This is a genomic window from Curtobacterium sp. MCPF17_003, assembly GCF_003224385.1.
Taxonomy (GTDB): domain Bacteria; phylum Actinomycetota; class Actinomycetes; order Actinomycetales; family Microbacteriaceae; genus Curtobacterium; species Curtobacterium flaccumfaciens.
Genome location: NZ_QKLC01000003.1, coordinates 225,694 through 267,044 on the forward strand (window position 1 = coordinate 225,694; position 41,351 = coordinate 267,044).

General features: G+C 72.0%; 43 protein-coding genes (1 of these 43 running past the window's edge). 15 read left to right on the forward strand and 28 right to left on the reverse strand.

The window, feature by feature from the left end; translation table 11 throughout:
- The 7 genes from DEJ30_RS05085 to DEJ30_RS05115 all read right to left on the reverse strand — a co-directional run.
- Window positions 1-179, reverse strand: the 5' portion of a protein-coding gene (locus DEJ30_RS05085; RefSeq protein WP_110859323.1) for a sugar ABC transporter permease. 1,090 nt of this gene lie to the left of the window's left edge; the window shows 179 of its 1,269 coding nt (coding positions 1-179); it begins with the start codon at window positions 177-179; its stop codon lies beyond the left edge, outside the window.
- Window positions 176-940 carry an ATP-binding cassette domain-containing protein gene (locus DEJ30_RS05090; RefSeq protein WP_110859324.1) on the reverse strand — a complete coding sequence of 255 codons (765 nt, stop codon included), beginning with the start codon at window positions 938-940 and terminating at the stop codon, window positions 176-178. The genes DEJ30_RS05085 and DEJ30_RS05090 overlap by 4 nt, the downstream gene beginning before the upstream one ends.
- A 130-nt stretch (window positions 941-1,070) precedes the next feature.
- Window positions 1,071-2,186 (reverse strand): sugar ABC transporter substrate-binding protein, encoded by a 1,116-nt coding sequence (locus DEJ30_RS05095; protein WP_071246748.1) that lies wholly within the window; start codon window positions 2,184-2,186, stop codon window positions 1,071-1,073.
- A gap of 115 nt (window positions 2,187-2,301) precedes the next feature.
- On the reverse strand, window positions 2,302-3,399 hold the full coding sequence (locus tag DEJ30_RS05100; protein WP_258369824.1) for an ROK family transcriptional regulator: 1,098 nt from the start codon (window positions 3,397-3,399) through the stop codon (window positions 2,302-2,304).
- Between the two features lie 206 nt (window positions 3,400-3,605).
- On the reverse strand, window positions 3,606-4,565 hold the full coding sequence (locus DEJ30_RS05105) for a hypothetical protein (RefSeq protein ID WP_181420010.1): 960 nt from the start codon (window positions 4,563-4,565) through the stop codon (window positions 3,606-3,608).
- Window positions 4,562-5,209 carry a MerR family transcriptional regulator gene (locus DEJ30_RS05110; RefSeq protein ID WP_110859326.1) on the reverse strand — a complete coding sequence of 216 codons (648 nt, stop codon included), beginning with the start codon at window positions 5,207-5,209 and terminating at the stop codon, window positions 4,562-4,564. The genes DEJ30_RS05105 and DEJ30_RS05110 overlap by 4 nt, the downstream gene beginning before the upstream one ends.
- Window positions 5,210-5,249: 40 nt before the next feature.
- Window positions 5,250-6,431 carry an epoxide hydrolase family protein gene (locus DEJ30_RS05115; protein WP_110859327.1) on the reverse strand — a complete coding sequence of 394 codons (1,182 nt, stop codon included), beginning with the start codon at window positions 6,429-6,431 and terminating at the stop codon, window positions 5,250-5,252.
- A gap of 93 nt (window positions 6,432-6,524) precedes the next feature.
- On the opposite strand from DEJ30_RS05115, the gene DEJ30_RS05120 reads away from it, so the two are divergent.
- A complete protein-coding gene (locus DEJ30_RS05120; protein WP_110859328.1) occupies window positions 6,525-7,103 on the forward strand; it encodes a MarR family winged helix-turn-helix transcriptional regulator in 579 nt (192 codons plus the stop codon).
- Window positions 7,104-7,113: 10 nt separating this feature from the next.
- Complete coding sequence (locus DEJ30_RS05125) at window positions 7,114-8,034, forward strand: NmrA family NAD(P)-binding protein (protein ID WP_110859329.1); 921 nt, start codon at window positions 7,114-7,116, stop codon at window positions 8,032-8,034.
- On the opposite strand, the gene DEJ30_RS05130 is transcribed toward DEJ30_RS05125, so the two are convergent.
- From DEJ30_RS05130 to DEJ30_RS05145, 4 genes are all read right to left on the reverse strand, one after another.
- On the reverse strand, window positions 8,003-8,311 hold the full coding sequence (locus tag DEJ30_RS05130; protein WP_146238500.1) for a hypothetical protein: 309 nt from the start codon (window positions 8,309-8,311) through the stop codon (window positions 8,003-8,005). The two genes, DEJ30_RS05125 and DEJ30_RS05130, sit on opposite strands and share 32 nt — an antisense overlap.
- Window positions 8,312-8,316: 5 nt before the next feature.
- Entirely contained in the window at window positions 8,317-8,562 is a 246-nt protein-coding gene (locus DEJ30_RS05135) for a hypothetical protein (RefSeq protein ID WP_146238501.1), read from the reverse strand.
- Window positions 8,563-8,636: 74 nt separating this feature from the next.
- A complete protein-coding gene (locus DEJ30_RS05140; protein WP_146238502.1) occupies window positions 8,637-8,909 on the reverse strand; it encodes a hypothetical protein in 273 nt (90 codons plus the stop codon).
- A gap of 144 nt (window positions 8,910-9,053) precedes the next feature.
- Entirely contained in the window at window positions 9,054-10,115 is a 1,062-nt protein-coding gene (locus tag DEJ30_RS05145; RefSeq protein ID WP_146238503.1) for a hypothetical protein, read from the reverse strand.
- 24 nt (window positions 10,116-10,139) lie between these two features.
- Here DEJ30_RS05145 and DEJ30_RS05150 point away from each other — a divergent pair, with 24 nt between their 5' ends.
- On the forward strand, window positions 10,140-10,739 hold the full coding sequence (locus DEJ30_RS05150) for a TetR/AcrR family transcriptional regulator (RefSeq protein ID WP_110859334.1): 600 nt from the start codon (window positions 10,140-10,142) through the stop codon (window positions 10,737-10,739).
- A 12-nt stretch (window positions 10,740-10,751) separates the two neighbouring features.
- Here DEJ30_RS05150 and DEJ30_RS05155 read toward each other — a convergent pair whose 3' ends face one another.
- The 11 genes from DEJ30_RS05155 to DEJ30_RS05205 form a co-directional block, all read right to left on the reverse strand.
- Window positions 10,752-11,888: a glycosyltransferase gene (locus DEJ30_RS05155; protein ID WP_110859335.1), complete on the reverse strand. Its 1,137-nt coding sequence runs from the start codon at window positions 11,886-11,888 to the stop codon at window positions 10,752-10,754.
- A gap of 24 nt (window positions 11,889-11,912) precedes the next feature.
- The gene (locus DEJ30_RS05160) at window positions 11,913-12,983 is read right to left on the reverse strand and encodes a hypothetical protein (RefSeq protein WP_110859336.1); all 1,071 of its coding nucleotides are present in this window, start codon (window positions 12,981-12,983) and stop codon (window positions 11,913-11,915) included.
- A 299-nt stretch (window positions 12,984-13,282) separates the two neighbouring features.
- The gene (locus DEJ30_RS05165; protein WP_110859337.1) at window positions 13,283-14,017 is read right to left on the reverse strand and encodes an ABC transporter ATP-binding protein; all 735 of its coding nucleotides are present in this window, start codon (window positions 14,015-14,017) and stop codon (window positions 13,283-13,285) included.
- 31 nt (window positions 14,018-14,048) lie between these two features.
- Window positions 14,049-14,804 (reverse strand): hypothetical protein, encoded by a 756-nt coding sequence (locus tag DEJ30_RS05170; protein WP_110859338.1) that lies wholly within the window; start codon window positions 14,802-14,804, stop codon window positions 14,049-14,051.
- Window positions 14,805-14,933: 129 nt separating this feature from the next.
- A complete protein-coding gene (locus DEJ30_RS05175; RefSeq protein WP_110859339.1) occupies window positions 14,934-17,750 on the reverse strand; it encodes a LuxR C-terminal-related transcriptional regulator in 2,817 nt (938 codons plus the stop codon).
- A 54-nt stretch (window positions 17,751-17,804) separates the two neighbouring features.
- Window positions 17,805-18,320 (reverse strand): MarR family winged helix-turn-helix transcriptional regulator, encoded by a 516-nt coding sequence (locus DEJ30_RS05180; protein WP_110859340.1) that lies wholly within the window; start codon window positions 18,318-18,320, stop codon window positions 17,805-17,807.
- A 96-nt stretch (window positions 18,321-18,416) separates the two neighbouring features.
- The gene (locus DEJ30_RS05185; protein WP_258369825.1) at window positions 18,417-18,773 is read right to left on the reverse strand and encodes a nuclear transport factor 2 family protein; all 357 of its coding nucleotides are present in this window, start codon (window positions 18,771-18,773) and stop codon (window positions 18,417-18,419) included.
- Between the two features lie 96 nt (window positions 18,774-18,869).
- A complete protein-coding gene (locus tag DEJ30_RS05190; protein ID WP_110859341.1) occupies window positions 18,870-19,361 on the reverse strand; it encodes a nuclear transport factor 2 family protein in 492 nt (163 codons plus the stop codon).
- Window positions 19,354-20,313 carry an alpha/beta hydrolase gene (locus DEJ30_RS05195; RefSeq protein ID WP_110859342.1) on the reverse strand — a complete coding sequence of 320 codons (960 nt, stop codon included), beginning with the start codon at window positions 20,311-20,313 and terminating at the stop codon, window positions 19,354-19,356. Before DEJ30_RS05195 ends, DEJ30_RS05190 begins: the two co-directional genes overlap by 8 nt.
- A gap of 82 nt (window positions 20,314-20,395) precedes the next feature.
- Window positions 20,396-21,343 (reverse strand): SDR family NAD(P)-dependent oxidoreductase, encoded by a 948-nt coding sequence (locus tag DEJ30_RS05200; RefSeq protein WP_110859343.1) that lies wholly within the window; start codon window positions 21,341-21,343, stop codon window positions 20,396-20,398.
- Window positions 21,336-21,935: a type 1 glutamine amidotransferase domain-containing protein gene (locus DEJ30_RS05205; protein WP_181420011.1), complete on the reverse strand. Its 600-nt coding sequence runs from the start codon at window positions 21,933-21,935 to the stop codon at window positions 21,336-21,338. Before DEJ30_RS05205 ends, DEJ30_RS05200 begins: the two co-directional genes overlap by 8 nt.
- Before the next feature lie 89 nt (window positions 21,936-22,024).
- Between DEJ30_RS05205 and DEJ30_RS05210 the strand changes: the two genes are divergently transcribed.
- Window positions 22,025-22,408: a helix-turn-helix transcriptional regulator gene (locus tag DEJ30_RS05210; RefSeq protein WP_110859345.1), complete on the forward strand. Its 384-nt coding sequence runs from the start codon at window positions 22,025-22,027 to the stop codon at window positions 22,406-22,408.
- Here DEJ30_RS05210 and DEJ30_RS05215 read toward each other — a convergent pair.
- The gene (locus DEJ30_RS05215; RefSeq protein WP_375231869.1) at window positions 22,405-23,163 is read right to left on the reverse strand and encodes an NADPH-dependent F420 reductase; all 759 of its coding nucleotides are present in this window, start codon (window positions 23,161-23,163) and stop codon (window positions 22,405-22,407) included. The genes DEJ30_RS05210 and DEJ30_RS05215 overlap by 4 nt on opposite strands.
- 41 nt (window positions 23,164-23,204) lie before the next feature.
- Between DEJ30_RS05215 and DEJ30_RS05220 the strand changes: the two genes are divergently transcribed.
- Genes DEJ30_RS05220 through DEJ30_RS05230 form a run of 3 tightly spaced genes read left to right on the forward strand, consistent with a single transcriptional unit; the run spans window position 23,205 to window position 26,413 of the window.
- Complete coding sequence (locus DEJ30_RS05220; protein WP_181420012.1) at window positions 23,205-24,560, forward strand: sensor domain-containing protein; 1,356 nt, start codon at window positions 23,205-23,207, stop codon at window positions 24,558-24,560.
- A gap of 4 nt (window positions 24,561-24,564) precedes the next feature.
- Window positions 24,565-25,248, forward strand: a complete 684-nt coding sequence (locus DEJ30_RS05225) for a LuxR C-terminal-related transcriptional regulator (protein ID WP_375231867.1) — start codon at window positions 24,565-24,567, stop codon at window positions 25,246-25,248.
- A 10-nt stretch (window positions 25,249-25,258) separates the two neighbouring features.
- Window positions 25,259-26,413 carry a low temperature requirement protein A gene (locus DEJ30_RS05230; protein ID WP_110859349.1) on the forward strand — a complete coding sequence of 385 codons (1,155 nt, stop codon included), beginning with the start codon at window positions 25,259-25,261 and terminating at the stop codon, window positions 26,411-26,413.
- Between the two features lie 75 nt (window positions 26,414-26,488).
- Here DEJ30_RS05230 and DEJ30_RS05235 read toward each other — a convergent pair whose 3' ends face one another.
- A complete protein-coding gene (locus DEJ30_RS05235) occupies window positions 26,489-28,318 on the reverse strand; it encodes a BCCT family transporter (protein WP_258369827.1) in 1,830 nt (609 codons plus the stop codon).
- A 290-nt stretch (window positions 28,319-28,608) separates the two neighbouring features.
- On the opposite strand from DEJ30_RS05235, the gene DEJ30_RS05240 reads away from it, so the two are divergent.
- Genes DEJ30_RS05240 through DEJ30_RS05255 form a run of 4 tightly spaced genes read left to right on the forward strand, consistent with a single transcriptional unit; the run spans window position 28,609 to window position 34,306 of the window.
- The gene (locus tag DEJ30_RS05240) at window positions 28,609-29,916 is read left to right on the forward strand and encodes an ABC transporter substrate-binding protein (protein ID WP_258369828.1); all 1,308 of its coding nucleotides are present in this window, start codon (window positions 28,609-28,611) and stop codon (window positions 29,914-29,916) included.
- 25 nt (window positions 29,917-29,941) lie between these two features.
- On the forward strand, window positions 29,942-30,913 hold the full coding sequence (locus tag DEJ30_RS05245; RefSeq protein ID WP_110859352.1) for a carbohydrate ABC transporter permease: 972 nt from the start codon (window positions 29,942-29,944) through the stop codon (window positions 30,911-30,913).
- A complete protein-coding gene (locus DEJ30_RS05250; protein ID WP_110859353.1) occupies window positions 30,910-31,821 on the forward strand; it encodes a carbohydrate ABC transporter permease in 912 nt (303 codons plus the stop codon). Before DEJ30_RS05245 ends, DEJ30_RS05250 begins: the two co-directional genes overlap by 4 nt.
- Window positions 31,822-31,831: 10 nt before the next feature.
- The gene (locus tag DEJ30_RS05255; protein WP_110859354.1) at window positions 31,832-34,306 is read left to right on the forward strand and encodes a TIM-barrel domain-containing protein; all 2,475 of its coding nucleotides are present in this window, start codon (window positions 31,832-31,834) and stop codon (window positions 34,304-34,306) included.
- A gap of 124 nt (window positions 34,307-34,430) precedes the next feature.
- Here DEJ30_RS05255 and DEJ30_RS05260 read toward each other — a convergent pair whose 3' ends face one another.
- The 4 genes from DEJ30_RS05260 to DEJ30_RS05275 form a co-directional block, all read right to left on the reverse strand.
- Window positions 34,431-35,477: a LacI family DNA-binding transcriptional regulator gene (locus tag DEJ30_RS05260; RefSeq protein ID WP_110859355.1), complete on the reverse strand. Its 1,047-nt coding sequence runs from the start codon at window positions 35,475-35,477 to the stop codon at window positions 34,431-34,433.
- 94 nt (window positions 35,478-35,571) lie between these two features.
- Window positions 35,572-36,285 (reverse strand): GAF and ANTAR domain-containing protein, encoded by a 714-nt coding sequence (locus DEJ30_RS05265; RefSeq protein ID WP_110859356.1) that lies wholly within the window; start codon window positions 36,283-36,285, stop codon window positions 35,572-35,574.
- Window positions 36,282-36,995 (reverse strand): GAF and ANTAR domain-containing protein, encoded by a 714-nt coding sequence (locus DEJ30_RS05270; protein ID WP_110859357.1) that lies wholly within the window; start codon window positions 36,993-36,995, stop codon window positions 36,282-36,284. Before DEJ30_RS05270 ends, DEJ30_RS05265 begins: the two co-directional genes overlap by 4 nt.
- Window positions 36,988-37,776, reverse strand: a complete 789-nt coding sequence (locus DEJ30_RS05275; RefSeq protein ID WP_110859358.1) for a helix-turn-helix transcriptional regulator — start codon at window positions 37,774-37,776, stop codon at window positions 36,988-36,990. Before DEJ30_RS05275 ends, DEJ30_RS05270 begins: the two co-directional genes overlap by 8 nt.
- A gap of 192 nt (window positions 37,777-37,968) precedes the next feature.
- Here DEJ30_RS05275 and DEJ30_RS05280 point away from each other — a divergent pair, with 192 nt between their 5' ends.
- From DEJ30_RS05280 to DEJ30_RS05295, 4 genes are all read left to right on the forward strand, one after another.
- Window positions 37,969-38,307: a hypothetical protein gene (locus DEJ30_RS05280; protein WP_146238504.1), complete on the forward strand. Its 339-nt coding sequence runs from the start codon at window positions 37,969-37,971 to the stop codon at window positions 38,305-38,307.
- Complete coding sequence (locus DEJ30_RS05285; RefSeq protein WP_110859360.1) at window positions 38,301-39,344, forward strand: helix-turn-helix domain-containing protein; 1,044 nt, start codon at window positions 38,301-38,303, stop codon at window positions 39,342-39,344. The genes DEJ30_RS05280 and DEJ30_RS05285 overlap by 7 nt, the downstream gene beginning before the upstream one ends.
- A 133-nt stretch (window positions 39,345-39,477) precedes the next feature.
- Window positions 39,478-40,587: an acyl-CoA desaturase gene (locus DEJ30_RS05290; protein ID WP_110859361.1), complete on the forward strand. Its 1,110-nt coding sequence runs from the start codon at window positions 39,478-39,480 to the stop codon at window positions 40,585-40,587.
- A 4-nt stretch (window positions 40,588-40,591) separates the two neighbouring features.
- Entirely contained in the window at window positions 40,592-40,813 is a 222-nt protein-coding gene (locus DEJ30_RS05295) for a cold-shock protein (RefSeq protein WP_309146757.1), read from the forward strand.
- The last annotated feature ends 538 nt before the right edge of the window (window positions 40,814-41,351 follow it).

Below are 41,351 nucleotides of genomic sequence, written 5' to 3' on the forward strand. Positions count from 1 at the left end.
CAGATGACGATGAGGCCGACGACCACCGGCAGCGAGCCGATGTCGCCGCCGCGGACCCGTCGGACGAACGCCTTCGCAGCGCCGCCGATCCCCTGGTCACGCAGGAGCCGCTCGTCCTGCAGGTCGGCGGCCGAGGGCGTCGGGGTCGCTGCGGTGAGGGTCTCGTCGGTCTTGCTCATGCGGGGGGCTCCTGCTCGGTGCGGGCGGCGGCGCGACGGGTGACGGCGTTGTCGGTGGCGCCGGTGATGGCCGCGATGATCTCCTCGTAGGAGACGTCGTCGATGCGGAAGGTGCCGTTGTTGCGGCCGAGTCGCAGGACCGCGACCCGGTCGGCGACGGCCTGCACGTCCGCGAGGTTGTGGCTGATGAGGACGACGCCGAGTCCGCGCTCGCGCAGGCGTTCGACGAGGTTCAGGACCTCGGCGGTCTGCGCGACACCGAGCGCGGCGGTGGGCTCGTCGAGGACGACCACCTGCGGGTCGCCGATCAGCGAGCGGGCGATCGCCACGGTCTGTCGCTGCCCACCGGACAGCGACGCGATCGGGATCCGTACCGACGGGATCCGGGCCGCGAGCTGCTGCAGGAGCTCCCACGAGCGGCGCTCCATCTCCTCCTCGTCGAGGAACGGGTGGGCGATCTCGCGCCCGAGGAACAGGTTCGAGACCACGTCGAGGTTGTCGGCCAGGGCGAGGTCCTGGAACACCGTCGCGATGCCGAGGGTCTGGGCCGCCGCGGGGTTCGGGACGGTGACCTCGTCGCCGCCGAACGTGATCGTGCCGCCGTCCGGCGTGTAGACCCCGGCGAGGATCTTCACGAACGTCGACTTGCCAGCGCCGTTGTCACCGACGATGGCGACCACCTCGCCCGGGTAGACGTCGAAGTCGATGTCGCTGAGGGCCTGGACGGCGCCGAACCGCTTGGTGATCCCGCGCAGGGACATCACCGGGTCGGCGGAGGGGTGTGCTGCTGGTGACGCGTTGCTCACGGGTGTCGTGCTCACGGGTGTCGTCCTCGATCGGTGAGGCCCGCCCGGTCCGCAGTCGGACCGGGCGGGCAGAGGGGGGTCGGGCCTACTTGATGCCGGCGCTGTCGCAGGCTGCCTTGTACTGCGCGGTGCAGATCTTCGACACCTCGTACAGGCCGTCCTTGACGACCGTCGACTGCACGTTGTCCGTGGTGACGGCGACCGGGTCGAGCAGCGTCGACTGGACGCTGGCGCCCCCGGCGGTGTCGACGGTGGTGTCGCCCTTCGGGGTCTCACCCTTCGCGAACTGGATCGCCAGGTCGGCGGCCTTCGACGCCTCGGGCTTGAAGGCCTTGTAGACGGTCATGTACTGCTCACCGGCGAGGATCCGCTGGATGCCCGCGAGCGAGGCGTCCTGCCCGGTGACGGGCGGGAGCTCGGTGACGCCGGCCGACTTCAGGGCCGCGATGACGCCGCCGCCGGTGTCGTCGTTCGCCGCGTAGACGCCGGTGATCTCGTCCTTGCCGAGCTTGCTGATCTGGCCGGCTGCCCAGTCCTGCGCCTTGGCGGGGTCCCATCCGGGGGTGTCGTACTCGGCGAGCACCTTGTAGCCGCTGTCGTCGATGACCGAGTGCGCGCCCTTCTTGAACTGCGAGGCGTTGTTGTCGGTGGGGGAGCCGTTCACCATGATGATTCCCGAGCCCTCCGGGACCTTCTTCGCCTTGAGGGCGTCGACCAGGGCCTGGCCCTGCAGCTCACCGACCTTCTCGTTGTCGAACGAGATGTAGTAGCTCAGGTCGGGGCTGTTGATGAGCCGGTCGTAGGAGATCACCGGCACCTTCTTGGCCTTCGCCTGCTGGACGATGGACGCTGCGGCCTCGCCGTCGAACGGGTCGAGGACCAGCACCTTGACGCCCTGCGTGAGCATCGACTGGGCCTGCTGCAGCTGCTTCGACGCGTCGCCGTCGGCGTTCGCGTAGATGACCGAGCAGCCGCTGCACTGCTTCTTCACCTCGGCGGTGAAGAGCGGGCGGTCGGCGCTGGCGTAGCGGGCGGTGACGGAGTCGGGCAGGAGCAGGCCGATCTTGGCCTTCGACGCGTCCCCGCCGCCTCCGCCGGAACCGGTCCCGGCGTCCGCGCCGTTGGAACAGCCCGCCAGGGTGGTGATCGCGAGCAGCAGGGCGCTGACGCCCAGCATCGCTCGTGTGGTGGATTTCTTCATTGAAACGTCCTCCAACAGTGGACCGCCCCCATCGGCGGTGCCCTGAGTGTGACAGCGAGCGTTCTTGGCTGCAAGAGTTGAACGCAAGGACCGCGCTCCGTGACGAAACCGTTATCTACCGGGTTCGGGTGACGTCCACGGCCTCGATCGCCAGGGCCAGCGCGCCGGTCACCGAGGCCTTCTCGCCGAGCTGCCCCTGCACCACGTCCGGCGTGCCGTCGACGTCGACGATCAACGACGACTCGAGGGCGTGCCGCATCGGGCCGAGCAGGAGCTCCCCGGCGCGCGCGAACTCGCCCGTCACCACGACCCGCTCGGGGTCGAGGACGTTGCAGAGCCCCACCGCCGCCGAACCGATCGCCCGCCCGGCGTCGGCCACGGCGCGCATGCAGACCTGGTCGCCGCCCATGGCCCGCAGGATCAGGTCCGCCAGCTTCAGCGTGCCGACCTCGTCGCGGACGCCCTCGAGCACCGCGGCTGCTCCGGCGATCGCCTCGAGGCAACCCCGGTTGCCGCACCGGCACAGGGGGCCGTTCGGCAGGACGGGCGTGTGCCCGAACTCGCCGGCGATGCCGTGGTGCCCGCGGAACAGGTGCCCGCCGAGGACGAGTCCGGCGCCGATGCCGTTGCCGACGTCGAGCGTCACCACGGTGTCGCGGCCGCGTGCCGCCCCGCTGCGGTGTTCGGCGAGGGCGGCGAGGTTGGCCGAGTTGTCGACCTGCACGGGCTTGTCCATCCGCCGGGCGAGCGACTGGCCGAGCGCGATGCCGTCCCAACCCCGCAGGATCCCCCCGCGCGCCGTCATCCCGGTGCGGGCGTCGATCGGGGCGGCCACGGCGAGCCCGACGGCGAGCACCTCGTCCATCGACGACTCGATGGACTCCACCATGTCCAGCACGAGCAGCGCGGTCTTGTCGAGTTCGGCGTCGGCACGGTGGTCACGGGCCAGGGGCATGTGCCGCTCGGCCAGCACGGCGCCGTTCAGGTCCGACAACGCCAGCCGCAGGTGCCGCGGCGAGACGTGCACCCCGGCGACCAGCCCGAGGCCGTGCGGCAGGGTCACGCGGAGCGCCCGCCGACCGCTCGAGGTGCTCGGTGTCGCGTGCAGGGCACCGGTCGCGACCAGTTCCTTGACGATGTTCGAGACGGTCGCGGGGGAGAGCCCGGTCACCCCGGCGAGCTCGACCTGCGTCAGGCCGCCGTGTCGCTTCACTGCGCTGACGACCCGACCCCGGTTGGCTTCACGCAGTGAAGCTTGGTTCCCCGGACTGCGGCGCGGCTCTGACACGGGGACAGCGTAACGGGCGGGTCCGGAACGCTCGCCGTGACGGACTGGAGGCACGGCGCCAGCTGGCACCGTGCCTCCCGTCCGTGGGTGGTCGCGTCCAGGGCCCGGAGTCGCCGTCCGGCGGTCGACCGTCAGCGAAGTCGCGCCACCGGAGCGCGGCGAGCGCGGAGCAGCACTGCCGCGCTCGCGGCCGCGGCCAGCAGCACGAGAACCCACCCCGCCGTGGCGACCGCGCCGGCGGGGTGGACGACCGACTGTCCGACCGCGGCCTGCACCGTGAGGAGCACGGTGCCCGCTGCCCACGCGACGGCGACGACCGCGACGATGCGCACCTGCGCGGTCCGCTGTGCCAGCCACGGTAGGTCCCGACCCGCGGCTGCGACGAGGAGCGCCACGAGCGGGAGCACCTGCAGTGCGTGCATACCGACGAAGTGGGCGACCCGGTAGTCGCCGCCGACGGTGCTCCACCCGAGCAGTGGCACCCCGGGTCCGCCGTCCGCGATCCCGACCGTGTGAGCGCCGACGATCCCGTCCGGAGCGGTGAGCTGGGTGGGGGTCGGGCCGGTCATGAGGAAGGCGACCCCGATGCCGCCGAGTGCGATGACGGCACCGGCACGGACGGCGACCGTCAGCGCGGGGGTGGGGAGGCGCAGGAAGAACAGCGCGATCGACGTGACGAAGGTGCAGAGGTACAGCGTCGTGATCGCCGTCGCCATCACGGCCCACACGACGACGTGCACGCTGTTCGAGACGTTGAAGTGACTCGTGGTGCCGGTCGCGGCGGCCCACACGATGAGCACCTGTTCGACCACCAGGGCGACGGCGACCACGGTGCCGAGCCGACGAGCCAGTGTCTGCCACCTCGGCAGGAGGGCTATGAGCCACGCCCAGGTCACGGCGTAGAGCAGGATCGACAGCGAGAACTTCAGGGGCTTCATCCACGCCGGCGCTCCCAGGATGGTCCGGGGATCCACGACGAGTCCGACGAGGCAGACGGCGGTGGACGCGAGCATCAGGCCGGCCACGGCCATGAGTGCCGGGTGCCAGGCCACTGCTCGGCGAACCGCGGCGATCCGGCGGGTTGCGATCACGCGCCGGCCTCGTCCGTGTCGACAACGGGGAACAGGTCGTGGGTGGCGTCCTGCTGCGCGAGGCGCCGGAGTCCCGCGAAGAGCGGATCGCCGAGGACTGTCCCGATCACCATCAGCTCTGCCATCGCGGTCCGGCCGTCGCGGTCCTGCAGCGCGGCGACGTCGGCACGTGCCGCGCTCGCCGCTGCCGACACGTAGGCGTCGAGGTAGTCGTCCGGAGCGTCGAACCCGATGGTGCGCAGCCCGTCGAGCGCCCGGGCCGCGGTCTCGAGTCCCGGGTTGTCCGAGGTGGCGCACCAGCGGGCGGCCGACACCCGTTCCTCGATCCGGGCACGGGCCTCCGGGGTCGCCTCGGACTCGGGGGAGCGCGGGGTGGTCATGGCGTACTGGGCGACGGCGAAGACCTCGGCCAGCGGTGCGGTCTCGGCGTCGAGCACGGCCAGGACCTGCTTCGTCACGGCGACCGAGAGCCCGCCGGTCTCCAGGAGCGCCCGGACGAGCCGGACCCGTTCGACGTGCCGGTGGTCGTAGGCGGTCTGGTTCGGCGCCGACTTCTCGCCGGGGGGCAGGAGGCCTTCGCGTTGGTAGTACTTGACGGCGGTGACCGGTGTGGACGCAGCTCGGGCAAGTTCAGATATTCGCACTTTCGGAGAGTAGCGATATCTACTCTCTGTCCACAAGGCATCAGCGCAGGTTCCGGAAGGTCGCACGGACGTCGTTGACGAGCAGCTCCGGCTGTTCGAGCATCGCGAAGTGCCCGCCGCGCGCCACCTCGTTGAAGAACACCAGGTCGGTGTACCGGCGCGCTGCCCAGCGGCGCGACCGGCGGACGTACTCGCCCGGCATGATGCTCAGGCCGACGGGCAGGGTCAGTGGCTCCTCGACGGTGCCCGGGGTGGCCCAGCCGGTCCGGGTCGCCTCCCAGTAGGTCCGCGCCGAGGAGGCGGCGGTGTTCGGCAACCAGTACAGCATGACGTCGTCGAGGATCTCGTCGAGCGGGAAGAGCCGCTCGGCATCGCCGTGTTCGTCGTGCGAGCCGCCGACGTCCTGGAACATCGCGTAGATCCACGACGCCAGCCCGACGGGGGAGTCCGCCAACGAGTACCCGATGGTCTGTGGGCGGGTCGACATCTGCTGCGAGTAGGCCGACAGGTCCCGCCAGTAGTGGCCGCTCTCCTGCAGCATGACCTGCTCGTCGGGGGAGGCGTTCCGCACCTCGTCGTCCGTCGGCATGAACGGCGCCATGTTGAGGTGGATCCCGGCGAGTCCGATGTCCCCGGCGGCCTGCAGGGCTGCGAGCTCCGCGGTGACGGTGGCACCGAGGTCACCGCCCTGGGCGAACCAGTCCGCGTACCCGAGCCGGGACATCAGCACCGACCAGGCCCTCGCGGTCCGGGCGGTGTTCCACCCGGTCGTCGTCGGCTTCCCGGAGAAGCCGAACCCGGGCAGGCTCGGGATCACGACGTGGAACGCGTCCGCCGCGTCGCCGCCGTGCGCCACCGGGTCGGTGAGCGGACCGATCGCGTGGCGGAACTCCAGGACGGAACCGGGCCAGCCGTGGGTGAGCAGCAGCGGGCGGGCACCGGGGACGGCGGACCGGACGTGCAGGAAGTGGACCTCGAGCCCGTCGATCCGGGTCGTGTGCTGGCCCCAGCCGTTCAGCAGCGCCTCGGTCCGGCGCCAGTCGTACTCCGTCGTCCAGTGTTCGACGAGGGCGCGGACCTTCTCGAGTCGGGGTCCTTGCGAGGTGTCCTCGACGGTCTCGGCATCGGGCCAGCGGGTGGCCCGCAGACGGCGGCGCAGGTCGTCGAGCTCCACCTGGGGGACGTCGAGGGTGAGCGGGGTGATGGTTGCGGTGTCCGACATGGGGTCCTCGGCTGCTCGGCGTCCTGGCGGCTGTCCGTCTTGATCGCAGATGATCTTTGCACAAGACGATCTTGTTCCGGTACGGTCGCCGGTATGGACAGTCCGACGCCGACCGATGCGCTCCCCGAGATCGACTGGGGTGCCGAGGGCATCGAATCCGAACTCGGGTGGGCACTGCCGCTGGCGTTCCAGGGCTTCACGCGGCTGGGCAGCGAGGCGGTGGCCGACGTCCCCGGCGGTCCCCGCGGGTACCAGGTGCTCGTCGCCATCACCACCGAGGAAGCGTCGTCGCAGCTCGGCCTCGCGCAGCGCCTCGGGATCGACAAGACGCAGATGACCTACATCGTCGACGCACTCGAGGCGGGCGGGTTCGTCGAGCGTCGCCCGGCCCCGACGGACCGGCGGGTGCGGCAGGTCCACCCCACCGACGCCGGGCGTGCCCTGCTCGCCCGGGCACGTTCGGCCCTGCGTGAGGCGGAGGGCGTGCTCATGCGGCACCTCGACGACGACGAGCGGACGACGATGCGCCGGCTGCTGGCCCGGGTCGCGCTGACGGCCGGCACCACCACCCCCGGGCCGTCCACTGCCGATCCCACGTTCCACCACCCCCTCGCCGTCCCGGAACGATCCCGGCGGCACACCACGACGACCTCGTCGACCCCCACAGAGTGAGGCTCCGCCCATGACCACCACCATCCTCGTCGCCGGCGCCACCGGCGACCTCGGGCACCGCATCGTCCGCGAGCTCACCCAGCACGACGTGCGGGTCCGGGTCCTCACCCGGCCCGGCAGCAGGACCGCCGGAGAGCGCTTCGGCGACGACGCCCGTGTCGACGTCGTCGCCGCCGAGTACGGCGACCACGACGCCCTCACCCGGGCCGTCAGCGGCTCCGACGTCGTGGTCTCCGCCGTGAGCGGGACACGTCCGGTGATCGTCGACGCCCAGCGCGCGCTGCTCGCGGCGACCGTGGCGGCGGGCGTCCGGCGGTTCATCCCGTCCGACTACTCGGCCGACTACCGGCGGATCACACCCGGCACCAACCGCAACTTCGAGCTGCGGCGCGAGTTCGCCGGTGACCTCGACGCGGCCCCGGTGCAGGCGACGTCGATCCTGACCGGCATGTTCACCGACCTGCTGACCGGCGATGCCCCGATGATCCTGTTCGGCCGCCGGCTCGTGCTGTTCTGGTCGTCGGCGGACCAGGTGCTCGACTTCACCACGAAGGACGACGTCGCCCGGGTCACGGCCCTCGCCGCCCTGGACGACGATGCTCCGCGCGTGATCGAGATGGCGGGCGACCAGGTCACCGCACGCGACGTCGCACGCGCCATGAGCGAGCTGACGGGGGAGCGCTTCCGGCTGCAGTGGGCCGGCACCACCGGGACCCTGTCCGCGATGAGCGCTGTCGGCAGGCGCCTGTCGAAGGACCCCGACGAGACGTTCCCGGCATGGCAGGGGATGCAGTACTTCGTGAGCATGTTCAGCGGGCAGGCGCAGCTGCACCACGTCGACAACGACCGCTACGGCTTGCAGTCGTGGACGAGCGTCCGTGACGTGCTCCGCGCGCACCTCAGTGGGCAGGGCCACCCGGCGACGGACTGACGGGCGCGGTGTGCGGTCGTCGGCGGCTGAGCAGGAACGTGAGCCCGACGACGACGACCGGCACCAGCGCGAGCGCGGCGAGCCAAGCGAGGACGTCCCACTCGGGCGAGAGCGGCACGCCGAACGCGCTCGACGAGGTCCGCCAGACCTGGTCGCCGGGCCCCTCGTGCTCGTCGGCCCCGGTGACCGGGAACAGCAGCGCCGTCACCAACGCCCATCCCACCAGCACCACGACGGCGATCATCGTCCACGGCCGCGGAGTGGAAGACGGGGACATCTGCGTCACCGGACCGAGGCACGCGAGCGCTCGGCCCGGGCACCCCACCAAGTCGCCACCACGGCGACGGCCCCCAGGGCGAGCCCGACGACGCCGGCGAGCAAGCACACGGGCATGATGATGCCGAGCCCGATGTTCGCGCCGCCGCCCTCGGGGCCGGAGAACGCGTCGTACAGCAGGGCGCCGACGCCGAGGAACCCCACGGCGAGCATCGCGGTACTGATCCAGTGGAGCGTCCGGGCTGTGGTCATGGTCGTCATTCCCCTCGGTCGTGCGGTTGGGGAATCCTCGCACGCCCGTTCCGCCGCACATTCCCGGAGCGGCATCAGTCGATCGGCACTCGGCCAGACCGGGCCGCCCCGACGATCTGCCACACGCAGACCGCGAGCACGACGGCGCCGGTGACGCCGGCGATCCACGTGCCGGCGACGCCGATCATCGGCGTGGTCGTGCACGAGCTCGTGCCCGCTCCGGGGGCGGCGTCGCGACAGGTGGTCGTCTGGACCAGCAGCAACATCGACACGGTCACGACGACGACCGCGGCGACCGTGGCCCACCCCACCACTCGCTCCACCGTGCGCTCCGTCCTGCCTGCCATCGGTGGGTCCACGATGCCGCACGCCGGCCCGGACCGGTGTCTCGATCCTGCAACGACCCGACCCAGCCGATCGGCGGACTGGAGGCCCGGTGCCAGCCGGCACCGGGCCTCCAGTCCGTCAGCCGGTCGCGGCGACCGCATCGCTCACGCCACGACGGCAGCCGGCGTCACCGGTGCGGCGATCGCCGCGACGTCCCGTCGCCGCGCGGCGCCGGTCCGCACCCGGTGTGCCACCGACAGGGCCGCGGCTGCGGCGAGGATCCACGCACCCAGCGTGAGGAGCGCGCCGGTCGCGCCCGCCCCGTCGAAGTAGCTGAACCCGGTGACGGCGCCGAACGCGGCACCCGGCGGGAGGGCCTGTCCGACGGTGGCGAGCACGGGCGGCAGCAGGTGCGTGCTGATCGTCGCACCGCTCGTCGCGTTGCCGAGGGTGGTGAAGAGGAGCGTCGAGACGATCACGCCCATCGGTCCGACGATCGAGGTGATCGCCGTCGTGGACAGCGAGACGGCGACGGCGAGGAGCGAGAGCACCACGACCACGGCGCCGGTCGATGCGGGGACGGCGCCGTCGATCGGTCCGGCGATGACGGCGACCACCGCGGCCGCGGCCAGGCTCCCGACCACCGTGACGACGATCCGGGTGCGCAGTCGGGCGAGGGTGCCGAGGGAGTTCATGACCTGCGCCAGGATGAACGCCGCCAGGGTCGTGCCGAAGACCAGGTAGAACCCCGCGATGCCCTGGGCGTCGTTCGTCGCGAGCGGGACGAGGTCCTGTGTGCGGGTGACCGAGGCGCCGGCGCCGGCCGCGACCCCGGAGAGCATCGTGGTCGCGGCGGTCGTCGCGCTCCGTCCCTCGGCGCCCGCCGTGTACAGGGTCCAGTCGTCGGAGCCGTTGCCGGGGACGAGGGCTGCGACGGCGTCACGGGACCGGACGAGGTCGCGTGCGTCGGACGGGGACCCGGCGGTGCGGACGTCGGCGCGGTCGCCGAGCGCGCCCGCTGCCGCATCGGCGACCTGCGAGCCGACGACGGCGACGGGCAGGTGGTGCGGGGAAGGGGCCTTCTGCAGTCCGATGTACAGGCCGGCGAACGCTCCGGCGACGGTCATCGCGACGAGGACCTGGGTGATGAGGACGGGCAGGATCCGGCGGACCGGCGGGAAGCCGTCGGACTTCGAGGCGTTGTTAGTAATCGATTCATTACTCATGGCATCGGATGATACCCTCACCGCATGACGACAGCAAGGGGTCCGGTTCCCAAGAGTGCCGAGCGCATGGCCGGCAGCCAGCGGCGCGAAGCCACGCTCACCGCGGCGGCCGCCGTCTTCGCCCGCGAGGGCTACCACGGCGCGACCACGGAGCGCATCGCGAAGGCCGCGGGGATCAGTCAGCCGTACGTCGTCCGCATGTTCGGCTCGAAGGAGAACCTGTTCCTCGCCGTCGTCGACGGGTGCCTCGAAGCCGTGCTCGACGCGTTCCGGGCGGCGCTCGACGACGGGCAGCCGGGCACCGTCGCGTCGCGGCTCGGCTCTGCCTACCGTGCGCTCGCGACCGAGGACGGCGTGCACCTCATCGTCATGCAGTCGTACATGCTCGGTGCCGACCCCGTCGTCGGACCGGTCGCCCGTGACGGCTTCACCCGGATCCTGCACTTCCTGGTCGAGGAGGCCGGGCTGTCGGAGTCCGCGGCGGAGTCGTTCCTTGCCAAGGGGATGCTGATCAACACGCTGCTCGGCATGCGGCTGGGGGACCAGGACGACCCGCTCGCGCAGCGGTTCACGCAGACGGTGTTCGGCCCGGACCCAGCAGGACCCGGGCCGGCCGACCGCTGACGAGCGCCGTCGTCAGGCGATGCGCTCGACCCGGTCGACGAGCTCCCTGACGGCGTCCGTCGCGCTCGGGCGCTGTGCGGTCTCCTCGCCGAGTCGCCGTGCCGCGGCGAAGTGGCTGCGTTCCGCGAGCATCCGGTGCACCGCCGGACCGACCGCCGACGGCTCGTCGACCACGACCGCGACACCGGCCTCGGCGGCACGGGTCGCGTTGATGAACTGGTCCGCGCCCTGCGGGAGCAGCACCATCGGCACGCCCACGCTGGCCGCGGCGAGCACCGTGCCGGCACCGGCCGCGGCGACGACCAGGTCCACGCCCTCGAGCAGCTCGCGCATCGGGCGGAACGGCAGGAAGTGCACGTGCTCGGTGTCGTCGAGGCGTTCGCCGATGACGCCGACGGTCGCCACCACGTCGACCTCGTCGGGGTGGAACCCGTCGAGGATCGCCGTCAGCAGCGTCGCGTCGCCGAAGACCGTGCCGAGGGTGACGAGCACCCGCGGTCGCCACTCGCTCGCCGGGAACGGTGCGAGCGGCTGTTCGGCGGCGACGTCGGGCCGGCTGTGCGGCTCGGAGCGGAACGGGATCGTGACGGGCGGCTGCGTCCACCCGGGTGCCTGCAGCGACACCGGCGTCGGGTCGAGCAGGGCCACCGGCGGTGTCGGCACGACCCCGCGCTGCTCGTAGCGGGGGAGCACGAGTTCAGCCATCGGGCGGCGGAACTCCTCGGGGACCTCGGGGCCGAAGGCGACGATCGCGTACGGCACGCCGAGCTCCGCGGCGACGAGCGGTCCGACCAGGTCGACGGCGTCCGCGACGACCACGTCGGGTTCCCACCCGCGCGCTGCCCGCAGGGCGTCGTCGACGGTCAGGTCGACGCGTGTGCCGGCGAAGAACTCGGCGACGGCCGCCGGTTCGGGGCGGTTCGCGGGGTCGCTGCCGGGGATGCGCCGGGCCACCTCGGCGAACAGGTCGGGAGGCATGGGTCCGGCCGCCAGGACCGGCACCGTGGGCAGTTCGGTCGACATGGGCTCGCGCATCCCACCACTGGTGAGCAGGGCGACGTCGTGTCCGGCCGCCTGCGCGGCACGGGCGAGCGGGACGAGGGGCAGGAGGTGTCCGAGTGCGGGCACGCCGGAGAAGAGGATGCGCAAGAGGGGGGTCTTCCTGGTTCGGGGTCAGTCGGCGGCGAGGACGAGCGGGATGCTGCGTCGGCGTCCGGTGACGAGGGGGATCGTGCCGGCGGCCACCATGAGCACGAGGCTCACGAGGGCGGCCGGGAGCGCGGCCTGCAGGCCCAGCTGGGGCTGCGTGCCGGGGACGGTGACCGCGAGCGCGACGGCTTGTCCGCAGGCGGTGAGCACGAGGACCGCGGCGGCCACGAGGACCGCGGTGCCGACGAGGATGACGGACTCCCAGGCGGCACGGGCGAGCACGGTGGCGCGGGACCCGCCGGCGGCCTCGACCAGCGCGGCCTCCTGCTCGCGGGTGCGTCCGGCCATCAGGACAGTGGCGGCCGCGCCGAAGAGCGACACGAGCAGCGGCCCGCCGAGCATGAGCAGGACGCTCTGCACGTCGAGTCCACCACCCGACGACCCCGTGGTCCGTTGCACGGCGTCACCCAGGGTGTCGAAGCCGGCGAAGAGGCTGCCGGGCAGGGCGATCGTGATGACGAGCGCGCTCACCGTGGCGCTGCTCCGGTCGACGGAGAACGCGGCGGCGTTGCGGGCGAGGAACCACGATGCCGATCGGTGCGCGGGCAGCACCGACGTCCAGGCCCGGAGGGCGGCCGGGAACACCACGGGGCCGATCGCGGTGCAGGCGGCCGTCAGGAGCGGCCCGATGAGCAGCACCTGCCCACCGGTCCGGACGCCGGCGTCGACGATCGAGCTGGTCAGCAGCGCGGCGAGCAGCAGCGCCACGGCACCCGCGGCCCACCGGGTCCACGTGGTCCGTGTGCGGACGGACTCGGGCTCCCGCAGGACCTCGATCGGGCGGACGAGGCCGGCTCGGCGCGACGGTCGGAGGCTGCTCAGGACGACCACGATCGTCACGGCGAGCACGACCGCGACGGCGCTGGTCGGACCGAACCGTTCGTCGAGACCCCGGAGCCCGTCGGACTGCGACAACCCGAAGTGCAGGAACGCCGGCACGAACGGGGCCACGACGAGGCAGCCGATCGTGCTGCCGACCAGCCCCACGACCGCGAGCTGCAGCCGGACGACCACCGTCACCGTGCGGGACGGCACCCCCCACCAGCTGCCAGAGCGCGTAACCGCGACGCTGCAGGTCGATCGTCAGGCGGGTGACGCTGCCGAGGACCACGGTGACGGCGACGATCGTCAGCACGACGACGAGCGACGCGAGCGTGGCGAGGCCCCCGGCTCGGAGCAGGTCCGTCGGTCTGCCGGACCCGATGATCGCGAAGCCGGTCTCGAGCATCCCGGCGGCGATGGCGGCGGCCGCTGCGGTGGCCGCGCTGACGACGAGGGCGCCGATCCAGATGCCGGCGTTCTGCCGGAGGTCGCTCAGGACGAGTCGGAGCACGTCAGGCCTCCTGCGCGGCGGCGGTCAGGGCCTCGAGGACCTGGGCGGCGTCCGGGTGCGCCAGCTCACGGTGCACGGTGCCGTCGCGCAGGACGAGCACACGGTCGGCACGCGCAGCCGCTTCGAGGTCGTGCGTGACCATCACCACCGAGCGGGCACCGTCGGCCACCCGGCGCAGCAGGTCGAGGACCGCGTCACCGGCGGTGGTGTCGAGGGCGCCGGTCGGCTCGTCGGCGAACACGACGTGCGGTTCGGACGCCAGGACGCGTGCGATCGCGACCCGCTGCTGCTGCCCGCCGGACAGCGCGCCCGGTCGGTGGTCCCCGCGGTCGGCGAGTCCGACCGAGGCGAGCGCGGCGTCGACCTGGGCCGCGGAGACCGGCCGGTGGGCGAGGCTGGCGGGCAGCGCGATGTTCTGCCGCGCGGTCAGCGACGGGATGAGGTTGAACGACTGGAACACGAAGCCGACCGTCGAACGACGGAGCGCCTGCAGTTGCTTCGGCCGGAGGGTCTCGAGGCGTTGCCCGGCGATCGACACCGATCCGCTGTCGTAGGGCTCGAGGGCGGACAGGCAGTACAGCAGCGTCGACTTGCCGGAGCCGCTGGGGCCGACGACGGCGACGAACTCGCCCGGCAGCACGGACAGCGAGACGCCCCGGAGCACCGGGACCCTCGACGGTTCCGGCCCGGGGAACGACTTCGTCAGGTCGTGTGCCTGCAGGAGGGGTGCGGTCATGGTGTCAGTCCATCTCGTTCTCGGCGGCCGGTCACTGGTGCGGGCAAGAGGGTCGTGGTGGAGCCAGCTCCACCACGGCAGGGTCAGACGTCCGTCGCGGGGGCGGCCGACCGCAGGATGCCGAGGACCCGCGCGTACCGACGCTCCTGGTAGCCCCGTGCACACCGGCGAGCAGGACGGCCGTGACCACCCCGGCGGCCAGTGACCCGGACGGCACCCACGTGCTCGCGGTCAGCAGGGCCGCCCCGGCGCCGGCGACGATGCAGTTCACGACCGCGATCGCGCTCGACAGCGTGAAGAACACCCCACGCCAGGACAGCCGGAGCCCGATGTTGAGCAGCTCGTTCGGCGCGATCCGGTCCTCGGGCACCGGGAAGTACCGCGGGGCGCCCGGCAGAATCGTGCCGTACCAGCGGCGGATCCGCTGCATCGCGGCGAGGGCGACCACGTCCTCCAACGAGGTCTGGACGAGTCGCTCGTAGGTGAAGACGCCGAGCAGCACAACGACCGGGATCACCACGGCGAGGTAGCCCGTGGCGAAGTCGGTGTCGGCCAGGAACCCGAACGCCACCAGGGCACTCGACAGCGTCGTCAGGTAGATCGCGGCCCGGGTCGACGACTCCGAGACGGTGATGCCGCGCGCGGTCTGGAGCACGAAGTGCTCGGTGACGAGCGCCGTGAAGAACGCGCTCGGCGCGTCCGGCAGCCGCGCGGCCGCGTGGTCGGCGTCACCGCCGGTGTCGTCGGCCGTGCCGCTCGCCGTGTCGTCGGCGGAGCCTTCCGGCATGGGCGCCTCCCGGTGGTCGTCGTGGTCGCGACCCGCTGCCGGGTCGCCGCCACGAGGCTCGCAGCTGGTCCACCGACGGTGCATCCGTTGCGTGACGTAACCCGTGCCTCCAGGCCGTCGACCGGTGCGTCAGTCCGTCGGACCGGACGCTGCCAGCGCGGCCGCCAGCTCGGTTCGACTCGTCACGCCGAGCTTCGGGAACACCTTGTACAGGTGTGTGCTGACGGTGCGGTGCGACAGGTAGATGCGGTCTGCGATCTCGCGGTTCGTCATGCCGGCGGCGGCGAGCCGCGCGATCTGCAGCTCCTGGGGCGTGAGCTGTTCGCGCGTCGGCGCCGTCGTGCTGCCGGCCCGCTCCGGGGCCTCGCCGGCTGCGCGGAGTTCCGCCGCGGCGCGAGCGGCGAAGCCCGCGGTGCCGGCGGCGTCGAACGCGTGGAGCGCCTCGCGCAGGTGCAGCCGTGCCTCGACCACACGGCGCTCGCGGCGGAGCCACTCGCCGAACAGCAGCTGGGTCCTCGCCAGTTCGACGGGGGCGTCGGCGAGGCGGCCGACCTCGATCGCGCGGGCGTAGAGGGGCTCCGGGTCCGCGCCGTCCGTGCCCGTTCCCGCCGCGTCCGTGCCCTCGGCGAGCAGCGCCCGGCTCCGGACGACGAGTGCGGTCAGGTGCGCGGACCCGGTGGTGCGGGCGACCGCCTCGGCCTCGGCGAGGTTCTCGACGACCGACTCGGGTCGACCACCCCGGACCGCGGCCTCGGTGCGGTCGGCGATCGCCCACAGCGACCGGGTCGCGTGGACGGTCATGTGCGTGAACTCGATCTGGGCGTCCCGGTGGCGCCGCTGACCGAGGGCGACGAGTCCCGCTGCCCACCGCGCGTCGGCGCTGGCGAGGGCGAGCCGCCCGCCGTGCGCGAACTCCGAGCCCTCGCGCAGCGCGGCCAGCGCGGCCTCGTCGTCGCCGAGCAGGGCGTGGCCCCGGGCGAGCGTGGCGTAGGCCATCCCGGCGATGAGCGGGAGCTGCACGTCGCGGGCGATGCGGACGGCGTACTCGGCGTCGGCCAGGCCGTCCCGCACCCGCCCGCGCAGCATGAGCACCGTCGCCCGGCCCCGGAGCGCCTGGGTCTCGTCGGCGACGGCGCCGAGCTGGTGGGCGCGCTCGTACGCCAGCTCCCAGCACGTCAGCGCGGTCTCGAGGTCCTGCTGGGACTCGGCGGCGATCGCGAGGGACGCCATCGCGAGCGGCTGCTCGGTGAGCTGCGGCACCAGGTGTGCGAGTTCGGTGCGCAGGTGGTGGGCGGAGCCGAGCGGCGCGAGCACGGCGAGGGCCACCGGCTTCAGCGGGCTCGCCGACCGCACCGAGAGCAGTGCCGCCTCGATGTCCTGCCACTCCGACCGCGGCAGGTTGCGGCCGCGGGCGTTGAGGGCGGCCGCCCAGAGCACCCGAACGAGCCGGTCCGCGTGCTCCGGGCCGGCGAGCACGGGCCGGATCCGGCGGAGTTCGATGCGCGGTCGGCCGGCAGCACCCGTGGTCAGGCTCAGCACCGTCTGCGTGACGGCGGTCTCGGTGACGGTCTCGGGGTCGGCAGCGAGGGAGTCGACCTGCTCCAGGAGCTCGATCGCCTCGGCCGTCATGCCGGCGGCCCGAGCGGTCTCGGCGGCGCGGCCCAGCCGACGTGCCCGGCCGGTGACGCCCTGCGACAGGGTGGCCGCACGCTCGTAGGCACGGACCGCCTCGGGGCGGGCACCCCGCTGTGCCGCGCGGTCGGCGGCGGCCTCGAGGTCGGCGGCGACGGACTCGTCCCGCTCGAACGTCGCCGAGGCCCGGTGCCAGGCGGCGCGCATGCCGTCGGCGACCACCGACGCGAGTGCTCGGTGCGCCGCGGACCGTGCGGCGGCCGAGGCGTTGCCGATCACCGCCGAGCGCAGGAGCGGGTGGCGGAAGCGCAGGGAGACGAGGTCGGTGCGGAGGAGCCCGAGTTCCTCGAGCGGTTCGAGGTCGTCGACCCCGAGGTCCATCGTCCGGGCCGCCGCCATGACGTCCTGCAGGCCTGCGTCGTCGGCCGCCGCGGCGAGCAGCAGGAACGAGCGGCTGCCGGACGGGACGGCGGCGACCTGCTCGAGGAACGCCTGCTCGAGCCGCCGCGTGGTGGGGAGCCGGGACGCGATGGTGGCCGGGCCGCCCGTGGCCCAGGTGACGGGGAGTTCGTGCAGGGCGAGTGGGTTGCCGCCGGCCTCGGCCAGCACCCGTCGGCGGACCGAGGCGGACAGGGTGCCGGCGTGTGCGTCGAGCAGGGCCTCGGCGGCGTCGTCGGGGAGCGGCCCGAGCTCGAACCGCGTGAAGCTGCACGGGGGGACGGCGTTCGGGGCGTGTCCGGTCCGGGCCGCCGCGATGACGACGACCGGGGCGTTCGAGAGCCTGCGCCCCACGAAGTCGAGCACCTCGGTGGTGGACCGGTCGAGCCACTGCAGGTCCTCGGCGCGGACGAACACCGGCCGGTGCGACGCGGCCTCCTCGAGCAGCCCGAGCGTCGCGGTGCTCACCAGGAGACGGTCCGGACTCGGGCCGTCCTCGACCGCGAGGGCCGTGAGCAGTGCGGTCCGCTGCCGGGGTGGCAGGGCCGACGCGAAGGGCAGCAGCGGGTGGAGCAGCTCGTGCAGGCCGTCGAAGCCCACGCTGTTCGCGCCCTGGATGCCGGTGCAGGTCAGCACGCGGAAGCCCGCTCGACGCGCGTGCCGTTCGACGGCGGCGAGCAGGGTCGTCTTGCCGATGCCCGCCTCGCCCTCGACGAGGACCGCGGCGCCGCGCTCGGCTGTTCCGTCCGCCGCCGCCGCGGCATCGTCGAGCATGCGCGTGAGGGCTGCGAGTTCGTCTGCGCGGCCGAACAGTGCACGGTCGTGGACCGGCGGTGACACAGCTCGTTCGGCGTCCACACGCTGCCCTTCGCTCATTTAGGTGATCTTTCACCCAAATTACGTCGTACTGGCACGCGAGGGCAAGCGCGGCTAGGGGTGGTCGGCCGGTCGGGGCAGGGTGCCGTGCTCGAGCACCGACTCGTAGACGCGCTCGAGCACGTCGGCGAAGCCCGTCAGCTCGTCCTCGCGCAGGTCGCTGAAGAACATGTCCTTGACGAGTTCGGTGTGGCTCGGTGTCGCTTCGCGGAGCGTCCGCCAGCCCGCCTCGGTCAGAGCGACGGCCGTGGTGCGCCGGTCGTGTTCGGCCCGACGGAGCTCGAGGAACCCGCGTTCGGCCATGCGTTTGGCATGGTGGGAGGCACGGCTGCGCTCCCACCCGATGCGGGTCGCCAGGGCCGACATCGTCATCTCGCCGCCCGGCTCGCTCGTGAGCGCAACGAGGACGTCGTAGTCGGCGAGCGAGATGTCGCTGTCCGCCCGCAGTTGCCGGTTCATCTCGTACCGCAGGCGCAGCTGGAGCTTCATGTACGCGTACCAGGTGCGCACCTGCTCGGCGCTCATGTAGGCGTACGGCGACTCCGGGGGCACCTCGTGCTGCATCGACATCGCCCGTGTCCTCCTGCCGCGCGCCCGCCGTCCAGACGCCCGACCATCATCGCAGGGTGTGTGACGCTGCGCCGGGTCGGGCGTCCGCAGGTGGGTTCAGCTGGTCAGCAGCGTGTAGACCTTCGCGATCACGTCGCCCTCGACGAAGCAGATGTCCATCCCGGACACGACGGGCGGTTGCCCCTCCGGGCCGAAGTGCCAGGCGAGGTACCCCATCCCGTGGTTCTCGTAGACCGGTCCGGCCGGCGAGAACACGAACCCGGGGGCCTCGTCGAGCAGGCGCTGCGCCTTGGTGTGCAGGGCGTCGTGGCCGGTGACGACCTCGTCGGGGTCCAGGAACTCGACGTCCGGGGCGTACGTCCGCTCGATGGCGGCGCGGCGGCGGTCCGGGTCGCGTTCCCCGAACACCTCGAACAGGTTGGCGTGCATGAGCGATTCGAGCGGTTGCGACATGGTGTCTCCGTCGGTGGTCGGTGGTCGGTGGTCGGTGTTCGGTGGTCGGTGGTCGGTGTCGGTGTCGGTGTCGGGGTGCGGTGGTGGCGGTCTTCGTCAAGTGTGCGACGGGGACCGGTCGGTCCAGTCGAAGACGAGGTCCCGGTGCGCGATCGCCCACGCGCCCTCGGCCCGCACGAACCGGTCGAGGTAGCGGATGGACATCGTCAGCAGCACCCGCTCGTCCCCGTCGTGCAGCACGTGGAACGCGACGCAGTACGTCTCGCCCTCGGCGGCGTCGGGCCCCGTGAACCGGATCGTGGACTGGCCGTTGAGGTACGTCGTCACCTCGTACTGCGCGATCAGTCCGGCGAACGTCTCGGCCAGGTGCTCCCGGCCGTGGATCGTGTCGACCGGATCGTGCGAGGAGGGGTCGCCGTCGTACAGCACGACGACCCCGTCCTCGGTGAACACGGACGCCTCGAGCACCGCGTCGCGACGGTCGGCCCCGCGGGCGTAGATCGCCAGCAGGGTGCGGATCTCCTCGCGCGCGACGAGCGTCTCGAGCGTCTCCGGGGTGCCCGCGCGGGCACGCTCCTGCTCAGGCAAGGGCTGCGCGGAGCGACGCGGTGGCGAGCATCAGCGCGTGCTTCGCGGCCTCGGTGTCGTGCAGCGCGTTCACCATCACGAAGTCGTGGACGATGCCGCCGAACCGGGCGTTCGTCGCCTTGACGCCGGCTTCGCGCAGGCGTGCCGCGAAGGCCTCGCCCTCGTCGCGGAGCACGTCGGCCTCGCCGGTGATGACGAGGGTCTCGGGCAGGGTCGCGAGCACCTCGAGCGGCGCACGGAGCGGCGACACCGTGGGCAGGGCACGCACGGCCTCGTCGGTCGTGTACTGGTCCCAGTACCACTGCATGCCGGCGCGGGTGAGGAAGTATCCCTCGGCGAACTCCTCGTACGAACCGGTGTCGAACGCGGCGTTCGTCACCGGGTAGAAGGCGACGAGCTTCACGAACTCGACGTCCCCACGCTCGGCGGCGAGGAGTGCCAGGGCGATCGCCATGTTGCCGCCGACCGAGTCACCCGAGACCGCGAAGCGCGAGGCGTCGAGCCCCTTGTCGCCACCCTCCTTGACGACCCACTGGGCCGCGGCGTACGACTGCTCGAGTGCGACCGGGTGGCCGACCTCGGGCGAGCGGTCGTACTCCGGGAACACGACGGCGGCGTTCGACCCGATGGCGAGGTCGCGCACCAGGCGGTCGTGGGTGTGGGCGTCGCCGAAGACCCAGCCGGCACCGTGCACGTACAGGATCACGGGCAGGTTCGCGGTGGTGCCGGCCGGCTTGACCAGGCGGATCTTCACGGTGCCGGTGGGACCGCCCTCGATCTCCAGCCACTCCTCGTCGACCTCGGGCTTGAAGATGGGGGAGTCCTGCACGGAGTCGACCGCCTTGCGTCCCTCGGCGGGCGGCAGGTCGTTCAGGAACGGCGGGTTCGACGTAGCGTCGACGAACTCCTGGGCGGCGGGCTCCAGGGCGATGTGCTTCGGGTTTCCGGTCATGGTGGGCTCCTCGTTGGTCGCTGGTGACGGATGGTGCGTGGCGTGCTCCACGCTGACAGGAGGCCCGTCCCGGCAGCATCCGTCAGGTGACGTATCCGGCACCCAGCGTCCAGAGCCGCTCCGCGTCGCCGTGGTCCAGCGCGTACCGCGCCACCCCGCGGTCGTGGCCGGTGCCGTCGTCGAGCACCGGTGACTCCTGGTTGTCCTCGAAGTACCGCCCGGTCACGCCGGCGACCAGCGGGGAGGCGACCAGCAGTGCCGAAGTCGCCGCGCCCTGCGCCGGCGTCTTGAAGAACGGCTGCTCGATCCGGTTGCCGTCGTCGTCGAGCGCGCCCATCGCCCGGAGCGTCGCGTCGTCGAGGTGGCGCTGCAGTCGGGTCGTGATCCAGCCGGGCATCACGGCGTTCGCGGTGACGCCGTGCTCCGCCCAGCGGTCGGCGACGCCCACCGCGAGGAGCACGTCGGCCGTCTTCGACTGCGCGTAGGCGGCCCACCGGTCGTACGGACGCACCGCGAAGTGCGGGTCTTCGAAGTGGAACGGGGAGCGCAGGTGCGCGGTCGAGCTCACCGTCACCACCCGCGCGGACCCGGCCGCGAACAGGTGCTCCCGCAGGCCGAGCAGCAGGGCGAAGTGGCCGAGGTGGTTCGTCGCGAGCTGCATCTCCCAGCCCGATGCGGCGAGCTGCTTCTCGGGCAGGGCCATCACGCCGGCGTTGGCGACCACCCCGTCGACCGGGCCCTGCCACGCGTCGGTGAAGCGGCGCACGGAACCAAGGTCGCTGAGGTCGAGCGCTCGCGGCACGACCCGGCCACGAGCCTCCAGTTCGGCGAACGCCGCATCGGCGCGGGCCGTGTCGCGCACCCCGACGACGACCTCGGCTCCGGCGCCGGCGAGGGCGCGGACGGTCTCCGCGCCGATGCCGGAGGCGCCTCCGGTCACCAGGTACCTGCGGCCGTGCAGGTCCACGCCGGCGAGGACGTCGGCCGCGGTGGCGGATGCGGAGAAGGGGGTGCGGACGGGGTCAGACATCGTCGCGCTCCGTCCGTGCCGTGGCGAGCCGCTCGAGGATCCGGGCCAGCTGCTGCGGCATGTCCCCGGGCTTCCGGGCGGTGACGAACTGGCCGTCCTCGACGACCGGCTCGTCGATCCAGGTGCCGCCCGCTGCACGGACCTCGTCGGCGACCTCGTGCCAGGACGTCAGGCTGCGTCCGTCGACCAGCCCGGCGGAGGCCAGGACCTGGGGTCCGTGGCACACGGAGCCGATGAGTCGGCCCGTGGCGGCGAAGTCCCGGACGAACGACAGGGCCTCGGGGACGGTCCGGACCTCGGCCGGGGCCAGGCCGCCGGGGATGAAGACCGCGTCGTAGTGCTCGGCGGTGGCGTCCGCGACGCGCTGCAGCCCGGTCCGCAGCGACAGGCCGACGTACCCGGTGAGGGTCCCGCCGTCGGGCGTCAGGACGTCGACGTCGTAGCCGGCCTCGACGAAGCGGTAGTAGGGGTAGAAGAACTCGACGTCCTCGACGCGGTCCGCGGTGACGATCGCGATCCGGCCGACCGGGGGTCGGTCGGCGCGGATCGGGGCGCGGTTGTCGGTGACGTGGCGGTCGGTGGTGGTGGGCACGGTGGTCACTCCTTCGGCGTCGAGGCCGTTGCCTCGGCATTGTTTGACAAGCATCAAACCATTGGGATCATCCCTGATAGGTTTGATGCATGTCAAACGAAGAGTCGACGGTCGGGCACGACCCCTTCCCCCTGCCCGCCGTCGAGGACCTCGAACTGGTGCGGGTGCTCCGGGCGGCCGGTGACCCCGCGCGACTGGTGATCATCGAGCGGCTGTCGGACGGCGACCACCACCCGTGCAACCTCACCGACTACCGGCTCGACATCCACAAGACGACGCTCTCGCACCACTTCAAGGTGCTGCGCGAGTCGGGGCTGACGCGGACGCGGGTGACGGGGCGCGAGCACGCCGTGCAGCTGCGCCGGGACGCGCTCGACGCGCGCTGGCCAGGGCTGCTCGACACGCTCGTCGCGGCTGCGGTGCGGGACGACCCCGAGGCGCGGGCGGCGCCCGAGGTGTCGCCCCCGGGCTAGCGGCGAGCCGCTGCCGCCAGTGCGGCGGTCATGCCGGCCCGGTCGTGCCGGACCCCGTACGCCGGCTGGTCGCGCTCGTACCGCCAGCCCTCGCTGAGTGGCCCGACGTCGACCACGTCGAACCCGAACCGCTCGAGCAGCTCGGTGACGACGGCCTTCGCGTCCGCGTCGTCCCCGGCGACGGTCAGGGCTCGGCGCCCCGGCGTGCCCGCGGGGGACCCGTCCGTGGTGACGTCGGCGGCACCGAGGTTGTTGAACGCCTTGACGACCCGGGCGTCCGGCAGCGACCGCTGGAGCAGCTCGGAGGTGGTCGGCACCGCGCCCTGCTCGAGCTCGTCCACGGGTCCCAAGAACTCCGGGTAGTAGTTGCCGGTGTCGACGACGACCTTGCCCGCGAACGCCTCGGCCGGCAGGTCCCGGTAGCCGTTGATCGGGATCGAGACGACGACCACGTCGCCGGCCCGGGCGGCGTCGGCGACGGTGGCTGCTCCGGCACCGGGGGAGAGTTCGTCGATCAGCGACTCGAGCGTCTCGGGCCCGCGGGAGTTCGCGAGGACGACGTCGAGCCCGACGGCGATCGCGCGGCGGGCGATCTGCGCGCCGACGTTGCCGGCGCCGATGATGCCGAGGGTCTCGATGGGGGTGGTGGTCATGTGCTTCCTGTTCCTCGATCCGGATGGGTTCCGAGCAACGGTCGCTCGTCGACGCCGACGGCGGCATCCGTCACTCGACGTATCCGCGACGGGTCTCGGCAGGGCCGGTGGTGCCGAGCCGCGCGGGCCCCTACCGTGGGCACGTGCCGAGCGCGACCCGCCCCGACCAGCCGCACTGGCGCATCGCGCCGTGGCGGTTCCTCCTCTCGTCGACCCCGTGGCGGTCGGTGCTGTTCGTCGCCCTGACCGCCGCACTCGGGCTCGTCCTCGCGGCGCCGGTGGTGGCCACCTGGTTCGTCGCCCCCTTCTGGGCCGTGTTGATCGCCCGCTTCGAGCGGTGGCACCCGGTCGTGATCGGCGAGCCGCGCATCGCCGACCCCCGTGCTGTCCGCCGGAACCGCCCGGGAGGGATCCGCGAAAGACTGCGCGACCAGGTGGTCTGGCGCGAACTCGGGCACCTGGTCGTGTTCGCCGCCTTCGCCGCCGCCGGGTTCGCGCTCCTGGTGCTGACGCTGGTCGCCCTCGTGCTCGCCGTCCGCGCGTCGATCGGCGGCGCACCCCGGCCCGACGACGTCATCGGGAACGCGGTAGCCGGGCTGCACCTCGCCGCACCGGTCGTGCTGGCCGGGTCGATGGCGGTGCTCGTCGTCGCGCTCTACGGGTTCGCCGCCCTGGCGCTCGCCGAGGTGTCGATCGCCCGCACGCTGCTCTCCGGCCGGGCCGAGGTGCTCGAGCAGCGCGTCGAGGAGCTCACGTACTCCCGGCAGGCGTTGCTCGACGGGTTCGACGCCGAACGCCGGCGCATCGAACGCGACCTGCACGACGGCGCCCAGCAGCAGCTCACGGTGCTCGCGATGAACGTCGGCCTGCTCGTCGTCGAACTCGACGCGGCCCTCGCAGCGGCCGCGGAGCGGGACCGACCCGACCTCGACGCACTGCGCACCACGGCCGACCGGATCACCGACAACGTCGACGACGCCGCCCGGGCGCTGCGGGACAGCGTGCGCGGCATCCATCCCCGGGTGCTCGTCGACCACGGGTTCGGTGCCGCGGTCGACGAGCTGGCCGCGCGCTCGCCGCTGCCCGTCCGCGTCGACGTCCGCCTGCCGGAGCGGCTGCCGGCGCGGACCGAGACGGCGGCGTACTTCGTCGTGAGCGAGGCGCTCACGAACGCCGTCCGGCACGGTGCCGTCCACGCCGTGTCGGTGACCGCCGGGGCAGCGGACGGATGGTTCCGGCTCGAGGTGGTGGACGACGGGACGGGCGGTGCGGTGCCCACGCCCGGCGGTGGGCTCGACGGTCTGCGTGAACGTGCGGCGGTGCTCGGCGGGACGCTCGTGGTCGACAGCCCGGCGGGCGGCCCGACGGCGCTCCGGTTCACGGTGCCGCTGCACGCCGAGGCGGTGCCGCCACGCGACGCGGCCGTGCCCCTGCGCGCGGCCGTGCCCCTGCGCGATGCGGCCGTGCCCCCGCGCGAGCGTGACCGCACCGACTCGTGATCCAATGACGCTCGTGAAGATCTTCGTGGCCGAGGACTCCGTCCTCCTGCGTGCCGGCCTGGTCAGCCTGCTCGAACGCTTCGGGCACGCCGTCGTCGGGACGGCCGAGGACGCCGTCGGCCTGGTGTCCGGCGTGACCGCCCTCGTCGCGGCGGGGGAGGCCCCCGACCTCGTGCTCACCGACGTCCGGATGCCCCCCGACGGCACCGACGACGGGCTGCGTGCCGCGATCGCCCTGCGCCGGGAGCACGTCGGGCTGCCCGTGGTGGTGCTGTCCCAGTACGTGGCGGACGCCTCCGTGCAGGACCTGCTCGACGACGGCGACGGCGGTGTCGGCTACCTGCTGAAGGACCGCGTCGGCAAGGTGCCGACGTTCCTCCGGTCGCTCGAGACCGTGGCGGACGGTGGCGTCGTGGTCGACCCCGAGGTGGTCCGGCACCTCACCGGGGGCCGCGCCGCACCCAGCCCGCTGTCCCGCCTGACCGACCGTGAACGGACCGTGCTGACGCACATGGCCGAGGGCGCCTCGAACGCCGACATCGCCGCGGCGCTCCACCTGTCGGACGCCGCCGTCGCCAAGCACGTCGGCAACGTGTTCACGAAGCTCGACCTGACACCGGACGACGCCAACCGTCGTGTCCGTGCGGTGCTCACCTACCTGCGCGAACAGCGCTCCGAACAGCGCTGAGGAGCCGGAGATGACGACCATCGGACTGCGCCGCATGGTGCCGCGCGACCCCGACCAGCGACACCGGGCCGCGAGCCCCCTGGAGCTCCTGTTCGACCTGGTGTTCGTCGTCGCGGTCGGCTTCGCCGCGACGAACCTGCACGAGATCGAGGTCGAGGGACACGTCACCTCCGCCGTCCTCTCCTACGGGCTGGTGTTCTTCTCGATCTGGTGGGCCTGGATGAACTTCACGTGGTTCGCCACGTCGTTCGACACCGACGACTGGCTCTACCGGGTGATGACCTTCGTGCAGATGGCCGGGGTGCTCGTCCTCGCCGCCGGGGTGCACGCGGCCATGGTCGAGAACGACTTCACGATCGGCATCATCGGCTACGTCGTCATGCGGCTGGCCCTGGTCGGGCAGTGGATCCGCGCCGCCGCATCCTCCACCCGCTACCGCCGGACCGCCACCCTGCACGCCGTCGGCATCACGGTCGTGCAGCTGCTCTGGGTGCTCTCCCTGGCCCTGCCCGACGACGTCTGGGGGTACGCGGCACCGTTCCTCGTGCTCGCCGAGCTGTCCGTGCCGATCTGGGCGCAGACCTCGACGGGGACGGCCCCGTGGCACACCCGGCACCTGGCCGAGCGGTTCTCCCTGTTCACCCTCATCGTCCTGGGCGAGGGGCTGGTGGCCTCGGCCGGCGCGGTGATCGACGCCCTCTCGCACACCGAGCACCTCGGAGCCCTGCTGGCGCTCGCGGGCTGCGGGCTGGTGATCACGGTCGGCATGTGGTGGATCTACTTCTCACGCGAGCAGCACGCGCACATCCGCTCGCTGCCCACCGCGCTCGTGTTCGGCTACGGCCACTACTTCGTCTTCGCCGCCGCCGGTGCCCTGCCGGCCGGCATCGAGGTCGCGGTCAGCGCCGACGCCGGACACGTCGAGCTGTCCTCCGCCTCGGTCGCCGCGACCGTCGCGGTACCGGTCGCGGTGTTCGTGCTGTCGATCTGGGCGCTCGCGATCCGGCCGTCGCTGTCGGCACGGGCCAACGCCGTCGTGGTGGCCCTGGTGCTCGTGGTCCTCGCGTCGATCGCGGTGCCGGCGGTGTCGTTGCCGGTCACGGCGCTCGCCGTGGCGGCGGTCGTCGTGACCCTCGAGGTCGCGTCCGCACGGACCGACACCTGACGGACGACGGACGGGAGGCACAGCGCCAGCTGGCACCGTGCCTCCCGTCCGTCAGGTGGTCGCGTCGACCACCCGTCAGCGCTCGGGGTGCTCCGTCGCCGACGTGTCGGCCGACGTCGGACGCGCGTCCAGGCTCGGGTCGACCGCCGGGTCGGCCGAGACCGACGACGGCCGCACCGGGAAGTCCTCGAGCGCACCGGCCTCCACCGCCGAGGACGCGGTTCCGCGGCCGCCGCGCACCCGGTTCTTCACCGCGGCCCACGGACGGCCGAGGCCGGACCGTGCCGGACGCTCGGTCGGCGCCTCGACCTCGAGGCCGTAGTAGGCGCCGACGTGCTCGAGCAGGACCTCGCGCTCGGCCTTGTCGTAGGCGCGGCGCTCGCGCGTGAAGGCGATGATCGTCGACCAGCAGGTCAGGATCAGGACGACGCTGAACGGCAACGCGGTCGTGATCGCCGCGGTCTTCAGGGCGTTCAGTCCACCGCTGAGCAGCAGGGCGACGGCGAGCAGTGCAGCGACACCGGCGAAGAAGACCCGCAGCCAGTTCTTCGGCTCGATGTCACCGCCCGACGCGATCATCGCCATCACGAGCGAACCGGAGTCCGACGAGGTCACGAAGAACACGCCGATGAGCAGGATCGCGCCGTAGGTCAGGACCATGCCGGCGGGCAGGTCGCCGAGGACCGCGAACAGCGACCCCTCGATGTCGACCGAGCCGTCCGAGCCGATCAGGCCGCCCGAGCCGTCGGTCTGGCGGTGGATCGCGGTGCCGCCCAGGACGGCGAACCACAGCAACGTGAGCGCGGTCGGCACCAGGAGGACGCCGAACACGAACTGGCGGACGGTGCGGCCCTTGGAGATGCGGGCGATGAAGACACCGACGAAGGGCGCCCACGACATCCACCAGCCCCAGTAGAAGGTGGTCCAGGCGCCCTGCCAGGCCTCGCCCTCGGCGCCCTGCTGCGCGGTGACGTTGAACGACAGGCCGACGATGTTCTGCAGGTAGGAGCCGATCGACTGCACGAAGTCGCGGAGCAGGAACTGCGTCGGCCCGACGATGAGCACGAACAGCAGCAGTGCCGCGGCGAGCAGCAGGTTGAAGTTCGACAGGATCTTCATGCCCTTGGTCACGCCGGTGACGAGCGAAACGATCGTGACGGCGGTGATCACCGCGATGATGGCGATCTGGCTGACGATGCTGCTGTCGGCGATGCCCGCGCTCTCGAGTCCGGCGCCGATCTGGATGACCCCGAGGCCGAGCGAGGTCGCGACGCCGAACAGCGTGCCGACCAGGGCGACCACGTCGATCAGGTTGCCCCAGCCGCCGCGCACGCGGTTGCCCAGCAGCGGTTCGAGGGCCCAGCGGATCGACACCGGGCGACCCCGGCGGTGGATCGCGTACGCCAGGGCGAGGCCGAGGACGACGTAGATCGCCCACGCGTGCAGGCCCCAGTGCAGGAACGTCTGCGTGAGGGCCTGCTGCGCGAGCTCCTTCTCGTTGCCGGTGACGCCGGGGCGCGGGGAGGCGAAGTGGCTGAGGGGCTCGGAGACGCCGTAGAAGACGAGGCCGATGCCCATGCCGGCGGCGAAGAGCAGTGCGAACCACGAACCGGTCGAGAACTCGGGCTCGTCCTGGTCCTTGCCGAGCTTGATGTCACCGAAGCGGCTGAAGCCGACGAACAGCGAGAAGCCGACGAAGAACGCGGCGATCAGCACGTAGTACCAGCTGAAGTTCTTGACGATGCCGTCCTGCAGACCGAGGAACAGCGCCTCGGCGGTGGAGGGTGAGATCAGGGTGAAGGCCACGAACCCCAGCACGATGACGGCGGCGGGCCAGAACACCCACCGCCGCAACTGCGGTGTCGTGGTCACGGGTCCGGGCAGGGGAGGAGTGGTGCTTGCCATGCAGTCCATGGTGCCCGCTCGCGTTCCTGTACGTTCGCCCAGGCGTGTCGTGGCCGACGATGCGCTCCGCGCCGTCTCCGTCCCAGCGCGCCGCGTGCTCGTGGACCAGGCGGCGACTCGCGGCCGTGGACGCGCGCTTCGGCGGACGGGAGGCGCGGGGCGGGATGGCACTGTGCCTCCCGTCCATGGGGCGCACCGACCACTGCCACATGCGATTACAACGTTGACGTGCGCTTTACAGCGCTGTAAACAGGAGCCTGCGCGACGATGCGCAACGAGGGAGAGACCCGATGGTGGGAAGCAGGACCGCAACACTCCAGGCCGCGGTGAGCCGGCGGGGGTTCCTCGCGGGCGCGGCCGGTGGCATCGCACTCGGCACGATGGCGCTCGCCGGGTGCGCGACCCCGGGGCGTGCCGCCGGTGGTGCCACGACGCTCCGCTTCTACGAGCAGAAGCAGGAGGTCATCGCCTACTTCGACAAGCTGCTGCGGAAGTTCGAGGGGGAGCACGCCGGCTTGTCGGTCGTGCACGACAGCACGGCGGCCATCGCCCCGCAGTTCGTGCGCGGCGAACCGGCCGACGTCGGGTGCTTCAACGACAACCTCGAGCTCGCCCGGTACATCTCGCGCGGCGTGCTCAGCGACCTCAGCGACCTGCCGTCGGCAGCGCGGGTCCGACCGGACATCGACACCCTGACGAACCAGTACGCGAAGTTCGAGGACCGCACGAGCGTGCTGCCGTACTCGCTCGCGGCGGCCGGGGTGATCTACAACAAGCGGATCTTCGCCGAGCACGACCTGCCGGTCCCGACGACGTGGGACGAGTTCGTCGAGGTCTGCCGGACGCTGCAGAAGGCCGGCATCACGCCGATCTACGCCACCGACCGGGACACCTGGACGCTCTGGCAGGGCCTGTTCGACTACTCGGTGGGCAGCCTCGTCGACACCGGCTCGTTCTTCCGCAGGATGAAGGCCCTCGGCGCCGACGTCGGGCCGGACTCCGAGGTGTCGTTCGAGAAGGACTTCGCGGTGCCGATGGAGCGCGCGAAGACCATCTCGTCGTTCTTCAACCGCGACCACGCCACCCGGGCCTACGCCGACGGCAACCTGGCGTTCGGCAAGGGCGAGGCCGCGATGTACCTGCAGGGCCCGTGGGCGCTCGGGCAGATCGCGCTCATCGACGAGAAGTTGCCCGTCGGCACCTTCGCCCTGCCGGTGTCGAACGACCCGGCCGACCGCAAGGCTCGGGTCAACATCGACCTCGGGCTCTGGATCCCCACGGCGTCCGAGCACCCGGAGCAGGCGAAGGAGCTCGTCGAGTTCCTCATGCAGCCCGAGGTCATCGACGCCTACAACCGCGACAACCTGGCGTACTCGCCTCGCATCGACGCACCGCCGCAGCAGGACGAGCGCCTCGCCGGCCTGCAGCAGTACGTCGACGACGCGGCGTTCTACCAGGGCGCCGGCACCTTCATCCCCACGTCGATCCCGCTCGGCAACTACCTGCAGTCGGCGATCCGGAGCGGGGACTTCACCTCGATGCTGCAGCGGCTCGACTCGGACTGGCGGCGGCTCGCCGGCCGTTCCGCGACGGTCTGAGCCGGACCAGGACACAGGAGCCACCATGACCATGCAGACCCCGCTCTCCCGCGACACCGACCCGGAGACCTCCGGACCGGCGACCGACGCCGCCCGCACGCACCGACGTGTGGGCGCGCGCGGTGTCGGTTCACTCAGCCGCACCGAGGGCATGTACTACCTGTTCCTCGTGCCGGCCCTCGTGCTGTTCACGGCGTTCGTCGTCGCCCCCGCCTGCGTCGGCGTGTTCTACAGCTTCACCGACTACCTCGGGTTCGGGCAGTGGGACTTCATCGGCGTCGAGAACTACAAGGCGCTCGTCTCCGACCCGGCGATCCTGGCGTCGTACGGCTTCACGCTCGGCTTCGCGGCCGTCACCGTCGTCGTCACGCAGGTCGTCGCGCTGTCCCTGGCGATCGCCCTGGCGAAGAAGATCCGGTTCGCCGCCGGGTTGCGGTCGGTGTTCGTCATCCCGATGGTGATCTCAGGGATCATCGTCGCCTACGTGTTCAACTTCCTGTTCTCGAACACCGTGCCGGCCCTGGCCACGAGCGTCGGTTTCGGCCCGCTCGAGCAGAGCATCCTCGGCGACCCGAACCTCGCCTGGCTCGCGATCGTGATCGTGTCCGCCTGGCAGACCGTGCCCGGCGCGCTCCTCATCTACACGGCGGGTCTGACGTCCATCCCCGAGGAGCTGTACGAGGCCAGTGCGCTCGACGGCGCGACCGGCTGGAAGCAGCTCCGCTCGATCACGCTCCCGCTGCTCGGCGGCTTCATCGTCATCAACACCGTGCTCGGCGTGAAGGGCTACCTCGGCGCCTACGACGTGATCGTCGGTCTGACCAACGGCGGCCCCGGCAGCGCGACGAGCAGCGTCGCGATGACCATCTTCGGCGGCTTCACCGGCGGCGACTACGCCTACCAGATGGCGAACGCGACCGTGTTCTTCATCATCACCGTCCTCATCTCCGTGCTGCAGCTCGCGGCGACCCGCGGAAGGAACCTGCGACTCGCATGACCGCCATCGACACACGACCCCCGACCGACACCCGCGCCGTGACCACCGGCGGCGCCGGTCGTTCCGGCCGCGGCCACCGCCGACGACTGGGCGGTACGAACTGGACCCTGACCGTGGTCCTCGGCCTCGCGTCGCTGACCGTGCTCATCCCGCTGTACGTGACGCTCTCGATGGCGTTCAAGACGACCGAGCAGTCCGTCGACGGCAACGCGCTCTCGCTGCCGTTCCCGTTCAACCCGGGCTCCTTCGCCGAGGCGTGGCAGCTGACCCGGTTCCCGGTGTCCTTCTCGGTGTCCCTCGGCGTCGCGGCGCTCACCGTCGTCGCCACGCTGCTGCTCAGCTCGTTCGCCTCGTACGCGATCGTCCGGAACTGGCACAAGCGGTTCTTCCGCTACTCGTTCGTCTACCTGCTCGCGGCGATGTTCCTGCCGTTCCCGGTAGTGGCGCTGCCGCAGATCAAGCTGACCGCCGAGATCGGCCTCGACAACCCGATCGGCGTCGGGATCCTGCACGCCATGTTCCAACTGTCGTTCAGCGTGCTGCTCTACTCGGCGTACCTGCGGTCGATCCCGGTGGAGCTGGAGGAGAGCGCCCGCATCGACGGGGCATCCACGTGGCAGATCTTCTGGCGGATCATCCTGCCGCTCCTCGGCCCGATGAACGCGACGGTCGGCATCTTCGCGTTCCTGGCATCGTGGAACGACTTCATGATGCCGTCGCTCATCACGGCGGATCCGGGGTTGCAGACCCTGCCCGTGGTGCAGAACATCTTCCAGAGTCAGTTCGGCACCAACTACAACGTCGCCTTCGCCTCGTACCTGATGGCGATGGCGCCCACGATCATCGTCTACCTGTTCGCGCAGCGCTGGGTCATCAGCGGCGTGACGCAGGGCGCGGTCAAGAGCTGAGAGGCACCACGTGAGCAGCACCACCGGCACCAGCACCACCACCACCACCGGCACCACCAGCGCCGTCCTTCCCACCATCCGTCCGTTCCCCGGTTCGGACCCGGTCGCCGACCCCGCAGCCGTCGTCACCGGCGACCACTGGCGCATCACCGTGCTCGACGCCGGGGCGTTCCGCATCGAGTGGAGCGACGACGGCGGGTTCGAGGACCGGGCATCGACCTTCGCGATGCGCCGCCGCCTGCCCGTGCCGGCGTTCACCGTGGAGCGGACGGCCGCCGCCGACGGCACCGGCACCGCCGCCGGCGTCGTCGTCACCACCGACCGCGCCCGACTGCGCTACGACGGCCGCCCGTTCAGCCCGAGCGGCCTGGTCGTCGAGACCACCGGCCCGGACGCCAACCGCTGGCGCTGGGGGCAGGAGCCGCGCGACCTCGGCGGCACCGGCCGCACCCTCGACGACGTCGACGGCCGGATGCCGCTCGAACCGGGGATCCTGGCCCGCGACGGCATCACCGCGCTCGACGACAGCGAGTCGTTCCTGTTCGCCGACGACGGCTGGATCGGCACGCGGGTCCCCGGGCGCCGCGACGTCACGGTCTTCGCGTACGGCCGCGACTACGACGCCGCGCTGCGCACCTACCACGCGGTCTCCGGGCCGCCGTCGCGGATGCCGCGGTGGGCACTCGGCAACTGGTGGAGCCGGTACCACCCGTACAGCGACACCTCGTACCTCGAGCTGCTGGACCGCTTCGCCGACGAACACCTGCCGTTCTCGGTCGCCGTCATCGACATGGACTGGCACCGGGTGGACTCGGTCCCGCCGCGCTTCGGCAACGGCTGGACGGGGTACTCGTGGGAGCCGTCGCTGTTCCCGGACCCGCGGGCGTTCCTCGCCGAACTGCACCGCCGGGGGATGCGCACGACGCTGAACCTGCACCCGGCCGATGGCGTGCGGGCGTTCGAGGACGCCTACCCCGCGGTGGCGCGCGCGATGGGGGTCGACCCGGAGACCGAGCAGCCGATCCCGTTCGACCCGACGGACCGCCGGTTCCTGCAGGCGTACTTCGAACAGCTGCACCGCCCGCTCGAGGAGCAGGGCGTCGACTTCTGGTGGATCGACTGGCAGCAGGGCCGCGAGACCGGGCTGCCCGGGGTCGACCCGCTGTGGCTGCTCAACCACTTCCACCTGCTCGACTCGGCGCGACACACCGCGTCAGGCGCAGGCGCAGACGCAGACGAAGCTGCAGCCCCGGTCGACGGCATGACCTTCTCGCGCTACGCCGGCCCCGGCAGCCACCGCTACGCCGTCGGGTTCTCCGGCGATGCCGTCGTGTCGTGGGCGTCCCTGGCGTTCCAGCCCGAGTTCACCGCCACCGCCGCGAACATCGGCTACCCCTGGTGGAGCCACGACATCGGCGGCCACACCCGCGGCGTCCGCGACGACGAGCTCGCCACCCGCTGGGTGCAGTTCGGGGTGTTCTCGCCGATCATGCGTCTGCACTCGGCGAACAACCCGTTCATCCGCAAGGAGCCGTGGGTGTTCCCGGCCGAGGCGCGCGCAGCGATGGGCGAGGCGCTCCGCTTCCGCCACCGCCTGGTGCCGTACCTGCACACGATGAACCACGGCACCGCCGAGGGAACCGCGCTGGTCCGGCCGCTCTACCACCTGGAGCCGCGCCGCGACGAGGCGTACCGGGTGCCGAACACCTACGCGTTCGGCTCGGAGCTGCTCGTCGCCCCGATCGTCGCACCCCGCGACCCGGTCAGCCGGCACGGGGTCGCCCGGGCCTGGTTGCCGCCGGGCACCTGGACCGACGTCTTCACCGGCACGGTGTACGCGGGCGACCGGTTCGTCGACCTGCACCGCACGCTCGACACGGTGCCGGTCCTGCTGCGCGCCGGCGGGATCCTGCCGCTCGCCGCGGCCGACCAGCTCGACGCCACCGTCAACCCGACGGCGTTCGAGGTCCTCGTCGCCCCGGGTGCCCCGGGTGCCTTCACCATGGTCGAGGACCACGAGGGCGAGGGCAGCCGCACCGCCCGGACACGTCTCAGCTGGGACCCCGAGCACGCCGAGTTCCGGGTGCACGCCACCACCGGAGCCCTCGACGTCGTCCCCGCCCACCGCGAGTGGCGGATCACGTTCCTCGCCGCACCTGCCGACGGCCAGGAGCCGTCGGCGCGTTCGGCCGACCGGTTCTCGGTCGACTTGTCGGTCGACTCCGCGTCGGGTGGCTCAGTCACGCTGGTCGGCGCACCGGTCGTCGGTGTCGACGCGCGGGACGCCGTCCGGCGGGTCCTCGAGGGCGCGCAGGCCGGCAACCCGGAGAAGCTCGAGGCGTGGGAGGTCGTGGCGAAGGACCTGCCGCGTGCGGAGCGCATCGTCGAGCTCGGCACCGTGGGCCTGCCGAACGCCCTGCGGGACGTCGTCGTCGAGCTGCTCGGCAGCGTGCACCCGGGGGAGTCGACTCCCGCAGGCCGCTGACGGCAGGCGACGTGGGACGAGGCGGAGGGGAGGCCCGTGGCCGGGCCCGCCACGTGCCCTGGGACCGGCCACACTGCGGACTGGAGGCTCGTGGCCGGGCGCGCGCCGGGCCTCCTGTCCGTCGTCAGGCGCCCTGGTGCGCCGCCCGGTCGGACGTGCCGTCCGCGTACGGCGCGCTCTCGCCGACGAGCAGGCGGTGGCCGACCGTGACGAGCCGACCGGGCACCTCGGAGCCGTCCATCCGCTCGACCAACAGGTCGAGGGCAGTGCCGGCGAGGGCGACCGTGTCGGGTGCGACGGAGGTCAGACTCGGCACCAGGCTCGACCCGAGGCCGACCGCGTCCCAGCCGACGACCGCGACGTCACGGGGCGCGTCCAGGCCGCGCAGGCGCATCGCCCGGAGCGCCCCGAGCGCCGCCAGGTCGTCGCGGCAGAGCAGCCCGTCGACCTGCAGGCCGGCGTCGAGCGCCGCACCGAAGGCGACTTCGGCACCGGCGGCGTCGCCGACCTCGCGGGGGACCAGCAGCGCGTCGTCGAGCGGCAGGCCCGCGGCGACGAGTCCGGCGCGGTAGCCGTCCAGGCGCAGGCCGGACGTGCGCGAGGACGGCCCGGTCTCGTGCCCGAAGAACCCGATGCGGCGACAACCGAGCGCGACGAGGTGCGCGACGGCCTCGGCGGCGGCGCCGGCGTTGTCGATGACGACCTGGTCGGCGTGCGGCGGCCGGACGTCCTCGCCGAGGAACACCACGGCGGTGTCCCCGCGGATCCGGTCGATCGTCTCGGGCGTGAGCACCTGGGGGTGGATCACGACCCCGTCGACCACGCCGGCCTCACGCCCCCGCACGGCGGAGCGCTCGCCGTCCGGGTCGCCGGCGGTCTCCTCGAGCAGGAGCTGGTAGCCGCGGTCGGCGCAGACCCGCGAGAAGACGTGGGCGAGCTCCGCGAAGTAGGGGCGACGCAGGTCGGGGAACGCGAAGGCGAGCATGTTCGACCGCCCGGTCGCGAGTGACCGGCCCGACACGTTCGGCCGGTAGCCGAGCTCGTCGATGGCGGCCTGTACCCGGCTGCGCATGGGGTCGCTGACGTGCTGGTAGCCGCGGACGACGTTGGACACGGTCTTCATCGAGACACCGGCGTGCGCGGCGACGTCCTGCAGCGTGACCTTGCCCATCCGCTCACCGTAGCGGGCGGAGGGTCGGGGTCCGGCGGACCGACCGGGCCAGCGGTGTCGACGGGGCGTGCTCAGGCGCGCTCCGGCCTGCTCGTCAGGGGACGAGTCGGCGCTGCACGATCGCGCGGGCGACCTCGGAGAGTGCTTCGTGGTGCTCGAGCGCGTACCCGCGGATCACGGCGAAGGCGTCCTCGATCGAGACGCCCCGCAGGTACGACACGACACCCTTGGCCTGCTCGATCACCTCACGCGAGCCGATCGTGCGCTGCAACTGTGCGCGGACGACCTCGTGCTCGCGCAGGGACCGTTCGTGCAGGATGCCGATCGTCGCCACGTCGGCCAGGGCCCGGGCGACGCGCAGGTCCGTCTCCCCGAGGGAACCGGGGCCGACACCGAACAGGTTGAGCGTGCCGATGACGTTGCTCCCCAGCCGCAGCGGGACGGCGTGCACCGACCGGAACCCGAGCGCGAGCGCACCCGTGCGGAACATCGCCCACTCCGCCGGTGCCGACTCGATGTCCGGACACGTCACGGCCCGTCCGGTCGCGAACGAGGTCATGCAGGGGCCGGCCTCGGCGTCGAGCTGCAGGACCTCGACGAGCCGGGTGGCCTCGGACGTCGAAGCCACGACCTCGAGCTCCTGGTCGTCGTTCGCCAGCAGGATGCCCGCGGCGTCGATGCCGAGCACGTCGGCGCAGGTCTCGACCAGGGTCTGCAGGAGCTCCAGGACGTCGTACGCATCCACCAGGGTGTCGGCGAGCGATGTGAACGTCTCGAGGATCTGTGCTTCTCTGCCTGCCGTCGTCACTGGACCTCCTCGATCAGGTCGCCTCGTTTCTCGAACCGGACCGTGCCGTCCAGGATCTGCTCCGCCACCCGCCGCATCGTCCTCCGACGGGCGAACGCGTGGCCCTGCAGCAGCAGGTAGGCGTCCTCGGGGCTGATGTCGAGCTGCGCGAGCACGACCCCGGTGGCCTGGTGCACCACGCGACGCGACGAGGGACTCCGGTCGAGCAGGGCGTCGTCCTCGTCCGCGATCGAGCGGAGGGCTCTGCGGAGGACCCGGCGGCTGACGGCCGAGGCGAGGGTCATGGCCTGCCGCACCGTGTCGTCCTCGATCGTGGCGGGCCGCGGCACGTACACGTCGACCGCGCCGAGCGGGAACGGGCCGAACGCGACCGGGAACGCGAAGACCGCACCGACCGGTTCGCTCCGGACAGCCTCGTTGAAGGCGGGCCACGCGGCGTTCGGATGACGGACGACGTCGGTCTCCAGGACCGGGGCGTCCTTCGCCAGGGCGGCCCAGCACGGGCCCTCGGACAGGTCGAACTGGATCTCGTCGACGCGGACGGCGACCTGGTCCGTCGCCGAGACGGTCTCGCTGGGGCAGAGTTCACCGAACGTCGAGATCGCGACGCCGCCCATCGGCAGCGCGAGCGCGATCGGCCGACTGAGTTCGTCGTCGGCGATGTCCGCCGACCGGAGCGCACGGAGTGCACGCTCGAATGCGTCATCCATGGTCGCCTTCCCTGCCGTGATCCGATCCTACGCGCTGTCCCGTTCCGGACGATCCGGACGGCGCAGGCGCGCTGGACGGCGGTCCTGCGCGCCAGGCCGGCAGTTCGACCGGCGGGTACGACCCCTGCTCGTCCTGCACCCGGAGCATCGCGTCCAGGGCGACCAGGCTCACGCCGGACGTCTCGCGCACGACCGCCCGCACCGCGTTGCCGAGCAGGAACGCCATCAGGTCCTCGCTCCCGCCGTCGGGCCGGTAGTCGCGCCACGGGCCGGACCCCGCTCGCTGCAGGGCCCCGGTGAGCACGGCCTTCGGGTCGTCGACGTCGACCTCGCAATCGAGCACCAGGCGGAAGCGCCGCTGGTTCCGGTCCGACAGGCTCGGTGCGCCGTCCTCGTCCTCCTCCGGAACGAAGGAGCGCAACGCCGACGAGGGAGCGATCCCGTAGGCCGCACGGAAGGCCGCGGCCATCCGGCCCGCGTTGCTGAACTGCCAGCGCTCGGCGATCTCGGCGATGGTCTGCCGGTCCGGTGCGCCGGAAGCCGCCTGCAGATCACGCCGCACCCCCTCGAGCCGGACCGCCCGGAGGAACGTCCCCGGGGTCTGCCCGATCTCGGCCTGGAACCGTTTCTGCAGGCTCCGCGGCGACAACTGCACGGCCGCAGCGACGTCCGCGACCGTGATGTGGGTCGCCGCGTGCTCGTGGACGAACCGGAGGGCGTCACGTACCGCACGGGAGAGCCGGGGCGGGACGTCCTGGGTCGCACTGCTCCCGTCGGTCATGAGCCGACCGTACGGGAACCGTCGATGGTGCGCTCCCAGGGCCCGATCGAGGCCGAGCGAGGCCGAGCATGATCAGCCCTGTACGGCCCGAAGTCAACCCCTGACATTGCGGGAAGTGTCCTGTCGATACTGAAACTGTCTCGTGTGCCGCTGTTCTGGCGGTGCGCCACATCGAACCGACAGGGAGGCGCGATGGGACACCGACAGGGCTCCACGACCACGACCAGGATGACCGATGCCGTCGTCTGGCAGCAGGTCGTCCACACCGACCGGATCCGGGCGCTCGCCGCCACGGACCCGACCGACATCCGGGTGCAGCCGGTCGACTCCGGGTGCTGGCGCGTCGTCGACGCAGCTGCCGCCTGGGGTGACCCGGACATGCTCCTCGGGTTCATCGAGCGCACGGTCGACGGCTTCGACTGCACGCTCATGGCGGCGCTGCACGAGCACGACCGACGGGCCACCCTGCAGGACGCCCGCGCCTGGTTCGAGCACCACTGCGGACAGCACCTCGACGAGGCACCGTGCTGACCGCGGTCCACGGGACCGACACGGCCCGGACCGTCACCGCGCGGATCGACGCTCACCGACGTCGCACCGAACGCTCCGGTACCGACCGGGCCTTCGCGGCACGCGTGCTCGCCCAGGCCGGGCACGGCCGGGACGTGCGCTTCGACCTCGAGGACGACGCCTTCCGGCTGCCGTTCCGGTTCCGCTACCGGACCCGACGGGACGGCTGTGTGAGCCTCGTCACGGTGTCGGCGACCTCCGGTTTCTCCGGGGTCTTCCAACCCAACGACCGCATCGTCGTCGGGTGGTCGAGCACCGGCGGTGTCCGCGTCGCCGTCGACGGCGGGGTCGTCCTCGAGACCAGGCCCGGCACGCCCGTCCTGATGCCGACGTCCGGGGAGTTCTCGGTGCGTGCCCCGAAGGGCACGCTGCAGCTCGTGAGCATCGACCGGTCGCTCCTCGACCAGGTGGGCTCGTCGCTGGGAGCAGCAGCGCCGGGACTGCCGACCCGGGGAGCCGAGCCCGCCATCGCGGCGCTCGAACACCTGCGCCGGTGCGTCGAGCAGGTGGCCGTCACCGCGACGCGCGACGGGTTCACCTCGGGTGCCCGGACCGGTGCGCAGGTCGCGCTGGTCGAGGCCGTGCTCCGAGCCTTCGGGGTGCTGACGCCCGCGGTGCTCCGCCGTGCGGTGATGCCGTCGACGGTCGAACTCGCCGAGGCCTACCTCGAGGGCCATTGCGACCGGCCCTTGTGCCTCACCGACATCTGCGACGCCGTGGGTGTGAGCCCGCGGACCCTGCAGACGTCCTTCATGCGGGAGCACGGCGTCTCGCCGATGACGTTCCTGCTGCGGATGCGGCTCGACCGGGTGCACGCGGTCCTCGAGTCCAGCAGCCGGCACGAGACCAGCGTGAGCGAGGCCGCGATGGCCTGGGGCTTCCGGCACCTCGGGCGGTTCTCGGGGACGTACTTCCGTCGGTTCAGGGAGTACCCCGGGCAGACGTTGCGTGCATCGTCCGGGTCGTGCGCAGACGGTCCGGAGCGCCACGCGGGCTGAACCGGTGTGTCCGCGACGTGTTCCGGACACCACGGTGAACACGCAAGTTCGGCCCCTAGGGTCGCCACAAGCGCACTCGCGTGAACTCCCTCGAACCGGTTGAAGGACCGATCCGTACCGGAAGGCGGTCCACATGACCACCACTCCGCTCGCTCAGGGTTACACCCGCACTCGTCCCGCTACGGGTGCCCGCAAGGGCACCTCGACCTACTCCGCGCTGCTGGCGCAGGTGAAGGAGAACGGCCTGCTCCGCCGTCGTACCGGTTTCTACTGGGCACTGTTCGGCGCACTCGTCGGCAGTCTTGCCCTCACCTGGGTCGCGTTCGCGTTCCTCGGTGACTCGTGGTTCCAGCTGATCGTGGCCGGCGCGCTGGGCGTGCTGTTCACGCAGTTCGCGTTCCTGTCACACGAGGCCGCGCACCGTCAGGTGTTCGAGTCCCAGAAGTGGAACGACCGCGCGGGCCGCTGGCTCGGCACGTTCCTCGTGGGGCTCAGCTACTCGTGGTGGATGAACAAGCACACGCGCCACCACGGCAACCCGAACACCGTCGGCAAGGACCCCGACATCGCGCCCGACGGCATCCGGTTCCTGCCGGAGGACGCCGCGGCCGTCAAGGGCGGCGCGATGAAGACCTTCATGCGCTTCCAGGGGTGGCTGTTCTTCCCCCTCCTGACGCTCGAGGGCCTGAACCTGCACCGCTACGCGGTGATGTCGATCGTCACCGGCAACGGCACCAAGGCCGACAAGAAGCACCGCCTCATCGAGGGTGCCCTGCTCGTGGCGCGTTTCGCGATCTACCTGACCGTCGTGTTCTGGTTCCTGCCGTTCGGGATGGCGTGTGCGTTCCTCGGGGTGCAGCTCGCCGTGTTCGGCGTGATGATGGGCGCCTCGTTCGCCCCGAACCACAAGGGCATGCCGACCATCGCGCACGACGCGAAGGTCGACTTCTTCTCCCGCCAGGTGCGCACCTCGCGCAACATCCGTGGCGGCTGGTGGGTGTCGTTCCTGATGGGCGGCCTGAACTACCAGGTCGAGCACCACCTGTTCCCGTCGATGCCGCGCCCGGCACTGAAGCAGGCCCGCCTGCTCGTCCGTGACCACTGCGACACCCTCGACGTGCCCTACACCGAGACCACGCTGCTGCGGTCCTACGGCATCGTCGTCCGGTACCTCAATCGCGTCGGCCTCGCCGCCCGCGACCCCTTCGCGTGCCCGATGGTCGCGCAGCTGCGCATCCACTGACACCGTGCTGACCGCCATGCCGACGGGCACCGTCAAGTGGTTCGACCACAGCAAGGGGTACGGCTTCATCCACCCCGACGACGGGTCCCAGGACCTGTTCGCGCACTTCTCCAGCATCGTCGCGGCGACCGGCTCCCGGCCGCTCGCCCAGGACGACCACGTGCAGTACGAGATCGGGCCGGGCAAGAAGGGTCCGCAGGCGGACAACATCTCGATCATCCGCTGATCGGCACCACCACGAGCGACGCCCCGACCGGTCCGGTCGGGGCGTCGCTCGTTGCGCGCATGGCCGCGGCAGCCCGAGTCTCGGCCCCGCGGACAGGTTGCGGGTCCCGGTACCCGCAACCTGTCCGCGGGGCCGAGTCCCGGCAGGGGGCCGCCGGCCCGGCGCGCGGACACGACGGACGGGAGGCCCGGTGCCAGCTGGCACCGGGCCTCCCGTCCGTCCGTGCGCCCGTTCTTTCCCATCGCGCGCGCGTTCTTTCCCATCGCGCGCGCGTTGGTTCGCAAGAACGGGCGTACCTGGTCGAAACAACCCACCAGGTAGGCCCGGTTCCACCAGGTACGCCCGGTTCCACCAGGTACGCCCGGTTCCACCAGGTACGCCCGGTTCCGCTCGGCGCACGACGCACGACGCACGACGCAAGTCGGCCCGGGCCGCGCTGCTGCGTGGTCCGGGCCGACTGTGGTGGTGCGGGGTGTTACTTGATCTGGGCGGTGATGGTGGCGGTGCCGACGAGGAGGCCGCGCTTGACGGCGTCGGT

Bases quoted from the DNA above. Each gene is read 5' to 3' on its own strand.
- DEJ30_RS05090 (WP_110859324.1), bottom strand. From the start codon at position 940: ATGTCCCTGCGCGGGATCACCAAGCGGTTCGGCGCCGTCCAGGCCCTC.
- DEJ30_RS05095 (WP_071246748.1), bottom strand. From the start codon at position 2,186: ATGAAGAAATCCACCACACGAGCGATGCTGGGCGTCAGCGCCCTGCTG.
- DEJ30_RS05115 (WP_110859327.1), bottom strand. From the start codon at position 6,431: ATGTCGGACACCGCAACCATCACCCCGCTCACCCTCGACGTCCCCCAG.
- DEJ30_RS05120 (WP_110859328.1), top strand. From the start codon at position 6,525: ATGGACAGTCCGACGCCGACCGATGCGCTCCCCGAGATCGACTGGGGT.
- DEJ30_RS05125 (WP_110859329.1), top strand. From the start codon at position 7,114: ATGACCACCACCATCCTCGTCGCCGGCGCCACCGGCGACCTCGGGCAC.
- DEJ30_RS05130 (WP_146238500.1), bottom strand. From the start codon at position 8,311: ATGTCCCCGTCTTCCACTCCGCGGCCGTGGACGATGATCGCCGTCGTG.
- DEJ30_RS05135 (WP_146238501.1), bottom strand. From the start codon at position 8,562: ATGACCACAGCCCGGACGCTCCACTGGATCAGTACCGCGATGCTCGCC.
- DEJ30_RS05140 (WP_146238502.1), bottom strand. From the start codon at position 8,909: ATGGCAGGCAGGACGGAGCGCACGGTGGAGCGAGTGGTGGGGTGGGCC.
- DEJ30_RS05145 (WP_146238503.1), bottom strand. From the start codon at position 10,115: ATGAGTAATGAATCGATTACTAACAACGCCTCGAAGTCCGACGGCTTC.
- DEJ30_RS05150 (WP_110859334.1), top strand. From the start codon at position 10,140: ATGACGACAGCAAGGGGTCCGGTTCCCAAGAGTGCCGAGCGCATGGCC.
- DEJ30_RS05165 (WP_110859337.1), bottom strand. From the start codon at position 14,017: ATGACCGCACCCCTCCTGCAGGCACACGACCTGACGAAGTCGTTCCCC.
- DEJ30_RS05170 (WP_110859338.1), bottom strand. From the start codon at position 14,804: ATGCCGGAAGGCTCCGCCGACGACACGGCGAGCGGCACGGCCGACGAC.
- DEJ30_RS05175 (WP_110859339.1), bottom strand. From the start codon at position 17,750: ATGAGCGAAGGGCAGCGTGTGGACGCCGAACGAGCTGTGTCACCGCCG.
- DEJ30_RS05180 (WP_110859340.1), bottom strand. From the start codon at position 18,320: ATGTCGATGCAGCACGAGGTGCCCCCGGAGTCGCCGTACGCCTACATG.
- DEJ30_RS05185 (WP_258369825.1), bottom strand. From the start codon at position 18,773: ATGTCGCAACCGCTCGAATCGCTCATGCACGCCAACCTGTTCGAGGTG.
- DEJ30_RS05195 (WP_110859342.1), bottom strand. From the start codon at position 20,313: ATGACCGGAAACCCGAAGCACATCGCCCTGGAGCCCGCCGCCCAGGAG.
- DEJ30_RS05200 (WP_110859343.1), bottom strand. From the start codon at position 21,343: ATGTCTGACCCCGTCCGCACCCCCTTCTCCGCATCCGCCACCGCGGCC.
- DEJ30_RS05210 (WP_110859345.1), top strand. From the start codon at position 22,025: ATGTCAAACGAAGAGTCGACGGTCGGGCACGACCCCTTCCCCCTGCCC.
- DEJ30_RS05225 (WP_375231867.1), top strand. From the start codon at position 24,565: ATGACGCTCGTGAAGATCTTCGTGGCCGAGGACTCCGTCCTCCTGCGT.
- DEJ30_RS05230 (WP_110859349.1), top strand. From the start codon at position 25,259: ATGACGACCATCGGACTGCGCCGCATGGTGCCGCGCGACCCCGACCAG.
- DEJ30_RS05235 (WP_258369827.1), bottom strand. From the start codon at position 28,318: ATGGCAAGCACCACTCCTCCCCTGCCCGGACCCGTGACCACGACACCG.
- DEJ30_RS05240 (WP_258369828.1), top strand. From the start codon at position 28,609: ATGGTGGGAAGCAGGACCGCAACACTCCAGGCCGCGGTGAGCCGGCGG.
- DEJ30_RS05245 (WP_110859352.1), top strand. From the start codon at position 29,942: ATGACCATGCAGACCCCGCTCTCCCGCGACACCGACCCGGAGACCTCC.
- DEJ30_RS05250 (WP_110859353.1), top strand. From the start codon at position 30,910: ATGACCGCCATCGACACACGACCCCCGACCGACACCCGCGCCGTGACC.
- DEJ30_RS05260 (WP_110859355.1), bottom strand. From the start codon at position 35,477: ATGGGCAAGGTCACGCTGCAGGACGTCGCCGCGCACGCCGGTGTCTCG.
- DEJ30_RS05270 (WP_110859357.1), bottom strand. From the start codon at position 36,995: ATGGATGACGCATTCGAGCGTGCACTCCGTGCGCTCCGGTCGGCGGAC.
- DEJ30_RS05275 (WP_110859358.1), bottom strand. From the start codon at position 37,776: ATGACCGACGGGAGCAGTGCGACCCAGGACGTCCCGCCCCGGCTCTCC.
- DEJ30_RS05280 (WP_146238504.1), top strand. From the start codon at position 37,969: ATGGGACACCGACAGGGCTCCACGACCACGACCAGGATGACCGATGCC.
- DEJ30_RS05290 (WP_110859361.1), top strand. From the start codon at position 39,478: ATGACCACCACTCCGCTCGCTCAGGGTTACACCCGCACTCGTCCCGCT.